Raw genomic sequence first — 55,647 nt, 5'->3', positions numbered from 1 at the left:
GCTGGTCGCCGAGCACGAGGTGATGAGTACCGAACAGCTCGCCGCGCTGTGTTTCCCGAACCCGGCCCGCGTCGCGGACGCGGCCGTTCGGCTGGACTACTTGGCCACCCGGGCGTTGCTGGTGAAGTTCGGTCACCCGGGCACGCACCCGGCGGGGGTTCCCGCCGACGACCTCAACCATCGGGCGCCCACCGGGCTGCCGACCCCGGTACCGGCCCAGTGGGGCGACGGGCGGCGGTGGGCGTGGTCGCTCGGGCAGGGCGGCGCCTACTGGGCGGGCGTCGAGCGCATCCTGAACACCGACCGCTGGGTGGATGCCTGGTCCCGGTCGTTCGTCCCGCTGGGACGTCCGCATCTGCGCCGCCGGCTGGCCCTGGGCGACTTCTTCACCGCTTTGCACCACCACGCGGTAGGCCGTGAGTACGCCGGGCTTGATCAGTGGTGGGGTCCGGCCCGGTGCGCCGACACCTGCGGCGGCAAGACCCGACCGGACGCGCACGGCCGGTGGCGCTACGGCACCGTGACGGTGCCGTTCTGGGTCTACAGCGACAGCGTGCGCCAGCCAACCCGAACCCTGATCACGACCGTCGACCGGCACCTGAACACGCACCCCGCGACCGCCGACCGGGACGTAATTCTGCTGGTGATGGTCAACGACAACCGGGAACGCGCGTTGCACCGCCGCTGGCTTCAACTCGCCGCTGACGGTGCGGTCCTGCCGTTGCCCCCGGTTGCCACAACCTCATACCGCAAGCTGCGGTCCTGGCCGGCAGAGGGCATCTGGCGACCGCTGACCGCCCGGGGTGCGCTCAGCGTGCCACTGCACCGCCTCGCCCGCGACACGCCCCTACGTGACTCCCGGTTCGGTGATCCGGGGGCGCTGCCTGGTCGGTCATCGGCCACGCCGACGGGCCTTGCCGTCACCGACCCGAAGTAGCTGAAACCTCATGAAGGGAGGCGAAAGCCATGGAGTGGAACGACGCGCGACCCGCGTCCCACCACCGTGGAGGAACATGGCCACAAGCCAGACACCGAACCCGCACCCTCGCCGGATAGTCGACCGGGCACCGGACGCCCCGCCGGACGGTGACCCCACCCCGCCCACCGAAACCGGGGACCGGACAACCATCGACGCGCTCACCCCACCGGCGGCGGACGACGCACCAACCGTGATCGTCGCACCGGACGAATTCAGGCTCCCGGACGTGCTCAAACACATCGAGGCCGGAAAGGTCGTGCTCGTCATGCCGCAACACCACACCGATGACTAGCCACCGAGCGGCAACCAAAGAGGCTCACCCGGCGCCATGCCGGGTGAGCCTACGCCGGGTTCCCGCGCTACCGCCGGAAACACAAACCATTGCCAAGGTCAACAATCCCCCTGGTCTCCGCCGGGCCGTCGTGGTCTGTCGTTCCGACGGCGATGCCCCACTGCCCGTCATGCTCCGCGAGAACCATTCCCCACGACGTTTTGACCGCGCGGGCCATGCCGCGTTTGACCGTGTCATCACCGGCATCCCACATCTGGGCCACCGTCTGCCCCGTGGGCGCATAGTCGAAGCGGTCGGGCACGATCTCGAAGCCCTCGATGCGCGCCTTGATCGCCTTGCGCTCCGCTACCAGCGTGTCCAGCTCGTCATCATCCTCGGTAGCCGACAACCGAGCCTGGATCTTGCGGAGCCCGGCCTGCAACTCGTCCAACTCGTGCGCGTTGCCCGCCACCCGCTGAAACGCGAGAACGTCCGTGCTATCGCTGGCGAACATCCCCGTGATGACTTCGATGATTGGTTGCGCGTCGATCCCCTTGAACTCGCCGCACGACAGGCGCTGCCTGGCGTGACCACCACAACGCAGCTTCGGCGTACGCGGCTTCGGTACCCGCGACTTGCCCGTACGCGCGTCCCGAGCTGGGGTCATGCCAGCATTGAGGAACACCTTCCCCCCGCATGCGGGGCAGTCCAGGATTCCGGAGATCCAGTTCGCCGGCCACGCGACCGGCCTGCCACCCTTGTTCGCGCGGCTCTCGGTCAGGTTCGCATCGAGGACCTTGTTCGCACGCCACCACAACGCGGAATCGACAACCGGCGCCACCTCGTGCGCCCACGTCTCCACCCGGCCCTCGTGCGTGTAGGAACACTCGATGACGCCCGTGTGGTTCGCGTCGAACCGGATCACGTTCTTGACCGAGGTCGGGTACAGGTCGTAGGCGCGTCCCACGCTGGACAGGGACTCGCCGCTACCAACCCGCTCGTACAGGTCCACCACGGCGGCGGGGTTCTCACACCACGCCTGCTTGGCGTAGCGGACACCCTTCGTCGCCCAGAACGCGGGCAACGGTCCGTGATGCGCCTTGTTGTCGCGGATCATCATGATGCCGCGATACGTCGTGCTCTTGACCGTCTTGGACTTCTCGGCGTTGGCGTGCTGCGCTACGAGCGTCACGATCCGGCCCGCGAAATCGGTCCGCCCGAACTGCGGCTCACTGATCGAGACGATGTCGCCACCAGCCGACCGGATAGCCAGCAGGATCTCCGCCTGAGCGTCCAAATCCTCCCGCCGGTCCAGCCGGGACGACTCGGTGACCATCAACGTCGAGTAGTCGCCCCGCGCGATGTCCGCGATCACCTCCCGCAACGCCGGTTCCTGCGTCCCATGACTCGCCGAGTAGCCATGCAGCCGGAACCACCTGACGATCGTGATCCCACGCTCGGCAGCCTCCGCCTCGATCACCTTGACCTGAGACACCTCGTCCTGACTACCAGTGCTGACCCGTACGAACCCCGCCCCGAGCGACACGTGAAGCTCCCTTCAGGAGAACAACCCACGTGTGTACACTACCCGACAGCTATCGGTCGTTGTCCACATAGACGACGCGAGCCGCCGGGTCAGCCGCCTGGGCCGTCTCGTGGACGTTGGGCGAGGTGGGCAGGCCGCTGCCGATGTCGAGGAACTGGGTGACGCCCGCCTCGCCGGCGAGGTGTCGCACGACCCGGCCCATGAAGGCCCGGTTCTCGCGCGGCGCGGTCGCGACGTTGGGGTTGGCTTTGAGGCCCTCGGCGGCCGCGGCCCGATCGGCGGCGAAGTTGTCCTTGCCACCGAGCAGGAAGTCGTAGACGCGGGCCGGGTGCGGGCGCCCGGTGTCGAACGGTTCGGCCACAGTGTCCCCTCGGTCGATCGATCGGCGCGCCCAGCATAGGCCGGGTTCAGCGGTCGGCCGATCCCAGTCGGATCTCCGCCGTCGCGGCATGCAGGGCCGGGGCCGCGCGGTCGAAGAAGTCGAAGAGGAGGTCGAGCTGGTCGGGGGTGTAGGACTCCAGGACCGCGGCCAGGTGGCGGCGGGCCGGGCCGACGATGGCGTCGATGTCGAGGTTGGGCACGTGTTCGACCAGGACACGGCGGCGGTCGGACGGGTCGGCGGTCCGGCGGGCGTGGCCGGCGCGTTCCAGGCGGTCGATCAGGCGGGTGGTGGCGCCCGTGGTCAGGCCGGTGCGCTCGGCCAGCAGGCCCGAGGTCACGGGGCCCTCCTGCTCCAGGACGCTCAGCGCGTACCAGTCGGTGGTGTTCAGGCCGGCGGCCTCGGCGAGGGCGACGCCGTTCAGGCCGACCGCGTCGAGGTAGCGGCGGAAAACCTCGTGAGCGTCTGGTCGCATTCATCTTCCCATGGTAAGAATCTGCATGAGAGCAGAGAATAACCCATGGGGAGGGCACTGTGACCACCGAGGACCGCCGCGCCGTCGAAGAGACGATCGCCGCGCTGGTGCGGGCATGGGCCGCGCATGACGATCGGGCCTATGCCGCGCTGTTCACCGCCGACGCCACCTATGTGACCTGGGTCGGCACCCGCTATCAGGGCCGCGCCGACATCGGCGGCAGTCACCGGGTGCTCTGGCAGAAGTTCCTGAAGGGCTCGACGCTGGCCGACGAGATCACCGACGTCCGGTTCACCGGGCCCGACACGGCCATCGTGACCAGCCGGGGCGAGGTGCTGCGGGGCCGGCCCCGAAAGCTCGGCAAGGTGCAGACGTACGTGGTGGTGCGCGAGCCGGACGGCCGCTGGCGCATCGCGGCGTTCCAGAACACCAAGCACAAGGCGATGGCCGAGGCGGTGTCGTTCCGCTTCGCGCCGGGGTTGCGGCCGGGCGCCTAGGAGTCCTTGCGGCCGCCGTCGGCAGGTGGGCCAGGATGCCGGAGAGGATCAGGGTCACCGGCCGGGACAGGTCGAGAGCCAGGCGGCCGGTGCGAGGATGCGGCCGGTCGCGTCGTGATCGTGAGGTCCCGGCCGATATTGCGGAACGTGCCAATTTGGCTTCAGGGGGTTAACCGGAGCCCGCGGTCACACCATGCTGATCGAGGGGGCACGATGAGTGAACGCAGCGGCTTGCCACCGCACGTGATGTCCGGGATCGACAGCCCGATCCGGGAGACCCGCCTCAAGGGTGTGGGCGAGCTGGCCCGGGTGGTCGTCGGCGCCGATCTCGCGATGGCCGCCGCCGCCCGCCGGGCGCTGGGCCGGATGGCCGGCGACGAGAGCCGCGCGGTCGCGGCCGCGGCGGCCGGCATGCTGGAGCGTACGGCGATCCGCCTCGACCCCGACCGCATCGACTTCGGGACCGTTCCCCGGGTGACCGCCCAGCTCACCGCCGACATCGCGGTGCACGGGCCGCCGCTCGCCGCGGTCAGTTCGGTGACCACCTCCGGCCCCGGGCTGGACGCCACGCTCGACGGTGACCGGCTGCGGATCACCTGGCAGCCACGGTCCGACTGGCTGGACGGGACGGTCACGGTGCACGGGCCGTGCGGGTGGGCCGATGTCCGGGTCACCGGCGCCATCGAACCCGAGCCGCTCACCCGGATGCTGATCGAGGAGCTGGCCGCCGCCGACATCGACCCGAACGCGGCCCGGGTGACCGTGCTGGTGTCGCAGCCGCGGCGCCGGGCCGGGGCGGGAGCGCTCATCTCCGTACTCGTCGCCCTGGTTCTGCTCGGCGGAGCCGGCGTGGCCTTCGCCCTCACCAACGGTGAGCAACCGCCGGCCCAGGGAATCGCCCTGCCGGTGGAGAGCCCGACCCCCACGGTCACCGTGGCGCCGACCGTCAAGGCCACCACCGCCGTGCCCAAGGTGCGGCTCGCCCGGCAGGTGGCCAGCGTGGACAAGCCCACGGCGCTGCGGACGATCAAGGTCGGCCGGGAACCCGAGGGGATCGCGGCGGCGCCGGACGGGCGGACGGTCTACGTGGCCAACCAGGGCGCGCGCGAACTCTCCGTTATCGACGCCCGCAGCGGCCGGGTCAGCACGGTGAAGCTGCGCACCACGCCGCGCTTCGTGGCCGTGTCCCGGGACTCGCGGCTGGTCTTCGTGTCGATGTACGAGAACGACAAGTCGGGCAGCGGGGTGGCTGTGGTCGACGCGGCCCGGCGCAAGGTCACCCGGAACCTGAGCACCGGGGAACAGCCGTACACGCTGGCCGTGGGGCCGGACGGGCGGCTGTGGGTGCCGATCCACGGCAAGGGCCGGCTCGAGGTGTACGACGCCGACGGCCGCAGCCAGCACAACGAGATCGAGGTGCCGCCGAACCCGCACGCGATCGCCTTCTCGGCGCCACGCCGGCGGGCCTTCACCGCCAGCCACGAGTCCAACGCCGTCGGCGTCGTCGACACCCGCACCGGCAAGCTCTACCGGTCGATCCCGGTGAGCCGCGCCCCGCACAGCGTCGCGGTCTCGCCGGACGGCTCCAAGGTCCTGTCGGCGGGGTACGAGGCGGACAGCGCCGACCTGATCGACGCGGCGACGCTGAAGCGCACCGGCCCGCTGAAGGTCGGCCGGGACCCGCAGTTCGTGGCGTTCGCGCGGGACGGGAAGCACGCGTACGTGGTGAACGAGGGCGATGACACGGTGTCGGTGCTGGACGCGCGCACCGGTCGGGTGACCGCGACCGTGAAGGTGGGCGGCAGCCCGCGGACCGTCGCGGTCGCGCCGGACGGCCGGCTCGCGTACGTCACCAACGGCGCCGACAACACGGTCAGCGTGCTGCGGATCGGCGCGTGATGACCACCGCCGGCCTGGTCGCCCTGGCGATCGTGATCGGCGGCGCGTTCAGCTACGCCGCGGCGTCGATCCTCCAGGCGGTGGCGGCCCGGCGCAGCTCGGGCACGGTCAAGACGATGGGCCACCCGTTCTACCTGGCCGGCATCGCCTGCGACATGCTGGCCTGGGTGGGCGCGATGGTCGCGCTGCAGAGCCTGGCCGTGTACGTCGTGGAGTCGGTGCTGGCCGGCTCGCTGGCGCTGACCGTGATCGGCGCGCGGATCTTCCTGAAGTCGCGCCTGCGCCCACGGGACGTGGCGGCCATCGTGGTCACCCTGGCCGCGCTGGCCGTGCTGGCCATGTCGGCCGGCCCGCAGGAAGACGTCCCACCTTCGGCCCGGCTGCGCCTCTGGCTCTGCGCGGCGGCGGTCGCGGTGGTGGCCACCGGGTGGGGCGCGGCGAAGGCGGGCGCTCCCGGCGGGGTGGTCGCGGCACTGGCCGGCCTCTGCCTGGGCGGGGCCGCGCTGGTCGGCCGGGCGCTGCCGGTGCCCTCGTCCGGCACCGTCCTGGACAAGGCCCTGGCCATCGTGACCGAGCCGCTGACCGCGGCGCTGCTGATCTTCGCGGCCACCGGCATGATGCTGTACGCCCACGCGCTCCAGCGCGGCGAGGTCGGCCCGGTGACCGCGGTGCACTGGACCTTCGAGGTGCTGACCCCGTCGCTGGTGGCCGTCGCGTTCCTCGGCGACACGGTGCGCGCCGGCTGGGAGGTCCCGGCGGCGGTGGCGGCGCTGGTCACGGTCGCCTCGGCCGCCCTGCTGGCCACGGCGCCGGCCACCGGCATGACCCACGCGGGCGAGCTGACGGCCGCGCCGTCGTCGGCCCTGGTCGCCGCGTCGCGCCCGCGCGAGCGGATCATCTGGTGGGGACCGCCCCCGATCTGGCGCCCGCCCAGCCGGGCCCAATCCGCCCTGTTCACCCCGCGCCTGGTCGCAACGGGCGAGCTGACCTGGACCGCGGCCTTCGCCGAGCCGTCCTGGGCGACCGAGCTGCGCGAGAAGGTGGCCACCGAACGGGAGAAGGCCCGGCCCTGGCACGACCTCTAAATCTCTTGATGTTCGGGCGCGAGAAGGGTCTCCTGAACGGCATGACGATGATCTGGGACGTCACCCCGGCGGGGTGGGCCGAACCGCGCTCGCCGTCCCGGTGGGCCCGCTACCAGCCGGCGCCGAGGTGTGGCCCCGGCCCGGGCCGCCGGCGTGGACGCCGCTGGTCGCCGACCGGCTGGCCGCTGACGCCCCGGGCCGGCCGCCGCACCCGGACCTTCCCGGGTAAGCGCTAAAGCGGGAGCCACTCCGTGCTCATGGTGATCTCGGCCAGGACTTCCGGTAAGGGTTCGATGCCGATGCCGGGGCCGGTCGGGACCGGCAGGTGGCCGTGGTCGAGGACGAAGGGCTCGGTCACGTCGGTGCGGTAGTAGCGTCCGGACGCCGACGTGTCGCCGGGCAGGGTGAAGCCGGGCAGGGCGGCCAGCGCCACGTTGGCCGCCCGGCCGAGGCCGGTCTCGAGCATGCCGCCGCACCAGACCGGGATGCCGGCCGCCACGCAGACGTCGTGGATGCGGCGGGCCTCCAGGTAACCGCCGACCCGGCCGGGCTTGATGTTGACGATGGAGCAGGCGCCCAGCCGGATCGCGTCCGCCGCCGCCTTGGCCGAGACGATCGACTCGTCCAGGCAGATCGGGGTCCGGACCCGCTTGGCCAGGTCGGCGTGGCCGAGGATGTCCTCCTCGTCGAGGGGCTGTTCGATCAGCAGCAGGTCGAACGGGTCGAGCGCGGCCAGCACGGCCGCGTCGGCCCGGGTGTAGGCGGTGTTGGCGTCGACCTGGAGCAGGATCTCGTCGCCGAAGCGGTCCCGGACCGCCCGCACCGGTTCGACGTCCCAGCCGGGCTCGATCTTGAGCTTGATGCGGACGTAACCCTCGTCGAGGTAGCCGCCGACCGCCTCCAGGAGCTCCGGGATCGAGTTCATGATGCCGACCGAGACGCCGCAGGGCACGCGGTCGTGCACGGCCCCCAGCTCGCGGGCGAAGGTGCGGCCCTCGGCGCGCAGCTCGGCGTCGAGGATCGCGGTCTCCAGGACGGCCTTGGCCATCCGGTGGCCCTTGAAGCGGTGCAGCGCCGGCGCCACGGCGGTCGCGTCGGCCTCGGGGCGGGCGCCCAGCGCCGGGACCAGGTAGCGGCGCAGGACGTCGGCCGCGCCCTCGACGTACTCGCTGGAGTAGAGGGGGTCGCTCATCGCCACGCACTCGCCCCAGCCCGCGGCGTCGTCGCCGACCGCGCGGAGCAGCAGGATGTCGCGCTCGGTCTCGGTGCCGAACGAGGTGCGGAACGGCGCCACCAGCGGCATCCGGATGCGGCGCAGCTCGATACCGGTGAGTTTCACTCGTGCTCTCCCCTACGGACGACGTACCAGCCCGACCGGTCGAAGCCGGGCACCGCGGCGCCTTCGGCGAACAGCGGCACGAGCACGTCTCGGACGGCCGTACGCCACAGCTTCGCGCACCGCGGGTCGGTCTTGCGCAACCCCTCGATGTCCGGCGGCGCCGCCACCAGCACCGTATCGCCGTCGACCCGGCCGGGCAGCGGTTCCCCGGACGCCGACCGGCCCAGGCCCACCACCGCGCCGGCCGCACGCAGCGAGGCGACGTCCCAGCGCGGGCCTTCGGCGGCCACCGCCCGGTCGACGCGGGGCGCGGTCAGCTCCCAGCGCAGCAGCAGCCGGTCGGTCTCGTCGTCGCCGTTGATGCCGTCGCGCATGCTGCCGTAGAAGTTCGGCAGGTACTGCACCGGCAGCCCGCCCAGCTTGATCAGGTTGAAGTAGGCGTTGCGGCTGACCAGCGGGTCGAAGGTCCAGGTGATCACGTCCACGCCGTGGCGCAGGCACCAGGCGCGCTGGTGCAGCTTCAGGGCCAGGCCGACGCTGCGGCCCATCACCCGGCCGGCCACCCCGGCGATGTGGCTGTGCAGTTCGCGCCGGGCGGGCGGGGCGAAGAAGCCGGCACAGGCGCCGACCAGGCCCGTCTCGTCGTAGGCGCCGGCCACGTAGTTGCCGGCCTTGGTCAGGGCGCGCAGGATCTCGGCGGTGACCGGCGGGTTGGTCGGGTCGGGGTGCCAGATGTCGTCGAAGAGCCGCTGCACGGCGTGCAGGTCGGCCAGCTCGGTCAGCGTGCGGACGGTGACACCGGCCGCGGCGGCCGCGGATTCGGCCGCGTCCTCGGAGCGCAGACGCAGGTCCATGCCGGTCACCAGCCCGGGGACGCGGCGCGCACCGGGCGCAGCGGCGTCAGGATCTCGGCGGCCAGGGCAGCGACCAGGGCGGCCCGGCGGGGCATCTCGGCCACGACCACGTGTTCGTGGTCGGCGTGCGCTCCCCCGCCGACGGCGCCCAGGCCGTCCAGGGTCGGCGTGCCCACGCCCGCGGTGAAGTTGCCGTCCGAAGCGCCACCCACCGAGGCCTGGCCGGGAGCGTCCAGCCCGAGCCGCCCGGCGACGGCCACCGCCTGGTCGTACAGGGCCTGGCTCTTCGACAGGGGCGGCCGGTTCGGGCCACCCTCGATGATCAGCCGCGATCCGGGTACGGCCGGGCTGAGCAGGCGCATCGCCGCGTCGACCCGCTGCTGCTCGCCGAGCGTGCGGATGCGGACGTCGACCGCGAAGTCACCGGCCGCCGGGACCGTGTTGGTGGTCGTGCCGGAGGTCATCCGGGTGGGCACGACCGTGGTGCCCTCGCCCGCGTCGGCGAGCGCCCGCACGGCCAGGATCTGGTGGGCCAGCTCGACCGAGGCGTTGACACCGCGCTCGGGTTCCAGGCCGGCGTGCGCGGCGCGGCCCTCCGCGCGTACGCGATAGAGCGACACCCCTTTGCGCTCGGTCTTGAGCGCGCCGCCGTCGGCCGACGCCTCCAGCACCAGGGCGGCGGCGCAGCCGGCCGCCTCCGCCTCGATCAGCTCGCGCGAATCGGGCGAGCCCAGCTCCTCGTCGCCGGTGACCAGGATCGTGATGCCGGTCCGGTCGGGCAGCTCGGCCACCGCGTGGATCGCCTGGACCAGGCCGGCCTTCATGTCGAAACAGCCCGGGCCGCGGAGCACGCCGCCCTCGACCGTGACGGGATGGGTGGCCAGGGAACCGATCGGCCACACCGTGTCGTGGTGGCCGAGCAGCAGCACGCGGGCCGGGCCGTCGCCGAACCGCCAGCGGAGGCACCCGTGGGGCAGGCGCTCCGGCTCGGCGCCCAGCCGGGCCGCGCCCACCGCGGCCAGGACGTCGGCGCTGCGGGCCACGGCGTCCGGGTCGTGCGACGGTGACTCGCAGCGGACCAGGGTCTCCAGGTCGGCGAGCATCCGCGGGAGGCGCTCGTTCATGCGGTTGAGCATCAGGCCACCTTGGGCGTGGCGCGGACGCCGAAGTGCAGGTAGCGCTCGCCGGTGGCCAGCCGGTAGAAGACCAGCGGGATCCAGTGCCGGCTGTTCGGCAGGCGTACGGCGTAGCGATCCTGGTCGATCGCGACCATCGGCAGCTCCTGGACCGGGTCGGGGACAAGCTCGGCCAGGGGGCCGGTGGTGGTGATCCGGAAGGTCCCGGGCAGCACCTCCTGACGGCTGCCGGCCCGCTCGTACACCCCCAGGTGCGGGGTGAGGTCGACCTCGGGCTCGTCGGCCGGCGGCTGGATCGGCGCGGGCAGGGCGACGCCGGCCACCTCGGCGAAGATCTCGGTGAACAGCTCCTGGAACAGGTCGCGACCGTTCTCGGCGTTGGTCAGCAGGGTGACCGCCAGCCCCTGCTCGGGCAGCAGCCGCAGGAACGCCTGCTGGCCGATGGTCGTGCCGTCGTGGCCGATCAGCCGACGCCCGTCCCACCCGAACCGGATCCAGCCCAGCCCCCACGAGTCGCCGAGGGTGTCCTTCTCGGGCAGCTCGACCTGCTGGGCGGCCATCTGCTCCCGGCTCCCCTCGGACAGGATGTCGCCGCCGGTCAGGTGCAGCTTCGCGAACGTCAGCAGGTCGGCCACCGACGAGTTGATCAGCCCCGCCGGCCCGAGCGCCCGCGGCAGCATCCACACCGGCGCCGTCTTCCCGTCCACGTGCCCGATCGCGGCGCGGTGCCGCAGCGCCTCCTCGGGCAGCGTCGACGTGCGGGTCAGACCCAGGGGCCGCACGAGCCGTTCCTGTACGGCCGCGTCCCACGTCCCGCCGGCCAGCCGCTCGATCACCAGCCCGGCCAGCACGAACCCGGCGTTGCAGTAGGACCAGGTCGCGCCGAGCGGATGGTTCTGGGCCACGTCGGCGAGCAGGTCGACGTACTTCTCGACGCAGTCGTCGCCCCGGCCGGTGTCGGTGAACACGTCGCCGTCGATGCCGCTGGTGTGGGTCAGCAGGTGCCGCATCGTCAGGCCCGGCCGCTTGAACTCCGGCAGCACGTCGGTCAGCGGCGCGTCCAGGTCGAGCTTGCCCTCGTCGACCAGCTGCATGGCCAGGGTGGCCGTCCACACCTTGCTGATCGAGCCGATCTGGAACACCGAGTCGGGCGTGGCCGTGACGCCGGTGTCCACATTGAGCACACCGTGGGCGACGGTGACCGGCTCCTCGCCGACCCGCAGGATGCCGAGGGCCGCGCCCGGAACCCGGTGACGCTCGGCCAGCGCGGTCAGCCGGCACTGCCAGTGCGCGGCGTCCAGGGGCGCCCGGCCCGAACCGGTGTGGCGCTTCACCCACTCGGCGACCCGGCGGCCGTAGTCCATCCGCTGCGACGGCGGGCCGTCCACGATGAACAGGTGCGAGGCGCCGGGATAGAGCACCAGCTCGGTGGGGACGCCGCGCTCACGCAGGGCGGTGTGCCACTGCTGGGCCTGGCCGGCCGGGCAGCGCGCGTCCGCCTCACCATGCAGGACCAGCGTCGGGGTGCCCACGTCGGCGACCCGGGTGATCGGTGACATCGCGGCGTAGCGGTCCGGATCGTCCCACGGGTGCAGGTTCAGCTCGTACGACGACATGAACGACCCGAAGTCCGACGTGCCGGCCATCGAGGTCAGGTCGGCGACCAGTCCCCCGGCGACCGCGGCCGCGAACGGCTGGTCCTGCGCGGTCAGGTAGCAGGTCATGTAGCCGCCGTAGCTGTAGCCGGTGACGGCCAGCCGTTCCGGGTCGGCGAGGCCCTCGGTGACCAGGGTGTCCACCGGCTCCAGGAAGTCCTTGGCGTCGGACACGCCCCACGCGCCGGTGGTGGCGGTGAAGAACTCCCGGCCGTACCCGTCGCTGGCCCTCGGGTTGACCACCAGGACCGTCCAGCCGTCGGCGACCAGTTCCTGGTGGTAGAGGTGGATCTCGTCGGCGGCGCCGTCCCACGCGTTGTGCGGGCCGCCGTGGATGTCGAGCAGCAGCGGACCGCGTCCGGTGACCTCCGGGTCGCGCGTCACCCAGCCGTGCACGGTGGTGCCGTCGGAGATGGTGAACTCGCGCTCGACGCGGGGGAACAGTTCCAGGTCCTCGATGCCGTGGCTGGTGAGCACGGTCTCCACGCCCGTGGTCAGATCGACCTCGACCACCTCGCCGAACGAGTTCGGGGTGCTCAGCACGATCACCGCGGTGTCGCCGGCCACCGACAGCCCGCTGACCAGGCGACCGGCGCCGGCCACGACCGGGCGGGGCTCACCGCCGGCCAGATCGGCCGAATAGAGGTGGGTGTAACCGCGATCGCGTACGCAGAACAGCACGGTCTTGTCGTCGGTGAACCGCGGCAGCGCGCCCGGGTAGCCCGGTCCGCCGGGCATCACGTTGCGGTCCAGCGGGGCGGCCAGGTCGGTCACCGCGCCGTCCTCCAGCTGCACGCGGAGCAGGCCGGAGAGCCCGACGGGCGGACCGTCCATGCCCACGACCAGCAGCGACTCGCCGTCCGGGGCCCAGGTGACCGCTCCGCCGTACCCGTCGGCCAGGCCCTTGATCTCGGGTTTGGCGTGCGGGTCGGTGATGTCCAGCAGGTGGATCGGCGCGTGCGCGACCAGATCGGCGTCGGACGCGGTGGCCGCGGCGAAGGCCAGCGTGGTCGAGTCCGGCGACCAGGCCGGCTCCCCCGCGTGCCAGTCGCCCTCGGTGACCTGCCTCGGTTTCCGATCATCAAGATCAACGACAAACAGATGCTTGCGTACGCCGCGCAGCAGTCCCGCGCCGTCGGCCTGGTAGTCGACCCGCCGGGTGACCATCGGTGCGTTGGAACTGTCTTCCGGCGCGCGATCGACCGGGGCGGCGAAGGCGATCTTCGTGCCGTCCGGGCTCCAGAGCGGCGCGCCCGCCCCGAGCGGGAGGTCGGTGAGCGCCTCGGGCTCGCCACCGTCCGCCGGGAGCAGCCAGACCTGCTTGTCCCGGACGAAGGCCAGCCAGGCGCCGTCCGGGGACCACGCCGGCGACGTGTCGTTCTCGCCGCGGGTCAGGCGCCGCGGCGGAACTCCCGCTCCGGTGATCCAGATCGCGCGGGCGGTGCGGTCGGCCTCCACGTCCGCGGTACGCAGGACGTAGGCGATCCGGCCGTCCGGTCCGAGCGCGGGCTGCTCCGGCACCGCGACGTCCCGCAGATCCTCGATGCGCAGTCTCCGTACCACCGCGGACTCCTCTCCTTGGTCGTAGTGCAGCCTGCCCGCCGCGGTCCGCCGGTGTCTTGGTGCGACCGGACGAGAGCGGGCCGCCGTACTCGTCGGGTCAGTCACTTGCATCATGAAAGTCACTCGGCGTACGGTCGCCGTCATGTCGCATCAGACCTTCGGCCGCCTGCGGGTTTCCGCGTACGCCGGCTCATGAGGCGCACCAGCTTCGCCGGGTCCGAGTGCCCGATCGCCGGCAGCCTCGAACTGGTCGGCGAATGGTGGTCGATGCTGATCCTGCGCGACGCCTTCGACGGCCACACCCGCTTCGACGCCTTCCAGCGCAACCTGGGCATCGCCCCCACCATGCTGACCCGCCGGCTCCGGGCGCTGGTGTCGGCCGGCCTGCTGGCCAAACGGCAGTACCAGGACCGGCCGCCACGCCACGAATACGTGCTCACCGACCTGGGCCGCGACTTCCGCCCGGTGATCCTGGCCCTCTACGCCTGGGGCGACCGCCACCTGACGTCCGCCGGCCGCAACCGGGTGCTGATCAACCGTGCCACCGGCGCCGAGATCACCCCGGTCCTGGTCGACTCGTCCACCGGCCGCCCGGTCGCCGAGCTGGACGCGGTCTTCACGGCCGGCCCGGGCACGTGGGAACCCGCCTAAGCTCGTGGCCGGCCGGCGCCCGCGCCACCACTGATCGGGCACACGCCGGCGCCAGGCCGCTGCAGGCTGCGCGCCGCGACCCTCGACCATGGAGATGGTCAATGAATCGCGGTTCCGCCGCACGGGCCCTGCTGGCGGCGCGGGCCGCTACGACGGCGCGGGCCGCTACGACGGGCCGAAGACGCGCAGCTGGAGCATGGCGCCCAGGCGGGCGTCGGGGTCGGTCAGGTCGATCTCGCCCAGTTCGGCCAGCCGGCGCAGGCGGTAGCGGAACGTGTTGGGGTGCACGTGCAGGGCGGCCGCGGCGGCGACCACGTCGCCGAAGGCGTCCAGCCACGCCGCCAGGGTCTCGACCAGGTTGGCGTGGTGTTCGGTGTCGTAGGCCATCAGCCGGGCCACCGGGCCGCTCGGGGTGTCGCCGCGGGCGGCGACCGTGTCGCGCAGTTCCAGGAGCATGGCTTCGGTGTGCACGTCGGTCAGGCGGGCCACCCGGCGCGGGCCGCCACGGCCGCTGCGCAGGACGCGGAGGGCCCGGTCGGCGCTGGTGCGGGCCGAGGCCAGCGAGGACACCGTGGCCGCCACCGGGCTCACCCCGATCAGCGCCGGCGCCCGGTCGCCGATGCGGTCGAGGAAGGCCGCGGCCAGGCGTACGGCCCGGGTGTCGGCGTCGGTCGGCAGCAGGCCGTACGTGACGTCGCCGAGCAGGGCCACCGCCGAGCTGGCCTGGACCGCGCTGAGGTGCATGGCCAGCGCGTCGGTGAGGCGCTGCCGTTCGGCCGCCATGCCGGAGCGGTCGTCGGCGCCGTCCAGGGCGGGCGCCAGCGCCAGCACGACCAGCGGCTGGTCGGCCAGCCCGAGCCGGGCCAGCGAGTCGCGGGCGCCGGCGCCACCTTCCAGCGCCGTCCCGACCAGCTCGGTGCGCAGCCGCCGCTCGACGTCGGCGCCGGCCCGCAGCCGCAGCATGTGCAGCGCGACCAGCTTGGCCGCGTCGCAGAACGCCCGGGACCGGTCGGGGGTCAGCGGCTTGCGGACGGCCGCCCAGATCGAGCCGAGGAACTCGTCGCCGGCCCGGACCGCGACGGCCACCCGTGGCACCGAGAAGTCGCTGAGCTCGGCCGGCGGCGCCACGAACACCGGCTGCTCGCTGCGGTGCAGGTTGCGCATCACGCCCTGGGAGGACAGCAGCCGCGCGTAGCGTTCGGGCACCTGGCGGCCGAGGATGGTCTCCACGCGGGACTCGTCGGCCTCCTCCTGGCGGCCCGAGAAGGCCAGCACCCGGGAGTCGGGGTCTTCGATCGTGACCGGCGCGTCGACCAGCGCGGCGACCGCGTTGGCCAGCGCGAACAGGTCGCCGGAGGGCATGCCGCCGAGCGTCTCGGGCCCGGTGTCGCCGACGTCGCCCTGGCTGAGCATCGAGCGGAGCAGGGCGGCCAGCTGGGCCCAGGAGGCGCCCCGGGTGAGCGAGAGCAGGGCGACGCCGCTCTGTGCCGCGGCGGCCCGGAGGGCGTCGGAGGCGGGCACCGGGGCCCGGACGACGAGGCCGGTCGCGCCCTGGCCGCCGAGGGATCGGAGCAGTTCGGCGATGTCGGACGCGTCGCGCAGGCCGACGCCGAGGACGAGGGCGTCGGGCGGCAGACCCGGTTCGTCGTACGGGTCGTGGAAGGCGACGCCGCCGATCGGAGCGGCCGACCCGGGGTTCCCGTGCACCAGGTCGAGCAGCGTCGCGCCGAGATCCTCGAGGACCCGGCCGAGGCTCGCGCGCGGCAGCTGGCTCATGATCGCCCAGCCTAGTGAGCCGGGCGCGGCACCGCGGCCAGAAGTTCCCGGGTGTACTCGTGGCGCGGGTCGCCGAGCACCTCGTCGACCGGGCCGTACTCGACGATCCGGCCGTCCTTCATCACCGCGACGATGTCGCTGACGTAGCGCACCACGGCCAGGTTGTGCGAGATGAACAGCATGGTCAGGTTCATCCGGCGCTGGAGCTCGCGGACCACGTTGAGGACCGCGCCCTGGATCGACACGTCCAGGGCCGAGGTGATCTCGTCGGCGATGATCACCTCGGGGTCGCCGGCCAGCGCGCGGGCCAGCGCCACCCGCTGCCGCTGGCCGCCGGAGAGCAGGTGCGGCCGGTCGCCGGCCCGGTCACCGGGCAGCCCGACCAGCTCGAGCAGGCCGGCCACGTCGACCGGACCGCGCCCGGCCTCGGCGATCGACTCGCCGATGGACATCCGCGGGTCGAGGGCGGAGTACGGGTCCTGGAAGACCATCTGGACGTGCCGCTCGTGCGGGGCCGGGGAGATCCGGCCGGACGCCAGCGGCGCCAGGCCGACCGCCGCGCGGGCCAGCGTGGACTTGCCCGACCCGGACTCACCGACCAGCCCGACCACCTGGCCGGCCGGCACCCGCAGGGACACGTCGTCGACCGCGACCGTGCCGCGCCGGCGGGAGCCGAAGCGGACGGTCACGTTCTCGAACGTCAACTCACGCACGCGGCGTCGCCCGGGCGCCGAAGTGCACGTACCGCTCGCCGGTGGGCAGCTCGTAGAACGTGGCCGGGATCCAGTTGCCGGTCTCCGGGTCCTGGCACACGAACAGGCCGGGCGCGACGCCCACCATCCGGTAGTGCGAGTCCTGCTCCTGGAGCACCTCGGCCAGCGGCCCGGTGATCTGGACGGTCATCACCGGCTTGCCGTCGACCTCGTGCACCTCCTGCCGGATGCTGGCCCGCTCGTAGACGCCCAGGTACGGCGTGATGTCGACGTCAACCGGCGGCGAGGGCGGGCCGAGCCGCTCAGGCATGGTCACGCCGGCCAGGTCGGCGAAGATCTCCCGGTACAGCTCCTCGTACAGCTTGGCGCCGTTGCCGCCGTTCGTGAGCAGCGCGACCGACAATGACGAAGAGGGGAGCACGCGCCAGAACGCCGCCTGGCCGATCGTGTTGCCGTCGTGGCCGATGACCCGCTCGCCGTCCCACTCCATCCGCTCGAAGCCGAGGCCCCAGGAGTCGCCGAGGGTGTGCTTGTCGGGCAGCTCGACCTGGAACTCGGCCATCTGCGAACGGCCGGCGTCGGACAGGGTCTCGCCGCCGTCCAGGTGCAGCTTGGCGAAGGTCAGCAGGTCGGCGACGGTCGCGGTGATCGCGCCGGCCGGTCCGGCCGAGCGCGGGATGCCCCAGACCGGCGCCACGGTGTTCTTGCCGTCCTCGTAGAGGTGCCCGACCGCGGCCCGGTGCATGATGGCCTCCTCGGCCAGCGTGACCGTGCGGGTCAGACCCAGCGGTCCGACCAGGCGCGAGCGTACGGCCGCATCCCACGTGTCGCCGGTCAGCTTCTCGATCACCCGCCCGGCCAGCGAGTAGCCGGAGTTGCAGTAGGACCAGGTCGCCTCGAGCGGATGGTTCTGCCGGGCCTCGGCCAGCAGGGCGGCGTACTTCTCCAGGCAGTCGTCGCCCCGGCCGGTGTCGGTGAAAATGTCGCCGTCGATGCCGCTGGTGTGGGTCAGCAGGTGGCGCATGGTCAGCCGCTTGGTGACCTCGGGGTCGGCCAGCTTCAGCTCGGGCAGCACCTCGATCAGCGGCGCGTCCAGGGTCAGCTTGCCCTCGTCGACCAGCTGCATGACCAGGGTCGCGGTCCACACCTTGCTGATCGAGCCGAGCTGGAACAGCGTGTCCGTGGTGACCGGGACGTCGGTGCGGAGGTTGGTGACGCCGTACGCGGCCTCGGTCACCTCGCCGTCCTTGAGGATGCCGAGGGCGGCGCCGGGGACGTGGTGGAGCGCGGCCAGCTCAGCCAGTCGTCGCCCCCAATGTGCAGTGTCCAGACTCATGACTGTTCTCCTTTCAGGAGCGCGGGGACCACGGCGGGTGCGAGGTCGGAGTGCCAGCAGGCGACGCGCCGGCCGTCGTGGGTGGCCAGCGGCGGGTCCTCGGTGCGGCACCGGTCGGTGGCGAGCGGGCAGCGCGGGGCGAAAGCACACCCCGGCGGCAGGTCGCGTGGGTCCGGCGGCCGGCCGGGGATCACCGCGAGCGGCTGCGACCGGTCGGTCTCCATGTCGGGCACGGCGGCCACCAGGGCCCGGGTGTACGGGTGCCGGGCGTCCGACCGCAACGCCGTGGCCGGCAGGTCCTCGACGATCCGCCCGGCGTACATGACCAGCACCCGCGAGCACATCTGCCCGACCACCGTGACGTCGTGGCTGATGAAGAGCAGCCCGACGTCCTCGGCGGCCCGGATGTTCTGCAGGAGCTGGAGCACCTGCTTCTGCACGGTGACGTCGAGCGCGGTGGTCGGCTCGTCGGCGATGATCAGCGACGGGCTGGCCATCACGCCCATGCCGATCATGGCCCGCTGGCGCATGCCGCCGGAGAACTCGTGCGGCAGCTGGGCGGCGCGGCGGGCGGCGTCCGGGATGCGCACCGCGCTCAGCCGGTCGACGGCCCGCTCCCAGGCCGTGCGCCTGCTGGCGCCGCTGTGGGTACGCACGACCTCGGCGAGCTGGCGGCCGACCCGCTGGACCGGGTTCAGCGAGGTCATCGGGTCCTGGAAGACCATGGCGAGCGAGGTGCCCAGCAGGCGGCGGTGCGCTCGAACGTCGTCGCCTCGGAGGTCCTGGCCCAGGAAGGACAGCCGGTCGGCGGTGACCTCGCCGGGCGGCTCGATCAGCCGGGCGATGGCCAGCGCGGTCAGGCTCTTGCCCGACCCGGACTCGCCGACGATGCCGACCGCCTCACCGCGCCGCAGCGACAGGCTGACGCCCCGGACCGGGCGTACCCCGGGGAACGACACCTGGAGGTTGTGCACGGCGAGCAGAGCGTCCGGCACCTCCGGCATCGGTGACTCGAGCGCGGGAGGCGGCGGGCCGCCGAGCGTACCCGTCTGGGTGGAGCGCAAGCCGATCGCCCGCGCGACCACCTCTCCGCTCAGGTTGAACGCCATCGCCGCGAGCACCACCGCGAGACCCGCGACCAGCGCGCCCGCCGGGTGGATGTAGATCTGCTGGAGGCCCTCGCCGAGCAGCCGGCCCCAGTCGTAGCTGGGCGCCTGCACGCCGAGGCCGAGGAAGGACAGGCTGGCGAAGGCCAGCGTCGCGTTGCCGGCGGCGATGGTGGCCGTGATCACCATGGAGTCGGCGATGTTGGGCAGCACGTGGCGGACCAGGATGCGGAACCGTCCGACGCCGGCGATGCGGGCGGCGGAGATGAAGTCCCGGCCGGCGATCGTGGCCGACAGCGTCTGGGCGATGCGGGCGAAGTTCGGCGCGGTGGCCAGGCCGATGGCCAGCACCGCGCCCTTCGCGCCGACACCGAAGATGACCGCGAAGAACAGGGCGAGCAGCAGGCTCGGGAAGGCCACGGCGATGTTGATCAGGGTGCCGATCCAGCGGCCGACGCGCCGGCCGAGCACCGCGGTCGACGTGCCCAGCACCAGGCCGGCGAGCACGCCGAGGCCGGTCGCCAGCAGCGCCAGGCCGACCGACAGCCGGGTCGCCACCAGCACCCGGGCCAGGACGTCGCGGCCGAGCGGATCGGTGCCGGCCAGGTGCGCCGCCGACGGGCCCCGCAGGATGTCGGCCGGGTTGACCGCGTCGGCGCGCTCCTGCCAGATGAACGGGGCGAACAGAGCCAGGGCCAGGACGAGGACGAGCAGAGCGAACGCGCTGACCCCCAGCGGACCGAAGCGGCGCATCAGCTCTCCCGGATCGTCGAACGGGGGTCGACCACGGCCAGGGCGACGTCGACGGCCAGGTTCGCCAGCAGCACACCGATGCCGTAGACCAGCACCACACCCTGCACGGTCGGGTAGTCCTTGGCCAGGATCGAGCCGACGATCGTGCCGCCCAGGCCGGGCCAGGCGAACACGTTCTCGACCAGCACCGTCCCGGCGACCAGCGAGCCGAGCAGCAGGCCACCGAGGGTGAGCGTGGTGGTCAGGGCGTTCGGCAGGGCGTGCCGCAGGTAGACCACCCGCTCCGGGAGGCGCTTGGCCCGGGCGGTACGCAGGTAGTCGGTCTGCAGCACGGCCAGCATCTCCACCCGGACGATCCGGGCCAGCACGAACGCCGGGCCGATGGCCAGGGCGAGTACCGGCAGCACGTACGAGTCGGGGCCGGCCTTGCCCGCGACCGGCAGCCAGCCGAGCTGGACGCTGAACACGAAGACCAGCCCGACCGCCATCAGGAACTCGGGGATCGTCGCGAGCACCACGCTGGCCGAGGTGAACGCCAGGTCACCGCCGCGCCGGCGGCCATGCCGCACGAGCACCGCCATCAGCGTGCCCACCGGCACCGACACCACCACGGCCACCACGAACGCGAGCCCCGCCATCTGCACGGTGGAGCCGAGCCGGGCCGAGATGACGTCCGACACCGGCAGGCCGGACGTCATCGAGGTGCCCAGGTCGCCGGTGAACAGGCCGGCCAGGTAGTGCAGGTACTGCTGCCAGAGCGGGTCGTCCAGGCCCATCGCGGCGCGGCGGGCCTGGACCAGCTCGAGCGGCGCGGTCGGGCCGAGCGCCGCCCGGACCGGGTCGCCGGGCAGCGCGTGCATCATCGCGAACGCGGCGGTCACCAACACCCACAGCGACAGCACCAGCCGTCCGGTCCTGCGCGTCGCGAACCTGACCCAGACGTTCATCGGCCGGCCCGGTCAGCCGAGCATCCGGATGGTGGCAGGCCCGACATCACCATCGGAGAGGTCGAGCGTCGCGCCCTTGACGAAGTACGGGTTGTTGGAGCTGGCGAACGGAACCAGGTCGAGCCGCTTGATCAGCTCGGTCTCGGCCGCCAGCCACTGGGCGCAGCCGCCCTCGCCGGCCGTCTTCTGGGCCTCGGTCACCGCGGCCTGGTAGGCCTTGTTGTCGATGCTGGCGAAGTTGGTGCCGTTCGGCGGGGTCGGCCCGGAGAGGTAGGCGACCAACTGGCTGGGCAGGGTGACGCCGATCGGGAACATCGCCACGTCCCAGGACAGCTCGCCGGCCGCGATCTGGCCGACCTGCACGGCCGTCACGTTCTTCAGCGTCACCTTGACGCCGGCCGCGGTCCACTGCTGCTGGAGCAGCTCGGCCGCGGGCTGGGCGCCCGGGCTGGCCGACGCGGCGAAGGCCACGGTCAGCGAGAGCGGCTTGGCGGCCAGGGCGGCCTTGCCCGCGGCGGCGTCGAACGGCGGCTGGTTACCGGAGATCGTGTTCCCCTTGCACGGGGTCATCGCCGGCGCCACCAGCCCGGTCGGGTCGGCGCCCCGGCCCGAGGTGAAGACCTGCTGGATCTGCTTGAGGTCGACCGACTGGACCAGCGCCTTGCGAACCGCCTCGTCGGCGGTGGGCAGGCCCGGCTTCTGGTTGAACCACAGCTCGCCGGTGGGCGCCAGGATGTCCCGTTTGAGGTAGCCGTCGCCGGTCAGCCGCTGGCTGTCCGGGCCGCTGAACCGGGCGGCGTTGAGCTCGCCGGTGAGCATCAGGTTGGCCGCGGTGGCCTCGTTCGCGACCACCCGGATGATCACCTTGTCGGGCAGTCCGACCGTGTCGGCCTTGACGTCGCCCGGGCCCCACGCGTACTCCTTGCGCCGGGTCAGCGTGTAGTGGTCGTCCGGCACCGCCTCGGTCACCGTGAACATGCCGGTGCCGTCGGAGCTCTGCTTGAGCTTCGTCCGGTCCTTCATGCCCTGGTCACAGACGATCGGCAGACCGCCCAGGTTGCGGTCGAGGAAGGCGTCCGGGGCGGGTGAGGTGACCGTGATGACGCCCGTGGCCTCGTCCGCGGTGGCCTTGGCGCCGGCCGGGACGTAGGTGCCGACCCGGGTCGACGCGTTCTTCACGTCGCCCACGAAACTGATGTTGCCGGCCACCGTCTTAGCGGTCAGCGGGGTGCCGTTCGCGCAGGTCACGCCCTTGCGAAGGGTGAACTTGGCCTCGGTGGTGGTGGCTTCCCACTTCTCGGCCAGGCCGGGCAGCATCTTGCCGTCCGCCGAGAAGCCGAGCAGGGAGTCGTAGAGGAAGCGGTCCACCTGGCCGGCGATCGTCAGCGAGGTGAAATGTGGGTCCAGGTTCCCCGGGTCGGAGGGCACGGACATGGTGAACGTCTTACCGTTCACCGGCTGCCCACCGCCCGCGCCCCCGGCCGAGTCATTGCCGCAAGCGGCGGTCAGCAGTGCCACCGCGCCGAGCGCGGCCGCCGATCGTAGAGCCTTCATCGCGCCCTCCACGTGCTACGTGAAGGCAAAGACTGCCGATCTCGCCGAACAATGTCTTTGGCGTGACCGACAACACTCCCCTGGTCTGGTTGTCGGCCCGGACGAGCGCCGGTCCGTTCACCTCCGGGTCGGTTGCCGTCCATTTTGGATCCGTAGGGTCACGAATCGCGCACGGCGATCCCGACGCTAGGAGTTCCGGTGGCACGGCATTCGCAGGCCCGGTCCGAGGACAGCGAGCCGGAACGCCGGCCCGGCGCGTTCCGGAGCGGCGTTCACCTCCCGCCCGGGGCCGCCGCGATCCTCGCCCTGCAGCGTGCGGCCGGGAACACGGCCGTCTCCCGGGTGCTCGGCGACCCTACGCAGACCATGCCCGGTGCGTTCCCGGAGGAACGTGCACCCTCGCCGGTCCCGTCGCTGGACAGCCTGCCCGAGACCGAGGTGAGCGAGGCGGAGATCCCCCAGCCGCCCAGCCCCGCATCGACGCGGTTCACCGACGCCCACACCGGCGAGACCCCAGTGTCGTCGCCGCCGACCACCCGTCCGAGCTCGCGGGCCTCCTCGGACCGTGGGGAAGAGTTCCACGACGCCGTCGAGAGACAGCCGAGGTGGTGGCACGTGCCGCCGACCAAGGGCGACTACCCCAAGACCCTCGGCGCGGCCGGCGCGATCGCCTTCCCCGCCCAGAACTACGGCCTGCTGCCCGGGGCGCCGACCGCGCCCAACCTCAGCTCCGGCGCCACCGGCATGGCCGCGGCCAGTTCCACCGGCGACGCGCTCAGCGAGGTCATCAAGTTCTGTCAGGGCCGGGGCTTCAACACCGGCAAGTTCATCGCCGGGGTGGCGATCACCGGCGGGCTGATCACCAACTCGGTCGCCCAGACCAAGGGACCGGCGGGCGACGCGGCCCGGTTCGGCGGCCTCTACGCGCAGACCGCCGGGCTCGCGGTCAAGATCTACGGCGAGGGCTGGCAGTCGGAGACCGGCTTCCGGATGTTCCCGGACGGCGACTGGAACAAGGCGATCGGCGCGTTCGCCGCGGCCGCGGCGCCGACCCTCCAGGCGTACGCGATCAAGCATCAAAGGCACTTCGAACAGCTCGTCGAGCAGGGCCGGCACAAGGGTGACATCCCGGTCTCGAGCTATGCGATCGCGGCGGCCATCCTCTCCGGCGGCACCGCGGCCGGCGACTTCAGCAGCGAGTTCCTCAAGATGGTCCGCGACCGCAAGGTGAACGTGCCGAAGATGGTCGGCGGGCTGTTCGGCGCGGTCGGCGCGGTGGCGCTCACCGTCGGCGTGGCCGGGAACAACGACACGGCCAGGAGCGTCGGGTACGGCTTCCAGACCGCCGGCCTGGCCACCAAGAGCCTCGGCGAGTCCTACCCCTGGGAGGACAAGTGGCCGCGACTGCCACAGAAGGAGCGGCCGGAGGAACTGGAGATGCACGACCGCGGCGCTCGGACGTAGGCTGTCGCACCGAGGGGGTATCGACGATGACGCTCCGCGACACCCCGCCCTTCCGGGCGGATCACGTCGGCAGTCTGCTCCGGCCCGCGCGCCTGCTCCGGGCCCGCGAGGAGCACGCCGCCGGAACCATCAAGGACGACGAACTGCGCGCGGTCGAGGACGACGCGATCCGCGAGGTGGTCGCCATGCAGCGCGACGTCGGGCTGCGGTCGGCGACCGACGGCGAGTTCCGGCGTACGTCCTGGCACATGGACTTCATCTATCAGCTCGGTGGCATCAGCCGCACCGACGAGAAGATCCAGGTGCACTTCCGCAACGCCGAGGGCGAACTCGACTTCGAGTCGGCCGCGCTGACCGTGGACGCGCCGGTCCGGCTCACCGAGACGATCTTCGGGGACGCCTTCTCGTTCCTGGCTTCGACGGTCGGCGAGGGCGTGACGGCCAAGCTGACCATCCCGTCGCCGAGCATGGTCCACTACCGCGGCGGGCGGGCGGCCATCGATCCGGCGGTCTACCCCGACGAGAACCAGTTCTGGGCCGACCTCAGTTCCGCGTACGCCGAGCAGGTCCGCCGGGTTTTTGATCTGGGTTGCCGTTACCTCCAGCTCGACGACACCAGCCTGGCCTACCTGAACGACCCGGCCCAGCGCGCCCTGCTCACCTCCCGTGGTGACGACGCCGAGCACCAGCACCTGCGTTACATCAAGCAGATCAACGCGGCGATCCAGGACCGCCCGGCCGGCCTGGCCGTGACCACCCACATGTGCCGGGGCAACTTCCGGTCGTCGTGGGCGGCCGAGGGCGGTTACGACTTCGTCGCCGAGGCGCTGTTCAGCGAGCTGGGGGTGGACGGCTTCTTCCTCGAGTACGACGACGACCGCTCCGGCGGCTTCGCCCCGCTGCGGTTCGTGCCGCCCGGCAAGATGGTCGTGCTCGGCCTGGTCACCACCAAGCGGGGCGAGCTCGAGTCGAAGGACACGCTGAAGCGCCGCATCGACGAGGCCGCCAAGTACGTCCCGCTCGAACAGCTCTGCCTTTCGCCCCAGTGCGGGTTCTCGTCGACCGTCGAGGGCAACGTGCTCTCCTACGATCAAGAGGTCGCCAAGCTGCGGCTGATCGCCGAGACCGCCCAGGAGGTCTGGGGCTGAACTCGCGATCATGCGTACGGTCCGGACGGTCGAACGCGCCCTCTGGCTGCTCCGGACCATCGCCGCGACCCCGGCCCCGATGACCTTCGGCGAGCTGCACAAGGTCTCCGACCTGCCCAGGGCGAGCGTGCACAACCTGCTGGCCACGCTCGAGGAGACCGGCTTCGTGGTCCGCGACGGGAACGGCCGCTACAGCGTGGGCCTGGCCGCGTTCGAGGTGGGTTCGGCCCACCAGGTCCGTACCGGCCTGCTCCGCCTGGCCGAGCCGATCCTGCGCGACCTGGTCCGCCGCCACAACGAGACGTGCCACCTGGGCATCCTCGACGGCACCGAGGTCCTCTACGTCGAGCGCCTGGAGTCGACCCAGCCGGTCCGCCTGACCACGGCCACCGGCCGCCGCGTCCCCGCCCACGCCACCGGCATCGGCAAGGCCCTGCTGGCCCTGCGCCCCGACGCCGAGGTGGCCGCCCTCTACCCCACCGGCCTGCCGTCCCTGACCCCGTCGACCCTGACGGCCGTGCCCACCCTGCTCCGCGACCTGACCGAGACCCGCCGCCGGGGCTGGGCGATCGACAACGAGGAATCCACCCCCGGCGTACGCTGCGCGGCCGCCGCCGTGGCCGTCCCCGGCTGGCCCGCGACGGGCATCAGCCTCGCGGTCCCGTTGCAGCGCGCCGCCGACGACCGCATCGCCGAGCTGGGCGCCGACGTCCGGGCGGCGGCCGACACATTGGCGGCCCGCCTCCAAGAATTCCGCATCCCCGCCTGACCCTGCCGCCGACGCACCCATCGAAAAGTAGTTCGGCTGACCCAGATCATGACGGTTCGAGAGCGGCACGTCGAGTTGGTCAAACTCGCGATCGACGATCCAAGCCTCTGGCTCTCGGCACCGCCGGGTGTGTCCATCCAGGAGCGCGGCAATGGCCGGGCATCGCGGGTCTGAAGCCGCGGGTGGCCAGGCGTCGGCTCAGTCGAGGCAGAACTCGTTGCCCTCGAGGTCCTGCATCACGATGCAGGACTCGTTCTCCTCGTCGGCGAGCAGGGTCTGCACGTGGGTCGCACCCAGGGCGATCAGGCGGGCGCACTCCGCCTGGAGGGTGGCCAGGCGTTCCTCGCCGACCAGGCCGGTGCCGGCCCGCACGTCGAGATGGACGCGGTTCTTGGCGACCTTGCCCTCGGGGACGCGCTGGAAGTACAGGCGCGGGCCCACGCCCGTGGGGTCGACGCAGGCGAAGGCCGAACCCTGGCGCTCGGGTGGCAATGCGCGGTCCCACTCGGCCCAGCTCGTGAAGCCCGGCGGGGGCGGCGGCACCTCGTACCCGAGCACTTCGCACCAGAACCGGGCGACGCGCTCGGGCTCGGCACAGTCGAAGGTGACCTGGAACTGCTTGACCGACGCCATCCGGCCAGCTTAAACGGGCGACTCGCCGTGGTGACGAGGGTGGTAGTCGGTCGGCTTCTCGGACTCGCTCCACGGGTCGGCCATCGGGATGTTCGCCGAATGAGGGGTCTGGTCGACCACCGGGGGGCCGAAGGCGGGACCGCCGAACGGTGGGGGCGGCGGCGGGGCGGGGGCGGCGGGGACCCAGGTGACCGTGAACTCGACCTTCTTGCGGCTGTGGAAGAAGCGGGTCGACGGGGGCAGGACCAGCAGGACCAGGGCGATCAGGGTGGAGAGCAGGACCAGGCCGTCGAGGATGGTGACGGTCAGGCCGTAGGTGGCGGGCAGGACCCGGGCGGCGGCGCCGCTGCCGGCGGAACCGGTGGGGTTGTGGAAGCCGCCGGCCAGGCTGCCGACGCCGCCGCAGACCATGAAGAGGCCGCCCAGCACCAGGGTGGTGACCCGGGACTTCTCGTTGCCGTGGCTGTTGAGGATGGCCAGGATGCAGACGCCGGCCCCGATCAGCAGGACGAAGGTGGCCCACGCGAGGCTGCCGAAGGCCGAACCGGTGTCGCCGGTGTACGCGTCCTTGTAGACGCTCAGGTCGGTGTTGGTGAAGACCAGCTCGACGAGGGCGTTCAGCAACAGGAGCCCGGCCGTGCCGAACAGCAGGCCGGTCGAGAGCCGCATGGTCAGCGGCGGCGGCGCCGGCATCTGCAGGCCTGGATGCATGGGGCCCAAGGCTACCGGGCGTGCACCAGCACCGCCGGGCGCGGCCGTACTGGCCCACCTCTGGGCCTGAGGAGCGCCTTCGTCACGGAGCGGCCGGCCACCGCGGTGCCGGCACCGCCCCAGATCAGAGCGTCCACCGGTCAACCTCCTCGGCCGCGGCGAGCACGACACGCAGATCGGCGAAGGCGGAAGCGGCGTCGACCAGCGGCGTGCGCCCTTCGCGGATCGCTCCGACCCAGTCGGCGACGATCGCGCGGTGGCTGTCGTAGTAGTCCTCGCCCTCGACGAGGACCTCGCCAGACCTGAGCACGGCCGATCCGCCCGCTCCCTCGTAGTCGACCCGGATGTCGATGCGCCCGCCGGTCCCGTACGCGGTGGCCTCGATCTCCGGCCCGAACGCCGGGGTGACCCAGGTGTAGAGCGACTGGCCGATGACGCCGGAGGCGAACCGCAGGGTGAGCCCCACGGTGTCCGCTCCGCCGGACGCGGTCACCGCCGCGATCGGCCCGGCGAGGTGCCGCAGCAGGCTGGTGTGGTGGGTGCCCTGGTCGAGCAGGATGCCCGCGGCCGGCCCGCCGTCCTGGCGCCAGCCGTCCCGCAGCCACACGCCGTCCAGCCGGTAGGCCCGCGTGGTCCGCACCGCGACCAGCTCGCCGATCCGCCCGGCCTCGATCGCCCGGGCGGCGGCCTGGACGGTCGCCAGGTGCGGGTAGTTCTCGGCCACGGCGACCACCCGGTCCGACGCGCCGGCCGCCTCGACCAGGGCGCGGCCGTCGGCCTCGGTGGTGGCCAGCGGCTTCTCCACGAGCACGTGCAGGCCCGCGTCGAGCGCGTGGAGAACGGCCGCGGCGTGGGCGTCGTGCGGCAGCCGGATGTCCACCGCGTCGACCGCCGGGACCTCGGCGAGGTCGGTGAAGGCGGGCACCCCGAGGAGCGCCCCGACCTCGGCGGCACGGTGGGCGACACGGTCCACGACGGCCACCACCCGGGCGCCCGGCGGGGGCGACGCGTACACCCGGCGGGCCACCAGCTCACCGATCGCCCCACAGCCGACGAGGGCGATCCGCACACCTTCACTCATCGATGAACGCCTATTGACACGCGTAACTCCATACGTGGATATTCACCCTGCGAACCCGAGATGTAAATGGCGTTCGCATATACGAACCCGTGGAGTCCAACGTCGTCGATCGGGCACGCCGCCTTCGACAACGTGACCGTACGCATCCCTTGATCAGACTCCCGTTGGTGGCCGGTTCCTACCCTGGAGCCGCGCCACCAACGGGGAGGGACCATGAATCGCCGGCTCGGCATGGGCATCGCCATCTTCGTCGTGCTGGGGGCCGGCATGGCCTGGCTGGTGGTCAGCGAGTGGCGGTCCGACTCCGCGCTCGACCGGCGTGGCCGCGGCGCCGACGCGACGCTGGTCGAGATCCGCGACAACGGCAAACGCCCCGACCTCTACATCGTCCAGTTCACCACCGCCGAGGGTGAGCCCTTCCGCACCAAACTCTGGCAGCCGCCCGCCGACCCGAAGCCGGCCGTGGGCGACACGTTCCGGGTCATCTACGACCCGCGCGACCCGGAACTGGTCCGCGACGCCCGGAGCGGCCACGGGGAGGGCCGATGAGCGTACGGGCGCACGGTCAGCACCGAGCTTCGATGGTCGCCGCAGGACCCGCGCCCCGGGGTGGGCGAGACGCTCCGGGTGACCTACGACGCGAGCCACCCGGAGCTGGCCCGCGACGCCCGCCCGTCCACCCGGATCTATCCGTGGGTGCTCTTCCCGCTGTCCGTCCTGCCGCTGCTCTGGGCGGTCCACATGGTCCGGCTGATGACTACCGACCCGAACCAAGGGTCGTCAACCACGTGGTCAGGATCGGCAGGGCCGTAGTGGTCCGCATGGCGGTCATGTGGTCGCCCGGCACCACCTCCACGGTCCAGCCCTGTTGCTCCAGCTCGGCGCGATGGTGGGCCAGGGGCGGGCCGAGCTCGACCCGGACGTTGCCCCACTGCGGGCCGTAGTCGATCGCGTCGTCCTGGCCGGCGAAGGCCAGCCGCGGAATCTTCAGGCCGTCGAGGGCGGCGCGCTCGTCGAAGTCCCGCAAGGACTCGTAGAGGGTCACGTACTGCCGGGTCTGCTCCGGGGTCTGGGTGACCACGGCCGCGTCCCAGTCGCCGGGCTCGATCTCGGACTGGTCGGGCCGCACCCGGCCGGCGTTCTCGGTCGCCATCCGGTGTGCGGCCCGGGTGACCGCGAGCATCGGGCCGTACGGGCCGCCGAGCGGCGGGAAACCGCCCATGGCCAGGCCGGTCAGCCGGTCGGTGCGGATCGCCAGCTGGAGGCCGGACAGGGCCAGCCACGAGTAGCCGTAGTAGGCGAACTCGTGCGCCCCGGCCGCGTCGGCGATCGCCAGCAGGTCGGTGGCCACCGCGTCGGCGGTCAGCGTCGGGCCCGCCGGGTGGGCGGCGCGGTGGCCCTCGTAGTCGGCCACGATCACCCGGTGGCCGGCGTCGGCCAGACCGTGCGCCAGGGCCGGCCCGAGGTCGGGCTGGGCGCCCCAGGCCCGCATCTGCTCGGCCGTGGCCTCGTCGACCACGGCCAGGCTGACCGGCAGCAGCACCGCGGGGCCCTCGCCGAGGACCATGACTTCGAGATCGGAACCGTCGTGTAGCTTCGCCGTCGTCGTCATGACTAACACTATACACTGTAAGGACTATGAGCGCAGAAGAGCATGTCCGCCGGCTCTGGCGGGGCCGCGGCACCACGCTGCCCACCCCGCGACGCGGCCCGCGGCAGCAACTCGGCCTCGACGAGATCCTGGCCGCGGGGATCGAGATCGCCGACGCGTCCGGGCTCGCGGCGGTGTCCACCCGGGCCGTCGCCGCCCGGTTCGACAAGACCGCGATGGCCCTCTACCCGTACGTGGGCGCCAAGGAGAACCTGATCGCCCTCATGCAGGACCACGCGGTGGCCATGCCGGCCTGGGACGACCCGGGCACCGGGCTCGGCGACGACCTGCTCGCCTGGGCCACGGCGCTGTTCGACGTCCACCTGGCGCACCCGTGGCTGACCGACCTCTCGTGGGCGCAGAGCGGGCAGGGGCCGAACGAGCAGGACTGGCTGGAGCGGCTGCTCGGCATCCTGGGTGACCGGCCGGAGCCCGCGATCGTCACGATGCTGTACGCGACCGTCCGGGCCACCGCGGCCACGGCGGCGGCCTACCGGCGGATGGGCACGGACGACGCCGAGGGGTGGCTGGAGCGGGCCCAGGCCACCGCGCGGCTCATCCCCGACCTGCGCGATCGTTACCCGCTGTCGACCAGCCTGCCGCCGCTCGACCCGGACTGGCGCGAGACGCCCCGCGCCGGACTGGTCCGGGCGGTCAGGATCCTGGCCGCGGCAGCGGCGACGAGGTGAACATCCACAGGGTCGCGCCGCCGCGGTCCGCGTCGAACCAGCGGGTCACCTCGCGACCGTGGCGCTCGCCCAGCTCGACCAGGGTGTGGTGGCGAGCGGACCAACCGTGGTCGATCAGCCAGTCGTGCGGCGGGATCGGCGGGCCCTCCCGCAGCAGGGTCTCCAGGCGGCGGGTGCCGTTGTCGGCCACCTCCTCGTCGGCCAGGCCGGCGTCGAAACGGGAGGCGATCTCCAGGCAGAGGCGGCTGCCCGGCGCGGACAGGTCGCGGACCCGGGTCAGCAGGCCGTCCAGCTCGGAGCGGTCGAGGTAGATGGTCAGCCCCTCGCCGATCCACGCGGTCGGCCGGGACGGGTCGAAACCGGCGGCGAGCAGCGCGGACGCCCAGTCCCCGGCCAGGTCGGCCGGCACCGCCGTACGCCGCATCAGGGTTTGCAGACCGGCCGCCCGGGCCGCCTCCTCCTTGAGCGCCAGGCCCGGCGCCAGGTCGAGCTCGAAGATCCGCCCGGCCCCCGGCAGCCGGTAGGCCCGGCCGTCCAGCCCGGCGCCCAGCAGCACCACCTGCTCCACCCCGGACTCGGTGATCACCCGGTCGTTGTGCAGCGTCCGCAGGACCACCAGGTCGCCCATCATCGTGGTCAGGCCGGCCATGTCGCCGGGCATGGCGTCGAAGCGCGGCTGCTCACCGGGCCCGGCCAGGCCCAGGTGGACGACGATCGCCTCGGCCAGCGGGTCGCGGAAGGCCGGGGCGCCGGACAGCGACTCGGCGGCCCGCTGCGCGGCCACGAGCACGGCGGTCCAGCCGACGCCGTCGGGCAGGGTGGGTGCGTTGGTCATGGTGCGGACGACGTTGCCGGGGCCGGTTCGTTCGATATTCGGGTGTCCCGGCGTGATCGTTGCCCGTACGCTCCTTCGCAGAGGCCTAGCCCGGGCATACTTCGACAAACTTCTTTGGGTGAACCGCCCGGGCACTCTCCTCACGATCGGCGCCGCGTCGCGGCGCCGTTCTCGTTTCGTCGGGGGTTTCTCGGTTCGTCGGGGGTGCAGACACGTGGACGCGCTGGAGCGCATCGCATTCGACCGGCTGGGACTGGTCGTGACGCCGGCCGGGCCGGCCACCCCGGCGGTGGCCGCGCCGCTGCTCGCCGAGTTCGCGCACGCCGGGGTGCGGTTCGCCAACCCCGGCGCGGTCACCGACGGGCTCGCCGGGCCGCACCACGCCCTGATCGCGCATGTCCGCGAGAAGCGGGGCGAGAAGGGCCGGTACGCGCCGCTGTTCGCCGGCTTCCCCGACCGGCTGCCCGAGTTCGACGACGCCTCCTTCCGGTTCGTCGTCGCCCGGGCGCGGATGGCCGGCGAGGAGCACACCGACGAGCGCTGGCGCCGGGCCCTCGACTTCAGCGACCTCGGCTGGTGGCCGGCGTCGTCGATCCCGCAGGACCAGGAGCGGGCCGACGCGGCGCGCCGGGCGCAGGCGGCGCTCCCCCGCGACCGCCGCGTCGAGTGGCTCACCGTTCGGCTGGTGAGCCCGTCCGAGCTGGAGGCGGGGCTGCGCGAGTGGATGCGGGACTGCTTCGGCAGCGCGGCGTCGCTGCGTGAGGACGTGCGCGCCGATCTCGGCGTACTCGTCAAGCGCCTCGGGGTGGACGGCCTGGACCCGGCCGAGGTCCGCTTCCGTGAGAACCGCACGCTGCTGTTCGAGCTGATCTGGGCGTTCGAGCGCGGGCGGCTGCCGTCGACCGGCGCCACCCCCGACGACCTGCTGCGCCTGTTCGCCGCGCTGACCGGTGGCGACGCCAGCCTGTTCGAGCCGATCCGCTACCCGCGGCTGTCCCGGTCCGACCGCCGCGTCGTGGTGAACACGCTCGAGGCGAGCGAGCGGCTCGGCGACGTCTTCCGGCGGCGCGGGCTGTGGCTGGCGATCGACCGCGGGCTGCACGTCGGCGAGTTCCGCGCGCCCCGGGTGCGTGAGACCTTCGCCCGGCTGCGCGAGACCCGGCACGACCGGTCGTCGTTCCCGTCCCGCTTCGAGCGGCTGCTCGCCACCGACTACCCGGCCGCCGTCCGGCTGGCCGCGGCCGAATCGCCCGGCCTGCTCGGTCGTGGCCTGCGGTACGCCGGGCCGGAGTTCGACGCGCTGGCCGAGGCGTACACCGGCTGGATGCTGCGCGACGACGCCACCAGCAAGCACGCCGCGTTCGACCCGGCCACGGTGGTCAACGCGTTCGCGCTCACCGGCCGCAAGCGCTACGTGGTGCCGATGCTGCTCGACCTGGACACGCACGAGATCCTCTACGTCGACGTCCACCTCAACGGCGCCCCGCGGGCCCACGTCGAGCGCGAGGGCCACGACATCGCCACGCTGGTGTCCGCGGTCGCCGCCCGCCGCAACACCAAGCTCAGCGTGGCCGCCCTGGCCCGCCGCCACGTCCGGGTCCGGGGCGCGGCGCTGGTCACCGACCCGGCCCAGGCGACCATCACCTTCGGCACGACCGCCGGCCACACCTTCGACGCCCTCAACCCGTCGAAGCTCCTGGCCGACCTCCTGTAGCCGTACGCGGAGCTCCGGACGGCGGCCGGCCTGGAGCCGGCCAAGGCGCAGAGCCGGCGCAGCAGGCCCGCGCTTCCTGACGAGCGTCCTTGACAGGCGACGAGGGGCGGGCCTACGTTGCTCGCTAATTGTTAGTCAGTTTGTCAAATAATTAGGGAGCGGTGGGTGGCTCGGCCGGCCGGCTCGTCGAAGCTGCTGCGGGCGATGAACGAGAGCGCCGCGCTGGCGCACCTCATCGACCCGGGCAGGCTGACCCGCGCCGATCTTCGCCGGCTCACCGCCCTGAGCACGCCGACCATCTCCGAGGTGCTCCGCCGGCTCACCGACGCGGGGCTCGTCGGGGTGGTCGCCCATCAGCCCCGGCGCCGGCCGGGACCCAACGCCGAGATCTACGCGGCCAACCCGGACGCCGCCTACGCCGCGGCGGTGTCGATCCGGGACGTCGGCTCGGGCGATGGCCCGTCCGTGTCGGCGGCCCTCTGCGATCTCGCCGGCGAGACCCGGGCCCGCTTCGAGTGCGACGTGGACTTCCGGAACACCGATCCGGGAACCGCTCTGGCCGGGGTGCTGAAACGGCTCCAGGGAGACCAGGAACGACTGAGGTACGTCCAGCTCGGCATCTCCGGCTCGTACGACCGCCGCACCGAGACCATCGGCCACACCGAGGTGCCGGGCTTCCAGAAGCCGGGGCTCCTCCCTGAGCTGATCAAGGAGCTCGGCGTGCCGATCGGGGTGGACAACGACGTCAACCTGGCCGCCATCGCCGAGCGACGGCACGGCGTGGCCAGGAACTCCGACGGTTTCGCGCTGCTGTGGCTCGGCGACGAGGGGCTCGGCCTCGCCATCGACATCGGCGGCACCCTGCTGCGCGGCGCCCGGGGCGGGGCCGGCGAGATCGGCTACATGCCGCTGGTCGCCGCCGACGGCCGGCGGGACCTGCAGGATCTGGTCGGCGGCCCGGCGGTCCTCGCGCTGGGCCACGAGCACGGCATCTCCGGGCGTACTCCCGGTGAAGTGGTCTCGAACGCCGGCGGCGCCTTCTTCACCGAGCTGGCCGACCGGGTCGCGGTCGGGCTGGCCGCGGTGATCGCCGTGCTCGACCCCTCCCTGGTCGTGCTGGCGGGACAGGTGGCCCAGGCGGGCGGACGCCCACTCCGCGACGCGGTCGACCAGGCGATGCTGCGGGCCGCCCCGCTCGAGAGCGCCATCGAGGTCACCTCCATCGACGACGACGCGGTGCTGCTCGGCGCGCTGGACGCCGGGCTCGGCACCGTACGCGAAGCCCTCATCTCCGACATCCGCGACAGCTGATTGGACCCCCGACATGCGTAGAGCAGCCCTGGCCCTGGGCGCCGCCGCAGTGATGCTCGCGGCCGCCTGCACCCCGGCCCCCAAGGAGAACAAGATCGCCGATCCGGGTACGGAGGTGAGCGGCTCGGTCGAGCTGTGGCACTTCTTCACCGACCGGGAGGCCGCCGCGATCGACACCGTGATCAAGGACTTCACCGCGTCGCACCCGAAGATCACCGTGAACGTCAAGTCGGGGCAGGACGACGGCAAGGTCACCCAGGCGATCGGCGCCGGCAGCGGCCCGGACGTCGGCCTCTCGTACTCCACCGACATCGTCGGGAAGTTCTGCTCGTCCGGCGCCTGGGTCGACCTGAACCAGTACCTCCGGCGGGACAAGATCGACCTGACCAAGCTCAACGCGACCACCCGGCAGTACACCGAGTACGCCGGCAAGCGCTGCGCGATGCCGTTCCTGGCCGACGCGTACGGCATCTTCTACAACAAGGACCTGTTCGCCAAGGCCGGCATCGCCGGGCCGCCGAAGACCCTGGACGAGCTGACCGAGGACGCCAAGAAGCTGACCGTCCGGAACGCCGACGGCTCGCTCAAGACGGTCGGTTTCCTGCCGCTGTCCGACTTCTACGAGAACTCGGCCGCGCACCTGGCGCCGATGGTCGGCGCCAAATGGCTGACCGCGGACGGCAAGTCGGCGATCGGCGCCGACCCGACCTGGAAGACGCTGCTGACCTGGCAGAAGCAGCTGGTCGACTTCTACGGGTACGCCAACCTGGTCAAGTTCAAGGCCAGCCTGGGTGACGAGTTCAGCGCCGACAACGCGTTCCAGAAGGGCCAGGTGGCGATCAACATCGACGCCGAGTTCCGCCTCGCGTTCCTCGCCGACCAGGCCAAGAACCTGAACTTCGGGGTCGCTCCCCTGCCGGTCAGCGACCCGGCCCGGTACGGCGGCGGCTACGTCACCGGCAACATCCTCGGCATCTCCAAGAACGCCAAGAACCCCGAGGCCGCCTGGGAGCTGATCAAGTACCTGACCACCGACGACGCGGCCATCGCCAAGCTTGCCGAGCTGATCAAGAACGTGCCGACGACCACGGCCACGCTGACCGACCCGAAGCTGACCGCCGACCCGAACTTCAAGGTGTTCCTGGACATCTTCGCCAACCCGAACTCGTCGACCACGCCGCCGTCCTCGTCCGGTCCGGCGTACCAGGAGACCTTCGCGCAGTTCATGACCGAGTGGCAGTCGGGCAAGGTGGCCGACCTGGACGCCGGCCTGGCCGGCGCCGACCAGAAGGTCAACGGCGTCATGCAGCTCGGCGGCTAGACCGATGCGGCTCCGGAGGAACCTGACCACGCTGTCGTTCCTGGCCCCGATGCTGATCGGCATCGCCGTGTTCTTCCTCTACCCGCTGGTGTCCGCGGTCTACTTCTCGTTCACGAAGTTCGACCTGCTGTCGGTGCCCGAGTGGGTCGGGCTGGACAACTACCAGAAGATGGCCGACGACCCGTTCCTGCTCCAGTCCGTAGGCAACACGCTCTGGATGGTGTTGATCTTCGTGCCGCTGCGGATCATCAGCGCGATCGGGCTGTCCATGTTGCTGGCGCGGCTCAAGCGGGGTGCGGGCTTCTTCCGTACGGTGTTCTACCTGCCCGCCCTGGCCCCGCCGGTGGCCGCCACCATCGCGTTCGTCTACCTGCTCAAGCCCGGCACCGGGCCGGTGAACACGTTCCTGGAACACATCGGGATCGACGGCCCGCTGTGGTTCAACTCCCCCGCCTGGGCCAAGCCGTCGCTGGTGCTGCTGGGCCTGTGGGGCATCGGCGACATCATGGTCATCTTCCTGGCCGCGGTGCTCGGCGTGCCGGAGAGCCTGTACGAGGCGGCGGCGCTGGACGGGGCCAACGCGTGGCACCGGTTCCGCTACGTCACGCTGCCGACGATCCGGCCGGTGGTCCTGTTCGCGGCGGTCACCGGCGTCATCTACACGCTGCAGTACTTCGACCAGGCGGCGGTGGCCGGCGCGATCGCCAGCGGCAGCGCCACCACCGGCGGCGGCCTCTCGTCGACGCTCGGCTATCCGGAGGGCTCCACGTTCACCTATCCGCTGTGGCTCTACACGGTGGGCTTCCAGTACGGCGCCCTGGGCTACGCGAACGCGATGGCCATCGCCCTGTTTGTGGTGGCGCTCGGCGTAACGGTCTTCCTGCTGCGCCGATCGAAAGCCTTCGCGGGAGAGGAGATGGCGTGACCGTCGTCGCGGAACGGCCGCCGGCGCTGCCGACAACCAAGGAGCATCGACGGGTACGCAGGCAGAACCGGCTGGCGTGGGTCGCCCGGCACAGCATCGCGATCGCCCTGTCGATCATGTTCCTGGCGCCGGTGGTCTACCTGATCCTGCTCTCGCTGATGACCAGCAGCCAGGCGCTGACCAGCGACTACTGGCCGAACACGTGGCACCCGGAGAACTACCTGCGGGTGTTCCAGGTGACCCCGCTGCCGCACTATCTGCTGAACACGGTCATCTACGCGGTCGCGGCCACCGCCTTCATGCTGATCTCGAGCATCCCGGCGGCGTACGCGCTGGCCAAGCTGAGGTTCCGCGGCCGCAACGCGCTGTTCCTGACGGTCATCTGCGTGATGATGCTGCCGCCGCAGGTGGTGACCGTCCCGCTCTACCTGATGTGGGCGCGGTACGGCCTGACCGGCACGCTCTGGCCGCTGATCGTCCCGATGCTGTTCGGCGACGCGTTCAGCATCTTCCTGCTGCGCCAGTTCCTGCTCACCATCCCGGCGGAGTACCTGGACGCGGCCCGGGTGGACGGTTGTGGCGAGTGGCGGGTGCTGCTGCGCGTGGTGCTGCCGATGGCCCGGCCGGGGATCGCGGCGGCCGGCCTGTTCCAGTTCTTCTACGCCTGGAACGACTACTACGGCCCGCTGCTCTACACCAGCGAGAACGAGAACGCCTGGACGCTGTCGCTGGGGCTGGCGTCGTTCCACAGCGTGCACCACGTGGACTGGAACCTGGTGACCGCGGCCACAGTGTTGACCATGGCGCCCATCATCATCGTGTTCTTCTTCGCGCAGCGGGCGTTCGTCCAGGGAGTGACCTTGACCGGAGTGAAGGGCTGACCGCAGTGAAGGGACCAACTCAGTGAGGATCGCCGTCGTGGGTGGCGGGTCGACGTACACGCCGGAGCTGGTCGACGGCTTCGCCCGGCTCGGGTCGATGGTGTCCGAGCTGGTGCTGATCGACCCGGCCGCCGACCGCCTGGAGGTGGTCGGAGAGTTCGCGCGGCGGATCTTCCGGGAGCACGGGCACCCCGGCCGGGTGGTCTGGACCAGCGACCTGGACGCGGGCGTGACCGACGCCGACGCCGCGGTGATCCAGCTGCGGGTCGGCGGGCAGGCGGCCCGGATCAGCGACGAGACGTTCCCGCTGTCCTGCGGGTGTGTCGGCCAGGAGACCACCGGCGCGGGCGGGCTGGCCAAGGCGTTGCGTACGGTGCCCGTGGTGCTCGACGTGGCCGAGCGCATCCGGCGGCGGGCCCGGCCGGGGGCCTGGATCGTCGACTTCACCAACCCGGTCGGCATCGTCACCCGGGCCCTGCTCGACGCCGGCCACCGGGCGGTCGGCCTGTGCAACGTGGCCATCGGGTTCCAGCGGCGCTTCGCCGGGCTCCTCGGCGTACCCCCGGAGAAGGTTCTGCTCGATCACGTCGGCCTCAACCATCTGACCTGGGAACGGGCCGCCCACGTGGACGGCGTCGACCGGCTGCCGCAGCTGCTCGCCCAGCGCCTGCCCGAGCTGGCGGCCGAGGTGGAGATCGACGAGGAGGTGCTGCGGACGCTGAACAACGTGCCGTCGTACTACCTGAGCTACTACTACCACCACGACCGGGTGGTGCGGGCGTCGCGGGACGCGCCGACCCGGGGCGAGCGGGTGGCCGAGATCGAGGCGACGCTGCTGGCGATGTACCGGGACCCGGCGCTGGTGGAGAAGCCGGCGCTGCTCGGCGAGCGCGGCGGCGCGTACTACTCGGAGGCGGCGGTCGGCCTGCTCGCCGCCCTGCACGGGCACGACCCCGACGGGGTGCACTCGGTGAACGTACGCAACGACGGGTTCTTCCCGTTCCTGCCCGACCGGGCGGTCATCGAGGTGTCGGCGCGGGTCGGGCCGGACGGCTTCACACCGCTGCCGACCGGCGCGGTCCCGCCCGGGATGGCCGGGCTCATCAGCCACGTCTCCGGGTACGAGGACCTCGCGCTCCAGGCGGCCCTGCGCGGCGGCCGGCACCGGGTCTATCGGTCGCTGCTGGCGCACCCGCTGGTCGCCCAGCACGAGATCGCCGACGCGCTCACCGACAAGCTCATCGCGGCCGGGCGCCGGCACCTGGCCTGGGCTCGATGAGTGAGACCTTCCTCGCGGCCGACGGGGGCAATTCCAAGACCGACGTCGTGCTGGGTACGGCGGACGGCCAGATCCTCGGCCGGGTCCGCGGGCCGAGCATCTCCCCGCATGTGGTGGGCCTGCCCCGGGCCATGGACACCCTCGGTGACCTGATCGTCTCGCTGACCGGCGGAACCCCGGTCGACGTGATCGCCGCCTACCTGGCCGGCGCCGACCTGCCCGCCGAGGTTCTTCTCCTCGAGGAGGCGGTCGCCGCCCGGAACTGGGCCACCCGGTCGATCGTGGACAACGACTGCTTCGCGCTGATGCGGGCGGGGACATCGTTGCCCGACGCGGTGGCCGTGGTCTGCGGCGCCGGCACCAACTGTGTGGGCCGGGCGGCGGACGGCCGGACCGCCCGGTTCCCGGCCCTCGGCCCGATCTCCGGCGACTGGGGCGGCGGCCACGACCTGGCCGAACACACGCTGCGGCTGGCCGTCCGCGGCGAGGACGGCCGGGGCGACCCGACGGACCTGTCCGCGGCCGTGGCGGCCCACTTCGACCGGCCCACCGTCGAGGCGGTGAGCATCGCTCTGCACCTGGGCGAGCTGCCGATGACCGCGATCCACGAGCTGTCCCCGCTGCTGTTCGAGGTGGCCGCCACCGGCGACGAGGTGGCCGGTGGCCTCGTCCGCCGCCAGGCCGGGGAGATCCTGGCCCAGCACCGGGTGGCGGCCGGGCGGCTCGGGCTGCTCGACGCCCCGCACGCCCTGGTGCTGGGTGGCGGCGTGCTCCAGGCCCGGCACCCGCAACTGCACGACCAGGTCGTGGCGGGCGCCCGGGCCCAGGCGCCCCGGGTGGAGATCAGCGTGCTGGAGTCCCCGCCGGTGGTCGGCGCGGCGCTGCTCGCGGTCGACGCGCTCGGCACCGCGGCGGCCGCCGAACCGCTCCTGCGATCGCAATTTCTGTCCGATCGGCTCTGGTGACCATGCGGGTGCTTCGCTTTCCTGTACGGCATGGGGGAAAAGTTCAGAAAAACCGCAGTCGCGGCCATCGCGGGATTTTCCGCGCTCGCCGTGGCAATGCCGACCGCTGCGGTGGCCAAGCAGGCTGAACCGGCCACGCCGCACGTGATCGGCATCGATCCACTGTCCTACGACGACCCGGCAGCCATCCAGGCCGTCTACGCCCCACCGGCCCGGTCCGCCCGTGCGGCCGATCCGACCGCCGACGCCCGGTGCGGGAACCCCGCACCGGCCGCGGTGCCGGACGGCCAGCCGATCGTGGTCCAGATGCCGCCTGCCCCCGCGTTCACCGTCGGAAAGATCAACAACTCGACGTGGCGCAATCCGCCGGTCAGCGACCCGACCTGGCGGATGAACTACGAGGGTCTGATGTGGATGAAGCCGCTCGCACGGCGGGCCGCCCAGGACGGGCAGCTCAAGTCGCTGAACGCACTCGTGCTGCAGGCGATCGCCTTCCACCGCTACAACCCCGACCCGGGCACCAACGCGTACGGCTGGGACGAGGGCACCGCGCTGCGCAGGCTGGAGACGCTCAACTGTCTCTACGCCCTCACCCGTAACGACAACCTCCGGATCAGCATGGACATGAATGCCGCCGTGCTGCTCGGAAAGCGTTACTACGGCCCGCCGAACTACCCGGTGCACAACCACGGCCTGATGGCCAACCTGCAGTTGCTCCGGGCCGCCGAGATCCTCGGTGGCCGCACGGGCTGGCGAAGCGTGGCGATCACCCGGATCGTCAACGATGCTCCGCAGGCGTTCTCCAGGGAGGGGATCTCCTACGAGCAGTCGTCGGCCTACCAGGGCGGCAACGCGAGCCTGTGGGAGCAGGCCGCCGTCGCGCTGGAGAACACCTCGGGCCAGGCGGCCAACGCGCGGAAGATCCGCGCCACGGTCGACATGGCCTGGCGTAACTACAGCTTCATGACCGAGCCCGACGGGAAGATCTCCCAGGTCGGCGATTCGGACGAGATCAACGGGCGTCCGCTCGACCTGAAGTCGAACCGCGGGCTGGTCGACCCGCAGACCGGCTGGGCGATCGGCCGGTGGAGCTGGACCGACAAGAACTCGCCGCACTACACCATCCGCTTCGGCCCGGCGCGTCGCGCGCACGGGCACGAGGACCGGGCGGGCGGCGTGACCTGGTCGATCAAGGGGGTACGGGTGCTGGTCGGCCCGGGCCGCTACAGCTACGACAAGAACAACATGTACTCGCGCTACCAGACCCGCCCGGACGGACAGAACGTCGCGGTCCCGAACGGCGGCACGGTCAAGGGCGGTACCTCCACCCTGACCGCGAAGTACGCGGCCACCAGCCACGTCTTCACGGTCAGCGACACGGTGTACGGCCTCCGGCACAGCCGCGGGGTCACCGCCAACTCGGACTCGCCCCGGCTGGTCGTCTCCGACCAGTTCACCGGCGCGTCCAAGTGGCGGCAGCACTGGCACCTCGACCCGGACTGGGTGAAGTCATCCGGTTCGGTCGGCGGCGGCACGATGGTCTTCCGGCACCCGCCGACCGGGCGGATGCTGACCATCACCACCACCGGCACCATCGTCAGCGCACTGCGCGGCAGCAACGACACACGCGGCCCGTACGGCTGGCACTTCCCGAAGTTCCAGACGCGGGAGCCGGCCTGGCAACTCATGGTCGACAACAGGTCGACCTGGACCGTCACCACGTTCCGGGTCAGCTGACCGCACGTTCCCTCGTCCGCAGGTAGCGGGCCACGGCCGGGTCGTCGCTCAACGCGGCGGCCCGGCCGTACGCCGGCCTGGCCTCGGCCTTCCTCCCGGCGCGGGCGAGCAGGTCGGCGCGGGTCGCGTGGTACGGCTGGAAGTCCTCGGCGGCGACCTCGTCGAGCAGGGCCAGGCCGGCGTCCGGGCCGTCGATCCGGCCGGTGACCGCGGCCAGCGCCACCCGGCTGCCGAGACTGGGCTCGATCAGGTTCAACGCCGTGTAGAGGATGCGCAGGGCCGGCCAGTCGGTGCGGCCGGTGCGGGCGCGGTCGCAGTGCACCGCCTGGATGGCCGCCTCCAGCTGGAACCGGCCCGGTGTGGCGGCCTTCTGGGCGCGGGCCAGGTAGGATTCGCCCTCGGCGATCATCTCGGCGTTCCAGCTCGCCGGATCCTGCTCGTCCAGCGGCACAAAAGCGGCGCCTTCGCCGCCGGGTGGAGAGAAAGAACGTTCGTTCTTTCTCGACAGCGACAGCGTGACCAGGGCGGCCAGCCCCCAGGCCTCCGGCTCCTCGCCCAGCAGCGCCGCGAGCGTGACCGCCAGGTATTGCGCCTCGTCACACCGGTCGATCGCATAGGCGCCGTAGACCGCCTCCAGCACCGGCGGCAGGCGCTCCGGCATCGCCTGCCGGTCGGGCACCACGAACGGGATGCGCGCGTCCTTGATCTTGCGTTTGGCCCGGACCAGGCGTTGCGCCATGGCCTTCGGCGGGACGGCCAGCGCCGTGGCGATCCGCGCCGCCTCGAAGCCCAGCACGGTCTGGAGCATCAGCGGGGTGCGGATCGCGGCGTCGATGCCGGGGTGGGCGCAGACGAAGAGCAGGCCGAGCCGCTGGTCCGGGATCGCGTCGGGGTCGAGGGCGTCGAACGGGGCGTACGCGTCGGCGCCGGTGTCCGCGGCCGCCTCCAGCGGGGCGCTGGTGCGGTGGGCGGCGGACTTCCAGATGTCGCGCAGGCGGTTGCGGGCCACGGTGAGCAGCCACCCTTCGGGGTTGTCGGGCACACCCGCCTCGGGCCAGGTCGTGAGGGCACGCTCGAAGGCCGCGGCCAGGGCATCCTCGGCCAGGGCGAGATCGCCGGCGGGTGCGGCCAGGAGAGCCACGAGCCGGCCGTACGCGCCGCGGGCCACCCGCTCAGCCGCCCGGTTCGCCTGGTCCGCCGCGGCGGCGGCGGCCTTGTCCATGGCCGCCGGCCGCACCGCGTCGGGTGTCACTTGTTGGGATGCCACGTGCCGTCGACGACGTGGACCGCGCCGGGGCGGATCTCGACCGTGCCCCAGGCAACGGGAGGCGCCTGCTTGGCGTAGCCGATCGCGGCGTCCAGGTCGGGCACGTCGATCACGAAGGTGCCGCCGAGCTGTTCCTTCGTGTCGGCGTACGGGCCGTCCTGGATCTTGACCTGACCATCGACCGTGGTGACCGTGGTCGAGTTGGCCGACGGCTGGAGCACCTCGCCGGAGACCAGCACGCCGGCCTGGTGGAGGGTGGACGCGTAGCTGGCGAACGCGCGCCGGCCCTCGGCCAGCATCTCCTCGCCCAGCTCGGACGGGGACATCTCGGCGTAGTGCAGAAGCAGCGTGTAACGCATGGTCGTGATCCTCTCACCTCGGTGTTCGCCTACACCGTGATGACGAGTGACCCCGGGCCCGATCGACACCTGGTCAGGAGAGAAGCCACGACAGCTTGTTGATCTTGAACGGTCGGGCCGCGGCCGGCGTCGCGCCCGCCTTGAGGATGCGGCCGCTGTAGCGGAACCACGTGACCCGGCCGTCGGGGCCGCGGTCGAAGTCGGCCCGGAAGAACGTGTCGGCGCCGGACGGCTCCAGGATCCGTACGTAATCGCGGCGGTAGAACTCGAGGATCGCCAGCACCTGGCCCTCGACCCGCATGCTGAGCCGGCCGGCGTCGGGCACCAGATCGACGACCGTGCTGAGGAAGTTGCCGTCGAGGTCGGTCTGGGTGATCGTGTACGGGCCCGCGTACGGCGCGAGCTGGGCCGGCGTCAGCACCCGGGGCCGGGCCGGCAGGTTGTGCAGGCCGGCGAAGCGCGACAGTGCCCAGTCGTCGCCGTACAGCTCGGCGATCAGGCCGGGACCGCCCTCGGAGTTGGTCAGCACGGTCAGCGCCATGTCGCGGGCCGGAACCATGAGGAAGCCGGAGTGCTGGCCGGCCCAGTCGCCGCCGTGCTCGATCACCTTCGGGCCCTCGGCGGTCGGCCGGATCTGCCAGGTCACGCCCATGCCGTCGAGTTCGACCAGCAGCGTGCCGCCGGGGCCGGGCCGGGTCTGCATCTCGCGCAGCCCTCGCCGGCTGAGCAGCCGGCCGCCGTCGCCCAGGTGAAACTTGGCCCAGGCCAGCTGGTCGTGGGCGCTGGAGATCAGGCCGCCGGCCGCGTGCACCGACCGCGGCATGGCGAACGCCTCGGGCGACGCGACCAGCTCGCCGGTCGCCGGGTCGGGCACGTGCGACATGGCGACCTCGGCCCGCGGGATCTCGTCGAGGAAGAAGGCGCTGTGGCGCAGCCGCAGCGGGCGCAGGAGCAGGTCGCGCACCACGTCCTCGTACGTGCGGCCGGTCTTGACCTCGAGGATCCGCCCGGCCACCGAGATCGCGGCGTTGTTGTAGGCGAACGTCCGGCCCGGCGGGTTGAGCTGGGGCGTCACCGTCATCGACGCGACGAACCGGGCCAGCGCGTCGCCACCGGGGCCGGTGTCCTTGAAGTAGTCGCCCAGCCAGCCGGGGCTGTGGTTGAGCAGCTGGCGGAGGGTCACCCGGGCGGACTGCGCCGGGTCGGCGGTGCGGAAGGCCGGGAGATAGCTCTTCACCGTACGGTCGAGATCGAGCTTTCCGGCCTCGACCAGGCGCATGATCGCCGTACCGGTGAAGGTCTTGGTCGTCGACGCGACCCGGAAGACCGTATCGGCGTCGACCGGGCGCGGATCGGACAGATTCGTCACGCCGAAGCCGCGGTGGTAGTCGCGCCCGCGATAGCGCAGCGCGTAGGAGACGCCGGGGATGTCGTACCGCTCCATCGCGGCCCGGATCTTGTCGTCGAGCTCGCCGACCGCCCGCGGGACGGCGGGCCGGGTCGTGGGCAGCGTGGTGATCAGGGCCCCGGCGGCGCCGGCGCGAAGGAGATTGCGGCGGGTAACGGACATCGATGCACCCCCGTGGTCGACCGGAGACCCACCCTACGCCCGATTTGTGATCATGGGGCACCGCGATCCAGCGGCGTACGTCAACATGTGTCCCCATGCGCGTCGTTGTCGTCCCGGCCCCGATCGTGGCGAGCGGCCACGGGGTTCCGCGCGTCTGCTGCCGGCACGGCGAGCCCGCCACCGAACATCACGACCTCACGTTCCGCTCGCGGGTGCCGTTCTGGCTGCTCCTGCTGACCCTGTTCATCGGGCTGCCGGCGCTGATCATCGCGGTGCTGATCCAGCGCAAGGTGCCTACGCCGGCCTGGCCGTTCTGCCCCCGCTGCGTCCGGTCGCTGACCGTCCGGCGGATCGTGATCGTGGCCGTCTTCGTGACCCTGCTGCTGTGTGCGGCCCTCAGCGTGATCGGCTGGGTCAGCACCCGCGACGAGCGGCCGGGTGCCTTCGTCGCCGGGTTCGTGTTCAGCGTGCTGCTGCTCATCTTCGCGGTCCAGGGCATCACGCTGGCCACCCCGAGCCGGGTCGCCAACGGGTACGTCGCCGAGAACGGGATGACGGTCGAGTTCCGCAACCCCGACCCTGACTTCCTCCGGCAGATCGTCGCGGCCAAGGCGGAGTTCCAGCACTACCTGCGGTCCGTCGGCCCGCAGCCGATGGCCCCGGCGCCGCCGCCCTTCTGACCTCCGAGGGCGGCGGCGGACAGAGAGCTAGCCGGCCAGGGCGGCGGCGACCATGCCGGGCTGGTACGAGCCGCCCTTCTGGTGTGTGATCACGGCCAGGCGGTTGGCCGCGTTGACCAGCGCCACCGTGCAGACCAGCGCGGCCACCTGCGGCCTCGTCAGCAACGCCACAGCAACGGGGTCTCCGCGCCCTCTCCGGTGGCTTGGCGGCCGACGATGACCCGGCCGTCGGCGCTCACCCCGGCCGCCTCGTCGGTGTCCCGGCGCTCGGTCAGATGGGGCAGCTCGCGCGCCTTGCCACCGACCAGGATCGACGCGTCACGGTACGGCGGCGCGGACCCGGCCGCGGCCGAGGTGCCGACCAGCGTCCCGGTCGTGGTGACGGCGGCCGGCTTGATCGCGGTCACCGGCTCGACCCGGTCGCGGGCCAGGTTCCAGACGACCGGGCGGTCACCGGGCCCGCTGGTGCCGACCACCCAGCCGCCGGCCAGGCCGAGAACGCCGCCCTCGGACCCCCCGCTCAGAGCGGGCAACGGCCGGCCGGCCTTGAAGGCGCTGTCCCACACGTACGGACGGGAGTCGGCGAACCCGACCACGACGCCGGCCTCGGAGATTGCCGTCGCCCCGGCCACGCCCGGCGCGCTCAGCGAGTGCACCGCTTCCGGCCGCCCGGCCGGCCACATCACCGCGTGGGAGATGTCACCGGGCCGGTTCACCACGCCGACCATGTCGCCGCGGCCGTTCACCCCGTTCGCCGTCGCGCCCTCGCCATCGTCGGCCAGGGTCACCACCTTCCCGCCGACGTAGGCCCAGGCGTGCAGCCGATGATCACGGGTCACGCCGCCGACCACCACGCCGGTCGAGCTGACCGCGAGCGGGGTCGGCGCGAACCCGGGCACGTCCAGCACCCGCAGCCTGCCGTTGTCCCAGAGCAGCGCCTTGCCCTGTTCCCCGGTCTCCTCCGAGCCGGCCACCGCGCCCACGGCGTACCGCCCAGACGGGTCGACCGCGAGCGCGCCGCCCTGGGTCTCGCCCGGCGGGAGCGGAAGCGCGGACACCCGGCACGACAACCCCGGGGGCGCGCCGAGCGACGGTGGAGCGGGCTTCTCGCGGGTGCCGGCCATGACGCCGACGGCCACCGCGAGCGTGGTGAACGCGGCGGTGCCCGCGACGGCCACGGTCCGGCGGACCCGCACACGGCGCCGGCCGGTGGCCATGGCCCGGCCGAGGTCGACGTCGAGCGGGGGAACCGGCCGCTCGCGCAGCGGGGCGAAGATCTCGTCAGTGTTCATGTCAGCTCCTCAGAATCGGCTGGTCGGCATCCATCAGCCGGCGCATCGTGGCGAGCCCGCGCGAGGTCTGACTCTTGACCGTGCCCTCGCCGCAGCCCAGCATCGCGGCCACCTCACCGACCGGCAGGTCGTAGAGGAAGCGCAGCACCAGCACGGCGCGCTGCCGGGGTGGCAGCCGGCGCAGCGCGGCGACCAGGATCGGGCGGTCGTCGTCGGCCCGCTCGGGCGCCGGCGTCTCGGGCACCGTCGCGCCCAGCCGGATCCGCGACCACGGCCGCCGTCGCTCGGCCAGGAACTGCCGGAGCAACATCTTGTGCACGTACGCGTCGACGTGCTCGACGCCCCGCACCCTGGGCCACCGCTCGTAGAGCCGGACCAGGGTGCCCTGCACCAGGTCGGAGGCGTGATGCACGTCCCCGCACAACGTGTAGGCCAGGCGTTTCAGCCGCTCCATGCCGGCCGTCGCATAGTCGACGTACTCGCGTTCCCACTCGGCGCGCATCGGCTCCCCTTTCGCTCGCCGTATGGGTAATGCGCCGGATCGCCGGACGGTTGCCTGACATCCTCAGTGGATTCTCGCTCCTACTGTGGGTGCATGCCTGACCGCTGGGAGCCGCGGAAGTTTCAATGGGGGGCTACGCCAAGGAATCCTGTTCCTCGCGATCTGCCTCGTCATGATGATCGTCGCCGTCCTGTGCTTGTTCGGGATCCCCTTCCCTACGTAGGTGGTCCGTTGTTCGTACTGAGTGGAGTGGGCTGATCGTAAGACCGGGCTGACCGGGGGACGGACAGACAGGAGCCCGGCGCGGCCGCATCCTGAACCGACGGAGACAGGAGGCTGACGATGTCCGTGCCACCCGGAGTGCGGCTGTGGCCCGAGCACTGGGCGGTGCAGGCCGACCTCGAGGCCGATCGGGTCCAGCACCGGCTCAACGTCGCGACCGCCCGCGAGCTCACGCCGGCCGAGACCGAGGCCCAGGCCGCCGTCGAACACCATGTGACCGAGGCGCGCACGGCCTGCCGTTCGCGCGGCCGGTTCGGCAACCGTGGCCTGCTCAACCAGTGGCGCGGCACCTCGGTCGAACGCGCCTACCTGCACCTGCACACGGCGAAGATCTTCCTGGTCGAGGTGCTGCCGGAGCCCGAGTTCACCGCGCTCATCCCCGAGGTGTCGACCCGGCTGGGCCAGGCGCTCGACCGCAACGACCCGCGCCGGGTCGAGGGTGAGCGGGCGCTGCAGACCACGACCGGGCCCGCGCGCCGGGCCGCGGTGAAACAGGCCATGGAGATCGCGTACGACGCGTCCGACGAGGAATACACCCGGCTGCGCGACTTCCGGAACATCATCGTGCTCGCCGCCGCCGCGATCACCCTGCTGACCGGCCTGCTGATCTTCTTCGTGGCGCGGACCCCGGACGCCATCCCGATGTGCTTCGACCCGGCCGTCACTGGGCCGCCCGACCCCGGGTCGACCGCGGCGGCCGTCGCCCCGAACGTGTGCCCGCGCGGCGCCCCGCGCGCTCCGAGCGGCGACGACATCCTGATCATCGCCGGGCTGGGCGCGCTCGGCGGGGCGCTCGGCGCGCTGCTCGCCATCCGGCGGCTGCGCGGCACCTCCACCCCGTACTCGGTCTCCACCGCCCTGGCCGTCCTCAAGGTCCCGTCCGGCGCGCTCAGCGCCATCATCGGCATGGTCCTGCTGGCCGGCGGCTTCGTGCCCGGTCTGACCAACCTGGACAGCCAGCGGCAGATCCTGGCCTACGCGCTGCTCTTCGGCATCGCCCAGCACCTGGTCACCCGGGTCGCCGACAACCGGGCGCAGCAGCTGATGGACAACATCCCCAGCAAGGACCCGGAGGCGAAGTCGGCCGAGCCACCGGTCGTGATGCCGCCGGTGCAGACCACGCCCCCGGAAGTGCCGGCCGCGCCCGAGCCCGCGCCGGAGGCGGCCCCGGTCGAGGCCGATGATCAGTTCCTGCCCGCGCACGAGGTGGACGGGCTGGTCGACGAGCTCAAGGCCGACGACGAGGAGCTCGAGGTCGAGGCCTTCCCGCTGCGGCCCGAGGAGCCCGACGAGTTCCCGGACGACGACGGCGATCCCGAGGTCGGCGACGAGGAACGCGCCGAGACCGGAACCGACAAGGGGGTGGGCTGAGATGGCCCGGACCGCGGTGGACGTCCTCCGGATCGCGCGATCGCAGATCGGCTACCAGGAGGGGCACAACAACGACAACAAGTACGGCCGGGCGTACGGCATGAATCATGTCTTCTGGTGCCAGCAGTTCGTCTGGTGGGTGTTCCGCCAGGCCGGGGCCGGTGGCGAGATGCCCAAGACGGCCGTGACGCGCGTGGCGTACCCCTGGTACCGGCGGCACCGCGGTCTGGTCCGGGTGCGCGACGCGAAGCCCGGCGACGTGGTGTGGTTCGACTTCAGCGGCAAACTCAAGCCGGTCTCGCACGTCGGCATCGTGGAGAAGAACCTCGGCGGCGGGCGGCTGCAGACCATCGAGGGCAACACCAACGGCAAGGGGTCGCGCTCCGGCGGTGGCGTGCTGCGCAAGGTGCGCTCCGGCCGCATCGTGGCGATCGGCCGGCCCCGCTACGGCACCGTCGCGGCCACCAGGAAGCCCGCGCCCGGGTCGGCCGACCTGCGCTACCCCGGCCACTCGATCGGCCGTGGCAGCCGCGAGCGCGGGCCGGTGCGCTGGATCCAGGCCCGGCTCAACATGTGGGCCGGCAAGCCGCGGCTGACCGTGGACGGCGAGTTCGGTCCGCTCACCGAGAAGGTGCTCAAGGAGTTCCAGATCCGGCGCGGGCTCAAGGGTCTAGGCGTGGCCGGCCCGAAGACCTGGCCGCTCCTCAACGCGATCCGGTAGCCACCAGGCCGCCGCGGCCTCGGCCGGCACCGGGCGCGAGTAGAGGAAACCCTGCGCGTGCCGGTAGCCCAGGCTCCACAGCAGCTCCGCCTGCTCCGGCGTCTCCACGCCCTCGGCCACCAACCCGAGCTGGAGCACCTCGGCGATCTGGCTGACCGCGGTGGCCACCGCGGCCTGCCGGGTGGCCGTGGTGACCTGCTCGACGAACGACCGGTCCAGCTTCAGCGTGGACACCGGGCAGGTCAGCAACAGGCTGAGCGAGGACGCCGCGGTGCCGAAGTCGTCCAGCGCGATGCTGACGCCCATCGCCCGCAGCCGGTGCAGCGCCGCGATCGACTCGTCGTCGTCGACGACCACCGTCTCGGTGACCTCGACGGTCAGCGAACGCGGGGCCAGGCCGGCGTCGGCCAGCGCCCCGGCCACGTCCGCCGGGAACGACGGGGTCCGCAGCTGCTCGGCCGCCACGTTCACGTTGACGGTCAGCTCGGCCGCCGCGGGGTACTGGCGCTGCCAGGAGGCCGCCTGGCGGCACGCCTCGCGGAGCACCCAGAGGCCGATCGGCACGATCAGCCCGGTGCGCTCGGCCATCGGGATGAACTCGCCCGGCGACACCCGGCCGCGCACGGGGTGCTGCCACCGGACCAGCGCCTCGACACCGGTCACCCGGCCGGTGTCGATCAGCACCACCGGCTGGTACTCGACCACGAACTCGCCGGCCCGCACGGCCCGCCGGAGGTCTTGGGCCAGCTCGGCGTCCCGGCCGATCCGGGTGCCCATGTCGGCGCTGTACAGCACCACGGTGCCCTTGCCGCGGTCCTTCGCCTCGTACATCGCGATGTCCGCGTTGCGCAGCAGCAGCGCGGCCGGGGCGCCGGGCTCGGACACCGCCAGCCCGATGCTGGCCTTCGTGGCGATCGGGTGCTGCTCGATCTCGACCGGGTCGGCCAGCCGGTCGATCACCCGCCGGGCCAGCGCGTCGGCCTCGGCCGGGGTGGTGCCCGGCAGCAGCACCGCGAACTCGTCGCCGCCCAGCCGGGCCACCACGTCGCTCCCCCGGGTCATCTCGCGCAGCCGCTCCGCCACCGTGGTCAGCAGCACGTCGCCGGCGGCATGACCCAGGGTGTCGTTGACGGTCTTGAAGTCGTCCAGGTCGATCAGCATCAGCATCGGCGGCGGGCCCGGCGCGGCCAGCGCGTCGTCCAGCAGCTCGCCGAAGTGGGACCGGTTGGCCAGCCGGGTCAGCCCGTCGTAGCTGGCCTGCTCCCACAGCCGCGCCTCCTGCACGCGCAGCTCGGCCAGGGCGCCGTCCAGCCGCCGGATCAGCGAGGCGTTCTCGTGGAAGGCGACCAGCTGCCGCGCGGCCACCAGCACGGTGATCGCGGCCAGCCCGATCGCCGCCACCCACAGTCTTACCGACTGGTCGGTAGCCAGCAGCCGGAAGAACGCGGCCAGGATCAGGACCACCACGAAGTACGGCAGGATGCTGTACGGCTTGCGCTTGCGCTGGGCCCGGGCGGCGTGGATCGGGATCTGCAGCTCCTGCACGCGTGGGCCGAGCGCGACGAGCAGGGACGGCAGCAGGCGTACGGCCCACACGTACCCGTCGGCCACCCCATCCGCCCCGACCGGCAGGAACGACCCGGCCCCCTGGATGAGCGCCGCGCCGATCATCGTCCAGGCCGCGGCCCGGGTCATCGGCGGATGCGCGGCGAGCGCCACCCGGGTCGACGCGAACGCGGCCAGCAGCACCAGCGAGACCGAGACGCTGGTGGTGACCACGTCATCGGCCCCGGCCACGCCGAAACACCAGGCCAGCACGGCGCTGCAGATCAGCACCGTGGTCGCGTCGAGCCAGTAGACGAGTTGCTCACGCCGGGTCCGCCGGCCCTGCGGGAAGAGCAGGCAGGCGATCACCGTCGCGCTCATGCCGACCGCGAAGCAGCCGGTCTGCACCGCGTTGCCGGTCAGCGAGGCCGAGCCGGGCACGATCCAGGCGCAGACGCTCTGGTACGTGTCACCGATGGTGTACGCCAGCCCGCTGAACGCCAGCACCCGCCAGAACCGGCGGAACCGGGCCGCGGACGCCTGGCCGGCCCGCCAGGCCAGCAGGCCGAACGCGGCGTCCAGCGGCACCTGGAACATCCAGAACACCTGGCCCAGGCGCACCTGGTCACCGTCCAGCCCCAGCAGCAACAGACCGCCGGCGCACCAGAACACCAGCAGGCCCCGCACGACCGGATCGCGCAGCGGCGAGCGCGTGGACCTCACGAAGACTCGATCGGCAGGCGCCCGCGCGGTCTGACGGTTTCCATCCCACGGTCTTGCGATCCAGCCGGTATGGCCGCCCGGTATCGATGATCTTCGTTGGATTGATACGGTCGGGCTCCCCCGACCCTCTGGAGGAACCATGCTGCTACGCAGACTCGCGGCAACACTCCTCGCCGCCGTGTTCGTCACCGCCGGCCTACAGGTCGCCGGCGGATCCCCCGCATCGGCCGCGCCCCGCGTCCTGTACTACGACGCGTCTCAGGCCCAGGAGTTCGTCGCCGCCGTCAACCAGGGCGCCCAGATCTGGAACAGCCGGGCCACCAACGTCCGGCTGGAGCCCGTCCCCGCCGGGCGGACCCCCAACATCCGGGTGTACGCCGACAACGGCTGGCCGCGCACCTACACCACGTCGCTCGGCAACGGCCGCTGGTACATGGGCCGCGAGGCGGTCGACGACGGCTACTACGTGCCGCGCATCGCCGCCCACGAGTTCGGCCACATCCTCGGCCTGCCCGACCGGCGTACCGGCCTGTGCGCCGACCTGATGTCGGGCAGCAGCGCCCCCGTCTCGTGCACCAACCCGAACCCCAACACCCAGGAGACGGCCCAGGTCAACGCCAACTTCCGCACCCTCGCCACGGTTCCCGCGCGAACCTACGTCTGGGCCGGCTAGCCGGCGCGGCGGTCAGAGCTCCTCGCCGGAGACGAGCCAGAATCCCGGTAGCGTCCGGTTGTGGAGATTGACTTCTCGGATCCGGAGTTCATCCGGGACCCGTATCCGGCCCTGCGGCAGCTACCCGCGCTGAGCTGGCATGAGGGCACCGGCCGGTGGCTGGCGGCCCGGCACGCGACGGCCGACGCGGTGCTGCGCGACCGGAAGCTCGGGCGGCTGTGGCGCGATCGGGAGCCGGCCGACGTCTACGAGCCGTTCAACCTGCTGCACCGCAACCAGATGATGGAGAACGAGCCGCCCGTGCACACCCGGCTGCGCTCCCTCGTGGCGTCGGCGTTCGGGCGGGGTCACGTGGCCCGGCTCCGGCCCGCGGTCGCGACCACGGCGGCCGAGCTGCTGAACGCGGCCGGCGACGAGTTCGACCTGCTGGCCGACGTGGCCGAGCCGCTGGCCGTCACGGTCATCGCCGAGCTGCTCGGGGTGCCCGAGGCCGACCGGCACCGCCTGCGGCCGTGGTCGGCGGCGATCGTGCGCATGTACGAGGTCGAGCGCAACCCCGAGGTGGAGTCCGCGGCGCTCACCGCCTGCCAGGAGTTCGCCGACTACCTGCGTCACCTGGCCGCGAAGCGCGACGCCGCGCCGCACGACGACCTGATCTCCCATCTGGTCGCCGTGCCCGACCTCACCGGCGACGAGCTGGTGGCCTCGGCCATCCTGCTGCTCAACGCCGGCCACGAGGCGTCGGTCAACGCCTTCGGCGGCGGCGTGGTGGCCCTGCTGCGGCACCCGGACCAGCTGGCCCGCCTGCGCGCCGACCGCACGCTGCTGCCGGCGGCGGCCGAGGAGATGATCCGCTACGACCCGCCGCTGCACATGTTCATCCGCACGGCGGCGGCCGAGGTCCGGCTCGGCGACGTGACGATCCCCGCGGGCGGCGAGGTCGCGGCGCTGCTGGGCGGAGCCAACCGCGACCCCGCGGTGTTCGCCGACCCCGACAGGTTCGACGCCGGCCGTACCCCCAACCCGCATCTGGGTTTCGGCACCGGGCTGCACTTCTGCCTGGGCGCCCCGCTGGCCCGCATCGAACTCCAGGCCGGCCTGTCCGCTCTGCTCGACCACGCCCCCGAGCTCGCCCTGGCCGCCGAACCGATCCAGCGCCCGACCTTCGTCCTCCGCGCCTACACGGCCGTCCCGATCACCACGCGGTCAACGCCCACTGCTCGAAGCTCCGGGCCGGACGGCCGAGAACAGCCGCGACATCGTCGGTGACCACGGCGTTGCCCCCGTCGCGGACGAAGCGGACGCCCGCCGCCACCGGTTCCGGCAGGGCCGCCGGGTCGAGGTCGACCGTCGCGATCGCCCGGTCCAGCACCTTGCCGATCACCGCGACCTGCGACGGCACCGTGATCAGCTCCGGGCCGGTCAGCGTGTACGTCCGCCCGGCGTGCCCGTCCTCGGTGAGAACGACCGCCGCCACCTCGGCCACGTCGGCGGGGTCGACGACACCCTGCGCGCCGTCGCCGAACGGGTTGGGAATCGCCTCGCCGGCCCGGATCGCCGGCGCCCAGGCCAGCGTGTTGGACGCGAAGGTGGACGGGCGCAGGATCGTCCAGTCCGCGAAGCCGTCCCGCAGCGCCTGCTCGCCCGGCCGGTGCCAGGCGCTGGTGAGGGTGGCCGGGTCGTCGGCCGCGATCGCCGACAGCTTCACCACCCGGCGCACTCCGGCCGCCGCCCGCAGCACGGCCGGCTCCCGCGCCGCCGTCTCCGGCCCGGGCGGCGACAGCAGGAACAGTGCGGCCACCCCCGCGAACAGCGCCGGATCGGGCCGGTCCAGGTCACCGGACACCACCTCGTCCGCCTCGATCCGGGCGGCGGCCGGGTCCCGGGTCATCGCCCGCACCCGCACGCCCCGCTCACGCAGCTCCGCGACGAGCCGCCGCCCGATGGTGCCCGTGGCACCGGTAACAAGAATCATGACCGCCACTGTCGCGCCGCCACCGGCCCGGAGGATTGGAGAAACCGGAAGCGGCCGCCGCCGGCCCGCCCCGCTACGGTGGTGGCGTGAGCGATCTGACCCGGATGGTGGAGTCGTCCGAGCTGCTGTCCGGCGACGGTGTGCACCCGCCCGACGTGGCCGCCACGCTCATCTACGGCCTGGGCGACGGCTGCGAGAACGTGCTGGTGGTGACCGGCCCGCGCAGCCGCGCCCGCTATCACCCGGCCTCCGCCCCGGGCGCCTGCCTGCGCCTGCGGATCCGCCCCGGGCACGCACGCCGGCTGCTCGGCGTCCCGCTGACCGAGCTCGCCGACCGCCCGGTGCTGGCCACCGACCTGTGGGGCCGGGCCGCCGGGCGCCTCATCGACGACGTCGCCGCGCTGGCCGGCACGCGGCGACCCGGGCCGCCCACCCGGCCCACGGCGCTCGACGCCGCCCTCGGCGAGCTGGCGGCGGGCCGTCCGGTCGGGGCGGCGGCCGACCGGCTCGGCGTCGGCGAGCGTCAGCTCCGCAACGTCTTCGCCCAGGAGGTCGGGCTGTCACCGAAGCAGGTGGCCCGAGTGGTCCGGCTGCGGCGGGTGCTCGGTCACCGGGGCCGGGACTGGGCCACGGTGGCGGACGAGGCCGGCTTCTTCGACCAGGCTCATCTGATCTCGGACTTCCGCTCGCTGATGGGCGTCTCACCGGGCCGGTACGCGGCCGGCCGGCTCCCGTCGCCCGCACCCTGCGCGATGAGCATGCGTAGCGCAGTCTGAAACCAGCCTGGGGTTGGCCGCCGCCTCGCGGGAAACATGGCGTTCATACGACAACGCCAATGGAGGCGACGATGCCAGCCAATCGAGCGGTGGTCTATCAGGGGCCGGGACAGGTCGAGGTCCGGGACATCGACTACCCGACGTACGAGATGAGGGACGGTCCCGGCGTCAACAAGGAGAACATCGGCCGCCGGGTGCCGCACGGGGCGATCCTGAAGACCGTGGCCAGCAACATCTGCGGCAGCGACCAGCACATGGTGCGCGGGCGCACAACCGCGCCGGA

52 protein-coding genes and 1 pseudogene (2 of these 53 cut by a window edge) are annotated in these 55,647 nt (G+C 72.3%); 27 read left to right on the top strand and 26 right to left on the bottom strand.

What is annotated here, in order from left to right:
* Positions 1–937, top strand: the 3' portion of a protein-coding gene (locus AB0M54_RS14215; protein ID WP_364471205.1) for a replication-relaxation family protein. Its footprint begins 50 nt before the window's first position; the window shows 937 of its 987 coding nt (coding positions 51–987); the start codon falls outside the window, past its left edge; it ends in the stop codon at positions 935–937.
* A gap of 76 nt (positions 938–1,013) precedes the next feature.
* Entirely contained in the window at positions 1,014–1,271 is a 258-nt protein-coding gene (locus AB0M54_RS14210; RefSeq protein WP_364471202.1) for a hypothetical protein, read from the top strand.
* A 67-nt stretch (positions 1,272–1,338) separates the two neighbouring features.
* On the opposite strand, the gene AB0M54_RS14205 is transcribed toward AB0M54_RS14210, so the two are convergent.
* The 3 genes and pseudogenes from AB0M54_RS14205 to AB0M54_RS14195 all read right to left on the bottom strand — a co-directional run bounded on the left by AB0M54_RS14205 (position 1,339) and on the right by AB0M54_RS14195 (position 3,650).
* A complete protein-coding gene (locus AB0M54_RS14205) occupies positions 1,339–2,796 on the bottom strand; it encodes a recombinase family protein (protein WP_364471199.1) in 1,458 nt (485 codons plus the stop codon).
* Between the two features lie 55 nt (positions 2,797–2,851).
* Positions 2,852–3,175: pseudogene (locus AB0M54_RS14200) on the bottom strand (SAM-dependent methyltransferase); the annotation flags it as partial.
* A gap of 28 nt (positions 3,176–3,203) precedes the next feature.
* Entirely contained in the window at positions 3,204–3,650 is a 447-nt protein-coding gene (locus AB0M54_RS14195) for a MarR family transcriptional regulator (RefSeq protein ID WP_364471196.1), read from the bottom strand.
* Positions 3,651–3,709: 59 nt separating this feature from the next.
* On the opposite strand from AB0M54_RS14195, the gene AB0M54_RS14190 reads away from it, so the two are divergent.
* From AB0M54_RS14190 to AB0M54_RS14175, 4 genes are all read left to right on the top strand, one after another.
* A complete protein-coding gene (locus AB0M54_RS14190) occupies positions 3,710–4,147 on the top strand; it encodes an SgcJ/EcaC family oxidoreductase (protein WP_364471193.1) in 438 nt (145 codons plus the stop codon).
* A 213-nt stretch (positions 4,148–4,360) separates the two neighbouring features.
* Entirely contained in the window at positions 4,361–6,046 is a 1,686-nt protein-coding gene (locus tag AB0M54_RS14185) for a YncE family protein (protein ID WP_364471190.1), read from the top strand.
* On the top strand, positions 6,046–7,131 hold the full coding sequence (locus AB0M54_RS14180; RefSeq protein ID WP_364318112.1) for a hypothetical protein: 1,086 nt from the start codon (positions 6,046–6,048) through the stop codon (positions 7,129–7,131). Before AB0M54_RS14185 ends, AB0M54_RS14180 begins: the two co-directional genes overlap by 1 nt.
* Before the next feature lie 8 nt (positions 7,132–7,139).
* Positions 7,140–7,367 (top strand): hypothetical protein, encoded by a 228-nt coding sequence (locus AB0M54_RS14175; RefSeq protein ID WP_364317250.1) that lies wholly within the window; start codon positions 7,140–7,142, stop codon positions 7,365–7,367.
* Here AB0M54_RS14175 and menC read toward each other — a convergent pair.
* The 4 genes from menC to AB0M54_RS14155 are packed head-to-tail and all read right to left on the bottom strand — an operon-like array spanning position 7,364 to position 13,678.
* A complete protein-coding gene (gene menC / locus AB0M54_RS14170; protein WP_364471187.1) occupies positions 7,364–8,470 on the bottom strand; it encodes an o-succinylbenzoate synthase in 1,107 nt (368 codons plus the stop codon). The genes AB0M54_RS14175 and menC overlap by 4 nt on opposite strands.
* On the bottom strand, positions 8,467–9,324 hold the full coding sequence (locus tag AB0M54_RS14165) for a GNAT family N-acetyltransferase (RefSeq protein ID WP_364471184.1): 858 nt from the start codon (positions 9,322–9,324) through the stop codon (positions 8,467–8,469). The genes menC and AB0M54_RS14165 overlap by 4 nt, the downstream gene beginning before the upstream one ends.
* 5 nt (positions 9,325–9,329) lie before the next feature.
* Positions 9,330–10,460, bottom strand: a complete 1,131-nt coding sequence (locus tag AB0M54_RS14160; RefSeq protein ID WP_364471181.1) for a M20 family metallopeptidase — start codon at positions 10,458–10,460, stop codon at positions 9,330–9,332.
* Positions 10,460–13,678, bottom strand: a complete 3,219-nt coding sequence (locus tag AB0M54_RS14155) for a serine hydrolase (RefSeq protein WP_364471178.1) — start codon at positions 13,676–13,678, stop codon at positions 10,460–10,462. Before AB0M54_RS14155 ends, AB0M54_RS14160 begins: the two co-directional genes overlap by 1 nt.
* A gap of 192 nt (positions 13,679–13,870) precedes the next feature.
* Here AB0M54_RS14155 and AB0M54_RS14150 point away from each other — a divergent pair, with 192 nt between their 5' ends.
* Positions 13,871–14,329, top strand: a complete 459-nt coding sequence (locus AB0M54_RS14150) for a helix-turn-helix domain-containing protein (protein WP_364471175.1) — start codon at positions 13,871–13,873, stop codon at positions 14,327–14,329.
* A gap of 165 nt (positions 14,330–14,494) precedes the next feature.
* Here the strand turns inward: AB0M54_RS14150 and AB0M54_RS14145 are convergent, their stop codons facing one another.
* Genes AB0M54_RS14145 through AB0M54_RS14120 form a run of 6 tightly spaced genes read right to left on the bottom strand, consistent with a single transcriptional unit; the run spans position 14,495 to position 22,514 of the window.
* On the bottom strand, positions 14,495–16,105 hold the full coding sequence (locus AB0M54_RS14145) for a helix-turn-helix domain-containing protein (RefSeq protein WP_364471172.1): 1,611 nt from the start codon (positions 16,103–16,105) through the stop codon (positions 14,495–14,497).
* 11 nt (positions 16,106–16,116) lie between these two features.
* Positions 16,117–16,818: an ATP-binding cassette domain-containing protein gene (locus AB0M54_RS14140; protein WP_364471169.1), complete on the bottom strand. Its 702-nt coding sequence runs from the start codon at positions 16,816–16,818 to the stop codon at positions 16,117–16,119.
* Positions 16,811–18,154, bottom strand: a complete 1,344-nt coding sequence (locus AB0M54_RS14135) for a serine hydrolase domain-containing protein (RefSeq protein ID WP_364471166.1) — start codon at positions 18,152–18,154, stop codon at positions 16,811–16,813. The genes AB0M54_RS14140 and AB0M54_RS14135 overlap by 8 nt, the downstream gene beginning before the upstream one ends.
* A complete protein-coding gene (locus tag AB0M54_RS14130) occupies positions 18,151–20,013 on the bottom strand; it encodes a dipeptide/oligopeptide/nickel ABC transporter permease/ATP-binding protein (protein WP_364317266.1) in 1,863 nt (620 codons plus the stop codon). Before AB0M54_RS14130 ends, AB0M54_RS14135 begins: the two co-directional genes overlap by 4 nt.
* Positions 20,013–20,960, bottom strand: coding sequence for an ABC transporter permease (locus AB0M54_RS14125; RefSeq protein ID WP_364317268.1), 948 nt, complete (start codon positions 20,958–20,960; stop codon positions 20,013–20,015). Before AB0M54_RS14125 ends, AB0M54_RS14130 begins: the two co-directional genes overlap by 1 nt.
* Positions 20,961–20,972: 12 nt before the next feature.
* On the bottom strand, positions 20,973–22,514 hold the full coding sequence (locus AB0M54_RS14120; protein WP_364317271.1) for an ABC transporter substrate-binding protein: 1,542 nt from the start codon (positions 22,512–22,514) through the stop codon (positions 20,973–20,975).
* A gap of 198 nt (positions 22,515–22,712) precedes the next feature.
* Here AB0M54_RS14120 and AB0M54_RS14115 point away from each other — a divergent pair, with 198 nt between their 5' ends.
* The 3 genes from AB0M54_RS14115 to AB0M54_RS14105 are packed head-to-tail and all read left to right on the top strand — an operon-like array spanning position 22,713 to position 25,895.
* On the top strand, positions 22,713–23,978 hold the full coding sequence (locus tag AB0M54_RS14115; protein ID WP_364471163.1) for a hypothetical protein: 1,266 nt from the start codon (positions 22,713–22,715) through the stop codon (positions 23,976–23,978).
* Between the two features lie 26 nt (positions 23,979–24,004).
* Entirely contained in the window at positions 24,005–25,126 is a 1,122-nt protein-coding gene (locus AB0M54_RS14110) for a 5-methyltetrahydropteroyltriglutamate--homocysteine S-methyltransferase (protein WP_364471160.1), read from the top strand.
* Positions 25,127–25,136: 10 nt separating this feature from the next.
* Positions 25,137–25,895 (top strand): IclR family transcriptional regulator, encoded by a 759-nt coding sequence (locus tag AB0M54_RS14105; protein WP_364471157.1) that lies wholly within the window; start codon positions 25,137–25,139, stop codon positions 25,893–25,895.
* Between the two features lie 198 nt (positions 25,896–26,093).
* Here AB0M54_RS14105 and AB0M54_RS14100 read toward each other — a convergent pair whose 3' ends face one another.
* From AB0M54_RS14100 to AB0M54_RS14090, 3 genes are all read right to left on the bottom strand, one after another.
* On the bottom strand, positions 26,094–26,528 hold the full coding sequence (locus tag AB0M54_RS14100; RefSeq protein ID WP_364471154.1) for a VOC family protein: 435 nt from the start codon (positions 26,526–26,528) through the stop codon (positions 26,094–26,096).
* A gap of 9 nt (positions 26,529–26,537) precedes the next feature.
* Complete coding sequence (locus AB0M54_RS14095; RefSeq protein WP_364471151.1) at positions 26,538–27,239, bottom strand: hypothetical protein; 702 nt, start codon at positions 27,237–27,239, stop codon at positions 26,538–26,540.
* A gap of 124 nt (positions 27,240–27,363) precedes the next feature.
* On the bottom strand, positions 27,364–28,320 hold the full coding sequence (locus AB0M54_RS14090; protein ID WP_364471148.1) for a Gfo/Idh/MocA family oxidoreductase: 957 nt from the start codon (positions 28,318–28,320) through the stop codon (positions 27,364–27,366).
* Between the two features lie 213 nt (positions 28,321–28,533).
* Here AB0M54_RS14090 and AB0M54_RS14085 point away from each other — a divergent pair, with 213 nt between their 5' ends.
* Positions 28,534–28,869, top strand: coding sequence for a DUF3592 domain-containing protein (locus tag AB0M54_RS14085; protein WP_364317283.1), 336 nt, complete (start codon positions 28,534–28,536; stop codon positions 28,867–28,869).
* 208 nt (positions 28,870–29,077) lie between these two features.
* Here AB0M54_RS14085 and AB0M54_RS14080 read toward each other — a convergent pair whose 3' ends face one another.
* Positions 29,078–29,932 carry an alpha/beta hydrolase gene (locus tag AB0M54_RS14080; protein WP_364471145.1) on the bottom strand — a complete coding sequence of 285 codons (855 nt, stop codon included), beginning with the start codon at positions 29,930–29,932 and terminating at the stop codon, positions 29,078–29,080.
* Between the two features lie 26 nt (positions 29,933–29,958).
* Here AB0M54_RS14080 and AB0M54_RS14075 point away from each other — a divergent pair, with 26 nt between their 5' ends.
* Entirely contained in the window at positions 29,959–30,660 is a 702-nt protein-coding gene (locus AB0M54_RS14075; protein ID WP_364471142.1) for a hypothetical protein, read from the top strand.
* On the opposite strand, the gene AB0M54_RS14070 is transcribed toward AB0M54_RS14075, so the two are convergent.
* On the bottom strand, positions 30,626–31,495 hold the full coding sequence (locus AB0M54_RS14070; protein ID WP_364471139.1) for an SAM-dependent methyltransferase: 870 nt from the start codon (positions 31,493–31,495) through the stop codon (positions 30,626–30,628). The genes AB0M54_RS14075 and AB0M54_RS14070 overlap by 35 nt on opposite strands.
* Positions 31,496–31,709: 214 nt before the next feature.
* Here AB0M54_RS14070 and AB0M54_RS14065 point away from each other — a divergent pair, with 214 nt between their 5' ends.
* From AB0M54_RS14065 to AB0M54_RS14030, 8 genes are all read left to right on the top strand, one after another.
* Positions 31,710–33,209 carry a hypothetical protein gene (locus AB0M54_RS14065; protein WP_364471136.1) on the top strand — a complete coding sequence of 500 codons (1,500 nt, stop codon included), beginning with the start codon at positions 31,710–31,712 and terminating at the stop codon, positions 33,207–33,209.
* A gap of 165 nt (positions 33,210–33,374) precedes the next feature.
* Positions 33,375–34,520, top strand: coding sequence for an ROK family transcriptional regulator (locus AB0M54_RS14060; RefSeq protein WP_364471133.1), 1,146 nt, complete (start codon positions 33,375–33,377; stop codon positions 34,518–34,520).
* A 13-nt stretch (positions 34,521–34,533) separates the two neighbouring features.
* On the top strand, positions 34,534–35,841 hold the full coding sequence (locus tag AB0M54_RS14055) for an ABC transporter substrate-binding protein (protein ID WP_364471130.1): 1,308 nt from the start codon (positions 34,534–34,536) through the stop codon (positions 35,839–35,841).
* Positions 35,842–35,845: 4 nt separating this feature from the next.
* A complete protein-coding gene (locus tag AB0M54_RS14050; RefSeq protein ID WP_364471127.1) occupies positions 35,846–36,766 on the top strand; it encodes a sugar ABC transporter permease in 921 nt (306 codons plus the stop codon).
* Positions 36,763–37,647 (top strand): carbohydrate ABC transporter permease, encoded by an 885-nt coding sequence (locus tag AB0M54_RS14045; protein ID WP_364471124.1) that lies wholly within the window; start codon positions 36,763–36,765, stop codon positions 37,645–37,647. The genes AB0M54_RS14050 and AB0M54_RS14045 overlap by 4 nt, the downstream gene beginning before the upstream one ends.
* 22 nt (positions 37,648–37,669) lie before the next feature.
* A complete protein-coding gene (locus AB0M54_RS14040) occupies positions 37,670–38,926 on the top strand; it encodes a 6-phospho-beta-glucosidase (RefSeq protein WP_364471121.1) in 1,257 nt (418 codons plus the stop codon).
* Positions 38,923–39,891 (top strand): BadF/BadG/BcrA/BcrD ATPase family protein, encoded by a 969-nt coding sequence (locus AB0M54_RS14035; RefSeq protein WP_364317301.1) that lies wholly within the window; start codon positions 38,923–38,925, stop codon positions 39,889–39,891. The genes AB0M54_RS14040 and AB0M54_RS14035 overlap by 4 nt, the downstream gene beginning before the upstream one ends.
* Before the next feature lie 30 nt (positions 39,892–39,921).
* Complete coding sequence (locus AB0M54_RS14030; protein WP_364471119.1) at positions 39,922–41,628, top strand: hypothetical protein; 1,707 nt, start codon at positions 39,922–39,924, stop codon at positions 41,626–41,628.
* Here AB0M54_RS14030 and AB0M54_RS14025 read toward each other — a convergent pair.
* The 3 genes from AB0M54_RS14025 to AB0M54_RS14015 all read right to left on the bottom strand — a co-directional run bounded on the left by AB0M54_RS14025 (position 41,621) and on the right by AB0M54_RS14015 (position 44,824).
* Positions 41,621–42,880 (bottom strand): DUF6596 domain-containing protein, encoded by a 1,260-nt coding sequence (locus tag AB0M54_RS14025; RefSeq protein ID WP_364471117.1) that lies wholly within the window; start codon positions 42,878–42,880, stop codon positions 41,621–41,623. The two genes, AB0M54_RS14030 and AB0M54_RS14025, sit on opposite strands and share 8 nt — an antisense overlap.
* Positions 42,877–43,254, bottom strand: a complete 378-nt coding sequence (locus AB0M54_RS14020; RefSeq protein ID WP_364471115.1) for a YciI family protein — start codon at positions 43,252–43,254, stop codon at positions 42,877–42,879. The genes AB0M54_RS14025 and AB0M54_RS14020 overlap by 4 nt, the downstream gene beginning before the upstream one ends.
* Before the next feature lie 73 nt (positions 43,255–43,327).
* Positions 43,328–44,824, bottom strand: a complete 1,497-nt coding sequence (locus AB0M54_RS14015; protein ID WP_364471114.1) for a serine hydrolase domain-containing protein — start codon at positions 44,822–44,824, stop codon at positions 43,328–43,330.
* Between the two features lie 95 nt (positions 44,825–44,919).
* Here AB0M54_RS14015 and AB0M54_RS14010 point away from each other — a divergent pair, with 95 nt between their 5' ends.
* Positions 44,920–45,504: a hypothetical protein gene (locus AB0M54_RS14010; RefSeq protein ID WP_364317309.1), complete on the top strand. Its 585-nt coding sequence runs from the start codon at positions 44,920–44,922 to the stop codon at positions 45,502–45,504.
* A gap of 27 nt (positions 45,505–45,531) precedes the next feature.
* On the opposite strand, the gene AB0M54_RS14005 is transcribed toward AB0M54_RS14010, so the two are convergent.
* From AB0M54_RS14005 to AB0M54_RS13995, 3 genes are read right to left on the bottom strand one after another with little or no spacing between them, the layout of a single operon-like run.
* The gene (locus tag AB0M54_RS14005; RefSeq protein WP_364317311.1) at positions 45,532–45,675 is read right to left on the bottom strand and encodes a hypothetical protein; all 144 of its coding nucleotides are present in this window, start codon (positions 45,673–45,675) and stop codon (positions 45,532–45,534) included.
* A complete protein-coding gene (locus tag AB0M54_RS14000; protein ID WP_364471112.1) occupies positions 45,663–46,796 on the bottom strand; it encodes a hypothetical protein in 1,134 nt (377 codons plus the stop codon). Before AB0M54_RS14000 ends, AB0M54_RS14005 begins: the two co-directional genes overlap by 13 nt.
* 1 nt (position 46,797) lies before the next feature.
* Complete coding sequence (locus AB0M54_RS13995; protein WP_364471110.1) at positions 46,798–47,298, bottom strand: SigE family RNA polymerase sigma factor; 501 nt, start codon at positions 47,296–47,298, stop codon at positions 46,798–46,800.
* Positions 47,299–47,640: 342 nt separating this feature from the next.
* Between AB0M54_RS13995 and AB0M54_RS13990 the strand changes: the two genes are divergently transcribed.
* Together AB0M54_RS13990 and AB0M54_RS13985 are read left to right on the top strand one after the other, a co-directional pair.
* Positions 47,641–48,951 carry a hypothetical protein gene (locus AB0M54_RS13990; protein ID WP_364317315.1) on the top strand — a complete coding sequence of 437 codons (1,311 nt, stop codon included), beginning with the start codon at positions 47,641–47,643 and terminating at the stop codon, positions 48,949–48,951.
* Between the two features lies 1 nt (position 48,952).
* Complete coding sequence (locus tag AB0M54_RS13985) at positions 48,953–49,672, top strand: CHAP domain-containing protein (RefSeq protein ID WP_364317317.1); 720 nt, start codon at positions 48,953–48,955, stop codon at positions 49,670–49,672.
* Here AB0M54_RS13985 and AB0M54_RS13980 read toward each other — a convergent pair.
* Complete coding sequence (locus AB0M54_RS13980) at positions 49,622–51,940, bottom strand: EAL domain-containing protein (RefSeq protein WP_364471108.1); 2,319 nt, start codon at positions 51,938–51,940, stop codon at positions 49,622–49,624. The genes AB0M54_RS13985 and AB0M54_RS13980 overlap by 51 nt on opposite strands.
* A gap of 139 nt (positions 51,941–52,079) precedes the next feature.
* Here AB0M54_RS13980 and AB0M54_RS13975 point away from each other — a divergent pair, with 139 nt between their 5' ends.
* A complete protein-coding gene (locus AB0M54_RS13975) occupies positions 52,080–52,613 on the top strand; it encodes a snapalysin family zinc-dependent metalloprotease (protein WP_364317320.1) in 534 nt (177 codons plus the stop codon).
* Between the two features lie 60 nt (positions 52,614–52,673).
* The gene (locus AB0M54_RS13970; protein ID WP_364471106.1) at positions 52,674–53,882 is read left to right on the top strand and encodes a cytochrome P450; all 1,209 of its coding nucleotides are present in this window, start codon (positions 52,674–52,676) and stop codon (positions 53,880–53,882) included.
* On the opposite strand, the gene AB0M54_RS13965 is transcribed toward AB0M54_RS13970, so the two are convergent.
* Positions 53,809–54,588, bottom strand: a complete 780-nt coding sequence (locus AB0M54_RS13965) for an NAD(P)H-binding protein (protein ID WP_364471104.1) — start codon at positions 54,586–54,588, stop codon at positions 53,809–53,811. The two genes, AB0M54_RS13970 and AB0M54_RS13965, sit on opposite strands and share 74 nt — an antisense overlap.
* Before the next feature lie 86 nt (positions 54,589–54,674).
* Between AB0M54_RS13965 and AB0M54_RS13960 the strand changes: the two genes are divergently transcribed.
* Together AB0M54_RS13960 and fdhA are read left to right on the top strand one after the other, a co-directional pair.
* The gene (locus AB0M54_RS13960) at positions 54,675–55,364 is read left to right on the top strand and encodes a helix-turn-helix domain-containing protein (RefSeq protein ID WP_364317325.1); all 690 of its coding nucleotides are present in this window, start codon (positions 54,675–54,677) and stop codon (positions 55,362–55,364) included.
* Between the two features lie 71 nt (positions 55,365–55,435).
* Positions 55,436–55,647: the 5' end (the start) of a formaldehyde dehydrogenase, glutathione-independent gene (gene fdhA, locus AB0M54_RS13955; RefSeq protein WP_364471102.1), read on the top strand. It continues 1,027 nt past the right edge of the window; 212 of the gene's 1,239 nt are visible here — the first part of the coding sequence; it begins with the start codon at positions 55,436–55,438; its stop codon lies off the right edge, out of view.

Origin of the sequence: Actinoplanes sp. NPDC051470 (genome assembly GCF_040682035.1) — a bacterium.
GTDB lineage: Bacteria > Actinomycetota > Actinomycetes > Mycobacteriales > Micromonosporaceae > Actinoplanes.
The sequence above is the reverse complement of the archived record's forward strand: the minus strand, read 5'-3'. Positions and strand labels throughout refer to the sequence as shown.

What these genes read in the sequence shown, in the direction of transcription:
- AB0M54_RS14210 (WP_364471202.1), top strand. Translation starts at nt 1,014, where the DNA reads ATGGCCACAAGCCAGACACCGAACCCGCACCCTCGCCGGATAGTCGAC.
- AB0M54_RS14195 (WP_364471196.1), bottom strand. Translation starts at nt 3,650, where the DNA reads ATGCGACCAGACGCTCACGAGGTTTTCCGCCGCTACCTCGACGCGGTC.
- AB0M54_RS14185 (WP_364471190.1), top strand. Translation starts at nt 4,361, where the DNA reads ATGAGTGAACGCAGCGGCTTGCCACCGCACGTGATGTCCGGGATCGAC.
- AB0M54_RS14180 (WP_364318112.1), top strand. Translation starts at nt 6,046, where the DNA reads ATGACCACCGCCGGCCTGGTCGCCCTGGCGATCGTGATCGGCGGCGCG.
- AB0M54_RS14175 (WP_364317250.1), top strand. Translation starts at nt 7,140, where the DNA reads ATGTTCGGGCGCGAGAAGGGTCTCCTGAACGGCATGACGATGATCTGG.
- AB0M54_RS14165 (WP_364471184.1), bottom strand. Translation starts at nt 9,324, where the DNA reads ATGGACCTGCGTCTGCGCTCCGAGGACGCGGCCGAATCCGCGGCCGCC.
- AB0M54_RS14160 (WP_364471181.1), bottom strand. Translation starts at nt 10,460, where the DNA reads ATGCTCAACCGCATGAACGAGCGCCTCCCGCGGATGCTCGCCGACCTG.
- AB0M54_RS14150 (WP_364471175.1), top strand. Translation starts at nt 13,871, where the DNA reads ATGAGGCGCACCAGCTTCGCCGGGTCCGAGTGCCCGATCGCCGGCAGC.
- AB0M54_RS14145 (WP_364471172.1), bottom strand. Translation starts at nt 16,105, where the DNA reads ATGAGCCAGCTGCCGCGCGCGAGCCTCGGCCGGGTCCTCGAGGATCTC.
- AB0M54_RS14135 (WP_364471166.1), bottom strand. Translation starts at nt 18,154, where the DNA reads ATGAGTCTGGACACTGCACATTGGGGGCGACGACTGGCTGAGCTGGCC.
- AB0M54_RS14130 (WP_364317266.1), bottom strand. Translation starts at nt 20,013, where the DNA reads ATGCGCCGCTTCGGTCCGCTGGGGGTCAGCGCGTTCGCTCTGCTCGTC.
- AB0M54_RS14125 (WP_364317268.1), bottom strand. Translation starts at nt 20,960, where the DNA reads ATGAACGTCTGGGTCAGGTTCGCGACGCGCAGGACCGGACGGCTGGTG.
- AB0M54_RS14120 (WP_364317271.1), bottom strand. Translation starts at nt 22,514, where the DNA reads ATGAAGGCTCTACGATCGGCGGCCGCGCTCGGCGCGGTGGCACTGCTG.
- AB0M54_RS14110 (WP_364471160.1), top strand. Translation starts at nt 24,005, where the DNA reads ATGACGCTCCGCGACACCCCGCCCTTCCGGGCGGATCACGTCGGCAGT.
- AB0M54_RS14105 (WP_364471157.1), top strand. Translation starts at nt 25,137, where the DNA reads ATGCGTACGGTCCGGACGGTCGAACGCGCCCTCTGGCTGCTCCGGACC.
- AB0M54_RS14100 (WP_364471154.1), bottom strand. Translation starts at nt 26,528, where the DNA reads ATGGCGTCGGTCAAGCAGTTCCAGGTCACCTTCGACTGTGCCGAGCCC.
- AB0M54_RS14095 (WP_364471151.1), bottom strand. Translation starts at nt 27,239, where the DNA reads ATGCATCCAGGCCTGCAGATGCCGGCGCCGCCGCCGCTGACCATGCGG.
- AB0M54_RS14090 (WP_364471148.1), bottom strand. Translation starts at nt 28,320, where the DNA reads ATGAGTGAAGGTGTGCGGATCGCCCTCGTCGGCTGTGGGGCGATCGGT.
- AB0M54_RS14085 (WP_364317283.1), top strand. Translation starts at nt 28,534, where the DNA reads ATGAATCGCCGGCTCGGCATGGGCATCGCCATCTTCGTCGTGCTGGGG.
- AB0M54_RS14080 (WP_364471145.1), bottom strand. Translation starts at nt 29,932, where the DNA reads ATGACGACGACGGCGAAGCTACACGACGGTTCCGATCTCGAAGTCATG.
- AB0M54_RS14075 (WP_364471142.1), top strand. Translation starts at nt 29,959, where the DNA reads ATGAGCGCAGAAGAGCATGTCCGCCGGCTCTGGCGGGGCCGCGGCACC.
- AB0M54_RS14070 (WP_364471139.1), bottom strand. Translation starts at nt 31,495, where the DNA reads ATGACCAACGCACCCACCCTGCCCGACGGCGTCGGCTGGACCGCCGTG.
- AB0M54_RS14055 (WP_364471130.1), top strand. Translation starts at nt 34,534, where the DNA reads ATGCGTAGAGCAGCCCTGGCCCTGGGCGCCGCCGCAGTGATGCTCGCG.
- AB0M54_RS14050 (WP_364471127.1), top strand. Translation starts at nt 35,846, where the DNA reads ATGCGGCTCCGGAGGAACCTGACCACGCTGTCGTTCCTGGCCCCGATG.
- AB0M54_RS14035 (WP_364317301.1), top strand. Translation starts at nt 38,923, where the DNA reads ATGAGTGAGACCTTCCTCGCGGCCGACGGGGGCAATTCCAAGACCGAC.
- AB0M54_RS14030 (WP_364471119.1), top strand. Translation starts at nt 39,922, where the DNA reads ATGGGGGAAAAGTTCAGAAAAACCGCAGTCGCGGCCATCGCGGGATTT.
- AB0M54_RS14020 (WP_364471115.1), bottom strand. Translation starts at nt 43,254, where the DNA reads ATGCGTTACACGCTGCTTCTGCACTACGCCGAGATGTCCCCGTCCGAG.
- AB0M54_RS14015 (WP_364471114.1), bottom strand. Translation starts at nt 44,824, where the DNA reads ATGTCCGTTACCCGCCGCAATCTCCTTCGCGCCGGCGCCGCCGGGGCC.
- AB0M54_RS14010 (WP_364317309.1), top strand. Translation starts at nt 44,920, where the DNA reads ATGCGCGTCGTTGTCGTCCCGGCCCCGATCGTGGCGAGCGGCCACGGG.
- AB0M54_RS14000 (WP_364471112.1), bottom strand. Translation starts at nt 46,796, where the DNA reads ATGAACACTGACGAGATCTTCGCCCCGCTGCGCGAGCGGCCGGTTCCC.
- AB0M54_RS13995 (WP_364471110.1), bottom strand. Translation starts at nt 47,298, where the DNA reads ATGCGCGCCGAGTGGGAACGCGAGTACGTCGACTATGCGACGGCCGGC.
- AB0M54_RS13990 (WP_364317315.1), top strand. Translation starts at nt 47,641, where the DNA reads ATGTCCGTGCCACCCGGAGTGCGGCTGTGGCCCGAGCACTGGGCGGTG.
- AB0M54_RS13985 (WP_364317317.1), top strand. Translation starts at nt 48,953, where the DNA reads ATGGCCCGGACCGCGGTGGACGTCCTCCGGATCGCGCGATCGCAGATC.
- AB0M54_RS13975 (WP_364317320.1), top strand. Translation starts at nt 52,080, where the DNA reads ATGCTGCTACGCAGACTCGCGGCAACACTCCTCGCCGCCGTGTTCGTC.
- AB0M54_RS13965 (WP_364471104.1), bottom strand. Translation starts at nt 54,588, where the DNA reads ATGATTCTTGTTACCGGTGCCACGGGCACCATCGGGCGGCGGCTCGTC.